Source organism: Allotamlana fucoidanivorans (assembly GCF_006265225.1).
In the GTDB taxonomy this organism is placed as follows: domain Bacteria; phylum Bacteroidota; class Bacteroidia; order Flavobacteriales; family Flavobacteriaceae; genus Allotamlana; species Allotamlana fucoidanivorans.
Genome location: NZ_VDCS01000011.1, coordinates 1 through 57,671, shown reverse-complemented (window position 1 = coordinate 57,671; position 57,671 = coordinate 1). Strand labels below are relative to the sequence as shown.

The 57,671-nt window shown below is 34.0% G+C and carries 53 protein-coding genes (1 of these 53 running past the window's edge); 32 read left to right on the top strand and 21 right to left on the bottom strand.

The annotated features are described in order from the left end of the window. The 12 genes from FGF67_RS12120 to FGF67_RS12065 form a co-directional block, all read left to right on the top strand. Positions 1-739, top strand: the 3' portion of a protein-coding gene (locus tag FGF67_RS12120; RefSeq protein WP_139698018.1) for an ion channel. The gene continues 185 nt to the left of window position 1, outside the view; only the last 739 of its 924 coding nucleotides appear in the window; the start codon falls outside the window, past its left edge; it ends in the stop codon at positions 737-739. A gap of 108 nt (positions 740-847) precedes the next feature. Beyond that, entirely contained in the window at positions 848-1,648 is an 801-nt protein-coding gene (locus tag FGF67_RS12115; RefSeq protein ID WP_139698017.1) for an outer membrane protein assembly factor BamD, read from the top strand. 13 nt (positions 1,649-1,661) lie between these two features. Next, positions 1,662-1,991 carry a DNA-directed RNA polymerase subunit omega gene (locus FGF67_RS12110; protein ID WP_139698016.1) on the top strand — a complete coding sequence of 110 codons (330 nt, stop codon included), beginning with the start codon at positions 1,662-1,664 and terminating at the stop codon, positions 1,989-1,991. A 6-nt stretch (positions 1,992-1,997) separates the two neighbouring features. Next, entirely contained in the window at positions 1,998-3,209 is a 1,212-nt protein-coding gene (gene coaBC / locus FGF67_RS12105; RefSeq protein ID WP_139698015.1) for a bifunctional phosphopantothenoylcysteine decarboxylase/phosphopantothenate--cysteine ligase CoaBC, read from the top strand. Beyond that, a complete protein-coding gene (porD, locus tag FGF67_RS12100; RefSeq protein WP_139698014.1) occupies positions 3,202-4,089 on the top strand; it encodes a type IX secretion system protein PorD in 888 nt (295 codons plus the stop codon). The genes coaBC and porD overlap by 8 nt, the downstream gene beginning before the upstream one ends. A gap of 66 nt (positions 4,090-4,155) precedes the next feature. Next, positions 4,156-5,808, top strand: coding sequence for a DNA repair protein RecN (gene recN / locus FGF67_RS12095; protein WP_139698013.1), 1,653 nt, complete (start codon positions 4,156-4,158; stop codon positions 5,806-5,808). A gap of 50 nt (positions 5,809-5,858) precedes the next feature. Continuing rightward, positions 5,859-6,677 carry an enoyl-ACP reductase FabI gene (locus FGF67_RS12090; RefSeq protein WP_139698012.1) on the top strand — a complete coding sequence of 273 codons (819 nt, stop codon included), beginning with the start codon at positions 5,859-5,861 and terminating at the stop codon, positions 6,675-6,677. Positions 6,678-6,740: 63 nt separating this feature from the next. Then, on the top strand, positions 6,741-7,748 hold the full coding sequence (locus tag FGF67_RS12085) for a glycosyltransferase (RefSeq protein ID WP_139698011.1): 1,008 nt from the start codon (positions 6,741-6,743) through the stop codon (positions 7,746-7,748). After that, entirely contained in the window at positions 7,745-8,704 is a 960-nt protein-coding gene (locus FGF67_RS12080) for a CdaR family protein (protein WP_233244070.1), read from the top strand. The genes FGF67_RS12085 and FGF67_RS12080 overlap by 4 nt, the downstream gene beginning before the upstream one ends. Further along, entirely contained in the window at positions 8,701-9,291 is a 591-nt protein-coding gene (gene coaE, locus FGF67_RS12075) for a dephospho-CoA kinase (RefSeq protein WP_139698010.1), read from the top strand. The genes FGF67_RS12080 and coaE overlap by 4 nt, the downstream gene beginning before the upstream one ends. A 63-nt stretch (positions 9,292-9,354) precedes the next feature. Further along, positions 9,355-10,920, top strand: coding sequence for a sensor histidine kinase (locus FGF67_RS12070; protein WP_199240681.1), 1,566 nt, complete (start codon positions 9,355-9,357; stop codon positions 10,918-10,920). Positions 10,921-10,922: 2 nt separating this feature from the next. Continuing rightward, the gene (locus FGF67_RS12065) at positions 10,923-11,627 is read left to right on the top strand and encodes a response regulator transcription factor (RefSeq protein ID WP_139698009.1); all 705 of its coding nucleotides are present in this window, start codon (positions 10,923-10,925) and stop codon (positions 11,625-11,627) included. Between the two features lie 67 nt (positions 11,628-11,694). Here the strand turns inward: FGF67_RS12065 and FGF67_RS12060 are convergent, their stop codons facing one another. Genes FGF67_RS12060 through FGF67_RS12040 form a run of 5 tightly spaced genes read right to left on the bottom strand, consistent with a single transcriptional unit; the run spans position 11,695 to position 16,923 of the window. Beyond that, on the bottom strand, positions 11,695-12,354 hold the full coding sequence (locus tag FGF67_RS12060; RefSeq protein WP_139698008.1) for an alpha/beta hydrolase: 660 nt from the start codon (positions 12,352-12,354) through the stop codon (positions 11,695-11,697). Positions 12,355-12,357: 3 nt separating this feature from the next. Then, the gene (locus FGF67_RS12055) at positions 12,358-12,690 is read right to left on the bottom strand and encodes a hypothetical protein (RefSeq protein WP_139698007.1); all 333 of its coding nucleotides are present in this window, start codon (positions 12,688-12,690) and stop codon (positions 12,358-12,360) included. 5 nt (positions 12,691-12,695) lie between these two features. After that, positions 12,696-13,952 carry a dihydroorotase gene (locus FGF67_RS12050; RefSeq protein ID WP_139698006.1) on the bottom strand — a complete coding sequence of 419 codons (1,257 nt, stop codon included), beginning with the start codon at positions 13,950-13,952 and terminating at the stop codon, positions 12,696-12,698. Next, on the bottom strand, positions 13,949-15,874 hold the full coding sequence (locus FGF67_RS12045) for a BatA domain-containing protein (protein WP_139698005.1): 1,926 nt from the start codon (positions 15,872-15,874) through the stop codon (positions 13,949-13,951). Before FGF67_RS12045 ends, FGF67_RS12050 begins: the two co-directional genes overlap by 4 nt. 41 nt (positions 15,875-15,915) lie before the next feature. Then, on the bottom strand, positions 15,916-16,923 hold the full coding sequence (locus FGF67_RS12040) for a glycosyltransferase family 2 protein (RefSeq protein WP_139698004.1): 1,008 nt from the start codon (positions 16,921-16,923) through the stop codon (positions 15,916-15,918). Between the two features lie 88 nt (positions 16,924-17,011). Here FGF67_RS12040 and FGF67_RS12035 point away from each other — a divergent pair, with 88 nt between their 5' ends. Then, positions 17,012-18,904, top strand: coding sequence for a M61 family metallopeptidase (locus tag FGF67_RS12035; protein ID WP_139698003.1), 1,893 nt, complete (start codon positions 17,012-17,014; stop codon positions 18,902-18,904). Between the two features lie 82 nt (positions 18,905-18,986). Here FGF67_RS12035 and FGF67_RS12030 read toward each other — a convergent pair whose 3' ends face one another. Together FGF67_RS12030 and FGF67_RS12025 are read right to left on the bottom strand one after the other, a co-directional pair. Further along, complete coding sequence (locus tag FGF67_RS12030) at positions 18,987-20,483, bottom strand: S10 family peptidase (protein WP_139698002.1); 1,497 nt, start codon at positions 20,481-20,483, stop codon at positions 18,987-18,989. Between the two features lie 42 nt (positions 20,484-20,525). Then, positions 20,526-21,290: a TIGR02757 family protein gene (locus FGF67_RS12025; RefSeq protein ID WP_139698001.1), complete on the bottom strand. Its 765-nt coding sequence runs from the start codon at positions 21,288-21,290 to the stop codon at positions 20,526-20,528. 201 nt (positions 21,291-21,491) lie between these two features. Between FGF67_RS12025 and FGF67_RS12020 the strand changes: the two genes are divergently transcribed. Then, positions 21,492-22,298, top strand: a complete 807-nt coding sequence (locus FGF67_RS12020) for a hypothetical protein (protein ID WP_139698000.1) — start codon at positions 21,492-21,494, stop codon at positions 22,296-22,298. A gap of 54 nt (positions 22,299-22,352) precedes the next feature. Here FGF67_RS12020 and FGF67_RS12015 read toward each other — a convergent pair whose 3' ends face one another. Continuing rightward, positions 22,353-23,522, bottom strand: coding sequence for a helix-turn-helix domain-containing protein (locus FGF67_RS12015; protein WP_139697999.1), 1,170 nt, complete (start codon positions 23,520-23,522; stop codon positions 22,353-22,355). 211 nt (positions 23,523-23,733) lie between these two features. Here FGF67_RS12015 and FGF67_RS12010 point away from each other — a divergent pair, with 211 nt between their 5' ends. Next, entirely contained in the window at positions 23,734-25,110 is a 1,377-nt protein-coding gene (locus FGF67_RS12010; protein ID WP_139697998.1) for a 3-keto-disaccharide hydrolase, read from the top strand. Between the two features lie 22 nt (positions 25,111-25,132). Beyond that, a complete protein-coding gene (locus FGF67_RS12005) occupies positions 25,133-26,464 on the top strand; it encodes a Gfo/Idh/MocA family protein (protein WP_139697997.1) in 1,332 nt (443 codons plus the stop codon). 70 nt (positions 26,465-26,534) lie between these two features. On the opposite strand, the gene FGF67_RS12000 is transcribed toward FGF67_RS12005, so the two are convergent. Then, complete coding sequence (locus tag FGF67_RS12000) at positions 26,535-27,200, bottom strand: ABC transporter ATP-binding protein (RefSeq protein WP_139697996.1); 666 nt, start codon at positions 27,198-27,200, stop codon at positions 26,535-26,537. Between the two features lie 118 nt (positions 27,201-27,318). On the opposite strand from FGF67_RS12000, the gene folE reads away from it, so the two are divergent. The 5 genes from folE (at position 27,319) to FGF67_RS11975 (ending at position 32,778) form a co-directional block, all read left to right on the top strand. Further along, the gene (gene folE, locus FGF67_RS11995; RefSeq protein WP_139697995.1) at positions 27,319-27,906 is read left to right on the top strand and encodes a GTP cyclohydrolase I FolE; all 588 of its coding nucleotides are present in this window, start codon (positions 27,319-27,321) and stop codon (positions 27,904-27,906) included. 40 nt (positions 27,907-27,946) lie between these two features. After that, positions 27,947-28,210, top strand: coding sequence for a hypothetical protein (locus FGF67_RS11990; protein ID WP_139697994.1), 264 nt, complete (start codon positions 27,947-27,949; stop codon positions 28,208-28,210). A 142-nt stretch (positions 28,211-28,352) separates the two neighbouring features. Next, positions 28,353-29,987, top strand: a complete 1,635-nt coding sequence (locus FGF67_RS11985; RefSeq protein ID WP_139697993.1) for a CTP synthase — start codon at positions 28,353-28,355, stop codon at positions 29,985-29,987. Positions 29,988-30,062: 75 nt separating this feature from the next. After that, positions 30,063-31,955 (top strand): membrane protein insertase YidC, encoded by a 1,893-nt coding sequence (gene yidC / locus FGF67_RS11980; protein WP_139697992.1) that lies wholly within the window; start codon positions 30,063-30,065, stop codon positions 31,953-31,955. 121 nt (positions 31,956-32,076) lie between these two features. Next, positions 32,077-32,778: a toxin-antitoxin system YwqK family antitoxin gene (locus FGF67_RS11975; protein WP_139697991.1), complete on the top strand. Its 702-nt coding sequence runs from the start codon at positions 32,077-32,079 to the stop codon at positions 32,776-32,778. 82 nt (positions 32,779-32,860) lie between these two features. Here the strand turns inward: FGF67_RS11975 and FGF67_RS11970 are convergent, their stop codons facing one another. After that, on the bottom strand, positions 32,861-35,125 hold the full coding sequence (locus FGF67_RS11970) for a fasciclin domain-containing protein (RefSeq protein ID WP_233244069.1): 2,265 nt from the start codon (positions 35,123-35,125) through the stop codon (positions 32,861-32,863). Between the two features lie 187 nt (positions 35,126-35,312). On the opposite strand from FGF67_RS11970, the gene mnmA reads away from it, so the two are divergent. The 6 genes from mnmA to FGF67_RS11940 all read left to right on the top strand — a co-directional run bounded on the left by mnmA (position 35,313) and on the right by FGF67_RS11940 (position 41,546). Beyond that, complete coding sequence (gene mnmA / locus FGF67_RS11965; protein ID WP_139697989.1) at positions 35,313-36,500, top strand: tRNA 2-thiouridine(34) synthase MnmA; 1,188 nt, start codon at positions 35,313-35,315, stop codon at positions 36,498-36,500. A 21-nt stretch (positions 36,501-36,521) separates the two neighbouring features. Beyond that, positions 36,522-38,141, top strand: coding sequence for a S8 family serine peptidase (locus tag FGF67_RS11960; protein WP_139697988.1), 1,620 nt, complete (start codon positions 36,522-36,524; stop codon positions 38,139-38,141). Continuing rightward, complete coding sequence (locus FGF67_RS11955; protein WP_139697987.1) at positions 38,141-39,094, top strand: NAD(P)H-dependent flavin oxidoreductase; 954 nt, start codon at positions 38,141-38,143, stop codon at positions 39,092-39,094. The genes FGF67_RS11960 and FGF67_RS11955 overlap by 1 nt, the downstream gene beginning before the upstream one ends. A 261-nt stretch (positions 39,095-39,355) precedes the next feature. Next, positions 39,356-40,735 (top strand): MATE family efflux transporter, encoded by a 1,380-nt coding sequence (locus tag FGF67_RS11950; RefSeq protein WP_139697986.1) that lies wholly within the window; start codon positions 39,356-39,358, stop codon positions 40,733-40,735. A 6-nt stretch (positions 40,736-40,741) separates the two neighbouring features. Then, on the top strand, positions 40,742-40,969 hold the full coding sequence (locus FGF67_RS11945; protein WP_139697985.1) for a hypothetical protein: 228 nt from the start codon (positions 40,742-40,744) through the stop codon (positions 40,967-40,969). A gap of 7 nt (positions 40,970-40,976) precedes the next feature. Next, a complete protein-coding gene (locus tag FGF67_RS11940; protein WP_139697984.1) occupies positions 40,977-41,546 on the top strand; it encodes a phosphatase PAP2 family protein in 570 nt (189 codons plus the stop codon). Here FGF67_RS11940 and meaB read toward each other — a convergent pair. Further along, positions 41,543-42,619 carry a methylmalonyl Co-A mutase-associated GTPase MeaB gene (gene meaB, locus FGF67_RS11935; protein WP_139697983.1) on the bottom strand — a complete coding sequence of 359 codons (1,077 nt, stop codon included), beginning with the start codon at positions 42,617-42,619 and terminating at the stop codon, positions 41,543-41,545. The two genes, FGF67_RS11940 and meaB, sit on opposite strands and share 4 nt — an antisense overlap. 69 nt (positions 42,620-42,688) lie before the next feature. Further along, positions 42,689-43,243 carry a DUF2911 domain-containing protein gene (locus FGF67_RS11930; RefSeq protein ID WP_139697982.1) on the bottom strand — a complete coding sequence of 185 codons (555 nt, stop codon included), beginning with the start codon at positions 43,241-43,243 and terminating at the stop codon, positions 42,689-42,691. A gap of 173 nt (positions 43,244-43,416) precedes the next feature. Here FGF67_RS11930 and FGF67_RS11925 point away from each other — a divergent pair, with 173 nt between their 5' ends. Genes FGF67_RS11925 through FGF67_RS11915 form a run of 3 tightly spaced genes read left to right on the top strand, consistent with a single transcriptional unit; the run spans position 43,417 to position 46,014 of the window. Beyond that, entirely contained in the window at positions 43,417-43,968 is a 552-nt protein-coding gene (locus tag FGF67_RS11925; RefSeq protein ID WP_139697981.1) for an RNA polymerase sigma factor, read from the top strand. Then, positions 43,952-44,527 (top strand): hypothetical protein, encoded by a 576-nt coding sequence (locus FGF67_RS11920; RefSeq protein ID WP_139697980.1) that lies wholly within the window; start codon positions 43,952-43,954, stop codon positions 44,525-44,527. Before FGF67_RS11925 ends, FGF67_RS11920 begins: the two co-directional genes overlap by 17 nt. A gap of 11 nt (positions 44,528-44,538) precedes the next feature. Beyond that, on the top strand, positions 44,539-46,014 hold the full coding sequence (locus FGF67_RS11915) for a hypothetical protein (RefSeq protein ID WP_139697979.1): 1,476 nt from the start codon (positions 44,539-44,541) through the stop codon (positions 46,012-46,014). Between the two features lies 1 nt (position 46,015). On the opposite strand, the gene miaA is transcribed toward FGF67_RS11915, so the two are convergent. The 7 genes from miaA to FGF67_RS11880 form a co-directional block, all read right to left on the bottom strand. Then, positions 46,016-46,909: a tRNA (adenosine(37)-N6)-dimethylallyltransferase MiaA gene (gene miaA / locus FGF67_RS11910; RefSeq protein WP_139697978.1), complete on the bottom strand. Its 894-nt coding sequence runs from the start codon at positions 46,907-46,909 to the stop codon at positions 46,016-46,018. 203 nt (positions 46,910-47,112) lie between these two features. Then, positions 47,113-47,964, bottom strand: a complete 852-nt coding sequence (locus FGF67_RS11905; protein ID WP_139697977.1) for an ion transporter — start codon at positions 47,962-47,964, stop codon at positions 47,113-47,115. 21 nt (positions 47,965-47,985) lie between these two features. Then, positions 47,986-49,947, bottom strand: a complete 1,962-nt coding sequence (locus tag FGF67_RS11900; protein WP_139697976.1) for a DUF3857 domain-containing protein — start codon at positions 49,945-49,947, stop codon at positions 47,986-47,988. A 3-nt stretch (positions 49,948-49,950) separates the two neighbouring features. After that, positions 49,951-51,315 (bottom strand): exonuclease domain-containing protein, encoded by a 1,365-nt coding sequence (locus tag FGF67_RS11895; protein WP_139698122.1) that lies wholly within the window; start codon positions 51,313-51,315, stop codon positions 49,951-49,953. Between the two features lie 10 nt (positions 51,316-51,325). Next, positions 51,326-52,000 (bottom strand): YggS family pyridoxal phosphate-dependent enzyme, encoded by a 675-nt coding sequence (locus tag FGF67_RS11890; RefSeq protein ID WP_139697975.1) that lies wholly within the window; start codon positions 51,998-52,000, stop codon positions 51,326-51,328. Between the two features lie 38 nt (positions 52,001-52,038). Next, a complete protein-coding gene (locus tag FGF67_RS11885) occupies positions 52,039-52,929 on the bottom strand; it encodes a 3-hydroxyacyl-CoA dehydrogenase family protein (RefSeq protein WP_139697974.1) in 891 nt (296 codons plus the stop codon). Between the two features lies 1 nt (position 52,930). Next, on the bottom strand, positions 52,931-53,890 hold the full coding sequence (locus FGF67_RS11880; RefSeq protein WP_139697973.1) for a Gfo/Idh/MocA family protein: 960 nt from the start codon (positions 53,888-53,890) through the stop codon (positions 52,931-52,933). 156 nt (positions 53,891-54,046) lie between these two features. Between FGF67_RS11880 and FGF67_RS11875 the strand changes: the two genes are divergently transcribed. Continuing rightward, a complete protein-coding gene (locus FGF67_RS11875; RefSeq protein ID WP_139697972.1) occupies positions 54,047-54,688 on the top strand; it encodes a protein-L-isoaspartate(D-aspartate) O-methyltransferase in 642 nt (213 codons plus the stop codon). Positions 54,689-54,690: 2 nt separating this feature from the next. On the opposite strand, the gene FGF67_RS11870 is transcribed toward FGF67_RS11875, so the two are convergent. Together FGF67_RS11870 and smpB are read right to left on the bottom strand one after the other, a co-directional pair. Continuing rightward, the gene (locus FGF67_RS11870) at positions 54,691-55,239 is read right to left on the bottom strand and encodes a hypothetical protein (protein ID WP_139697971.1); all 549 of its coding nucleotides are present in this window, start codon (positions 55,237-55,239) and stop codon (positions 54,691-54,693) included. Between the two features lie 2 nt (positions 55,240-55,241). Further along, positions 55,242-55,703, bottom strand: coding sequence for an SsrA-binding protein SmpB (gene smpB, locus FGF67_RS11865; RefSeq protein ID WP_139697970.1), 462 nt, complete (start codon positions 55,701-55,703; stop codon positions 55,242-55,244). A 229-nt stretch (positions 55,704-55,932) separates the two neighbouring features. Here smpB and lpdA point away from each other — a divergent pair, with 229 nt between their 5' ends. Beyond that, on the top strand, positions 55,933-57,333 hold the full coding sequence (gene lpdA / locus FGF67_RS11860; protein WP_139697969.1) for a dihydrolipoyl dehydrogenase: 1,401 nt from the start codon (positions 55,933-55,935) through the stop codon (positions 57,331-57,333). Positions 57,334-57,671: the final 338 nt, after the last annotated feature.

Sequence of the window (57,671 nt, the reverse complement as noted above, 5' to 3'; positions counted from 1 at the left end):
CATGTTGGCCAATGTTTTGTTTGCATTGATTTACTTGTTGTTGGGTATTGAAGATATTACACAACCTAGTGGTGATGTGTTTAAAGATTTTTTAAAAGCCTTTTTTTTCTCATCCCAAACATTTACAACAGTTGGTTATGGTGTCTTGGCCCCCAAAGGTATTTTTAGTGGTATTGTGTCTTCAATAGAAGCTTTTGTAGGACTCATGTTTTTTGCTTTTACCACAGGTTTATTGTATGGCCGCTTTTCAAAACCAAGAGCCGCTATTCGTTTTAGTGAATATATGGTTTTAAGAGATTTTGAAGACGGTAAGGCGCTTATGTTTAGAATTGAAAATGACCGAAAAAGCACCATGATAAACCCTAAAGTTTCGGTGACTTTTGTGCATACCAAAGAAAATGAGAAAGGTGAGTATGTTAATGACTTTTACGCTTTAAAGTTAGAGCGAGATACCATTAAGTACTTGCCTACTACCTGGACTTTGGTTCATGAAATTGACCAAGATAGCCCGCTTTTTGGGTACTCAGATGAAGCACTTATCAAGCAACATGGGGAGTTGCTCATTATGGTGAGTTATTATGATGAGTCGTTTAATCAGGAAGTTCACCAGTTATATTCTTATTTACTAAAGGATACAAAGCTTAATTGTAAATTTATAAAGGCCTATTATTACAATGATGCCGGTGACATGATTCTTGATCATGAATTGTTTGATGCTATTGAACCCTTAAAAAGTTAAATATAACTTAAACCTTGTGAATGCTTATATTTAGCCATTACTTTAGCTTGAAATATTATTTTTAAAATCCATATTATTAACTTAATTTTGCATTCTGTTTAAAAATCTATGAATAAATTTTTATACATATTAATAACTTTCTTTGTTTTAAGTAGTTGTAGCGAATATCAAAAGGTATTAAAGTCAACCGATATTGGTGCAAAGTTTAAAGCAGGCGAAGCGCTTTATAATGATGGCAAGTATGCTAAAGCGAATAAGTTATTTGCTCAAATTGTACCAAATTACAGAGGGAAGCCACAAGCAGAAAAACTGATGTATCTGTACTCAAGTTCTTTCTATAAAATGAAAGATTACTACGTTGCAGGTTATCAATTTGAGCGTTTTGCTTCAAGTTACCCTAAAAGTGAAAAACTAGAGGAGGCGTCTTTTTATGCGGTGAAAAGTTATTTTATGCTTTCGCCAAGGTATAGTAAAGATCAAAAAGAGACTAAAGAAGCGGTTGAAAAGTTACAAGAGTTTATAAACCTGTTTCCAGACTCAGAGTATGTGCCTGAAGCAAATCAAATGGTAAAAGAATTGGTTTTTAAATTAGAAAAGAAGGCTTTTGAAATAGCTAAACAATATAATACCATATCAGATTATCAAGCTTCAATCAGGTCTTTTGACAACTTTATATTTGAATTTCCAGGATCAAAACTAAAAGAAGAAGCCTTGTTTTATAGGTTAGATTCAGCTTATAAATTAGCAGTTAATAGTGTAGAAAGAAAACGACAAGATAGACTTGAAACAGCTAAAGATTATTCTAAAGCATTCAAGAAATTATTTGCTAGTTCAAAGTATATTGAAGACGTTGATGATATGGCAAATATTATAGAAAAGGAATTAAAAAATTACAGCTCAAAAAGTTAAACAAATAGTAACAATGGATTTAAAAAAAATCAATGCTCCTGTAAATACAGTAACGTATGACAGAAATCAAATAGATGAACCAACTGGAAACATCTATGAATCAATTTCTATCATTGCTAGACGTGCAGATCAAATTAACACAGAGATTAAAAAAGAACTTATTGATAAGTTAGAAGAGTTTGCTACTTACAATGATAGTCTTGAAGAAATCTTTGAAAATAAAGAGCAAATTGAGGTCTCAAAATTTTATGAAAAATTACCAAAACCTCATGCATTAGCCGTTCAAGAATGGTTAACAGATAAAGTTTATTTTAGAAATACTGAGGACGATTCTCAGGAATAATTTCTTATGAGTATATTAAGCGGTAAGAACATCCTGTTAGGTATTACTGGTGGTATTGCCGCTTATAAAACTGCTTCATTAGTAAGGCTGTTTGTAAAATCTGGTGCACATGTAAAAGTAGTCATGACGCCATCTTCAAAAGATTTTATAACACCCTTAACGTTATCAACGCTTTCAAAAAATCCAGTATATTCTTCTTTTACAGATGAATCAGATGATAATGCTGTTTGGAATAGTCATGTAGATTTAGGGTTGTGGGCCGATTTGTTTGTAGTAGCACCAGCAACAGCAAATACCATGAGTAAAATGGCTAATGGGGTTTGTGATAATCTGTTATTAGCTACATATTTATCGGCTAAATGTCCAATTTATTACGCACCAGCTATGGATTTGGATATGTACAAGCATCCTTCAACCATCAAATCGTTTGAAAAACTCAACGCTTTTGGGCATGTTATGATTCCTGCTACCAGTGGAGAATTAGCCAGTGGGTTAGTTGGTGAAGGCCGAATGGCTGAACCAGAGGATATTGTGTGTTTTCTGGAGCAGGATATTTTAAATAAACTGCCACTAAAAGATAAAACAGTTTTAATTACAGCAGGACCAACTTATGAAGCGATAGATCCGGTGCGTTTTATTGGGAATCATTCCAGTGGGAAAATGGGGTTTGAGATTGCCAAAGTTGCTGCAAATTTAGGAGCACAGGTTGTTTTGGTAAGTGGGCCTACACATGAAAGTTTAAATCATGCTCTAGTTACTGTTGTTCCAGTGGTAAGTGCTCAAAACATGTATGATGAGGTTCATAAGTACTTTGAAGCATGTGATATTGCTATATTATCGGCTGCCGTAGCAGATTTTACACCAAAAGAAGTAGCTGTGCAAAAAATAAAAAAGGCTTCAGATACGTTAATAATAGAATTAAGTAAAACTAAAGATATATTGGCGTCATTGGGAGCTATTAAAACAAAGCAGTATCTGGTAGGTTTTGCTTTAGAAACCAACAACGAATTAAAACATGCTAAAGAAAAACTTAAAAAGAAGAATTTAAATTTAATTGTTTTAAATTCGTTGAATGATAAAGGGGCTGGATTTAAAACCGATACCAATAAAGTTACTTTTATTGATGATCAAGAGGTGGTGACCGCACATCAATTGAAGTCTAAAACGGAGGTAGCTTCAGATTTGCTTAACAAAATTATGTTAGAAATTAATGCGTAACATTTTAGTTTTAATAGTATGCTGCTTAACCATTAAAGGTTTTTCACAAGAGTTGAATTGCAATGTGGTTGTTAATGCTCAGCAAACTGGGAATGAAAATTTTCCTATTTTCAAAACACTTGAAAAGCAAATTACGGAGTTTGTTAACAATACAAAATGGACAGATAAAACATTCAAAACTCAGGAGCGTATTAATTGCACTATGGTTATTAATGTAAATAACTATAGTGGAGAATCGTTTCAGGCCGCTTTGCAAGTTCAATCGTCAAGACCTGTTTTCGAATCATCATTTAGTACACCTATTTATAATTTTAATGATAAAGATTTTAATTTTAGGTATTTAGAGTTTCAAAACCTTATATACAATCCTACCCAATTTGAATCTAATTTAATATCCGTGTTAGCGTTTCATGTGTATATGATATTAGCCTTAGATGCCGATACATTTTCAGAAAAAGGAGGTGATGAATATTATAAACAAGCGCAAATAATTACTAATTTTTCCCAGCAAGGGAATTATAAAGGCTGGAAAGTAGAAGATGGTTTACAAAGTAGGTTTGCACTGATAGATAATGTGCTTTCTCCAACCTTTAAAGAATATAGGGCGGTGCTTTACAATTATCACAGAAAAGGTTTAGATGTGATGAGTAGTGATGTAAAAACAGGTAAAACAGAAATAGCAGAAGCTATAAAAATGTTTTTACCTATGAATAGCAGAAGACCAAACTCCTTTTTGTTACGTACTTTTTTTGATGCTAAGTCTGATGAAATTGAACAAATTTTCTCTGGAGGCCCTCAGGTAAATATAGCTAGCGTAAAAGACGCTCTTCAAAAAGTGGCGCCCATGTATAGTACAAAGTGGCAAAGTATAAGGTTTTAAATCAGCCTTGTTTTAAAACGGTTTTACACCTATATTTAAGTTTTAAATTTAACCCAATAAATCACTGTGTTAGCATCACTATCAATAAAAAATTATGCATTAATTGATCAACTTCAAGTAGATTTTAATAATGGATTTTCAATTATAACAGGTGAAACTGGAGCAGGGAAATCTATTCTATTAGGGGGCTTGTCATTAATTTTAGGAAAACGGGCAGATTTAAGTAGCTTGAAAGATGCTACCCAAAAATGTATCATTGAGGCCGTTTTTAATGTTTCTGGTTACAAATTGCAGTCCCTTTTTAAAGATATGGGTTTTGATTATGATGACTTTACTATTATAAGAAGAGAAATTTTACCTTCGGGGAAATCAAGGGCATTTGTTAATGATTCGCCAGTAAATTTATCAGGTTTACAGGTTTTGGGAGAACGTTTAATAGATATTCATTCGCAACATCAAACATTACAATTAACCAATCAAGACTCTCAGTTTCAAATCATTGATGCTTTAGCAGATAATGGTCTGGATTTAGAAATATATCAAGCTGAACTTAAACGTTTTAAAAGGTTACAAACGGCCTTGAAAGAATTGGAATTGTTTAAGGCTGAAGCACTTAAAGAATACGATTATAATTCGTTTCTATTAAATGAATTAGTTGAAGCTCAATTGGTGGAAGGAGAAGAAGAAGCACTCGAAGAAGAATTTGAAACCTTAAATAATGTTGAGCAAATCAAAGAGCTTTTGGCGGGAGCTCATCATTTACTAGAAGATGAACAAATTGGAATAATCACTTCGTTAAATCATTTAAAACAGGTTTTTCAAAAGCTTTCTGGGGTATCATCAAAGTATCAGGAGCTTTATGAAAGAGTTAATAGTAGTTTTATCGAGTTAGATGATTTGTTTAGTGAAGTACATGATTTACAAGAGGGCTTAGATGCCGATCCGATACGTTTAGAGCAAGTTGATACTAAGCTTAAAATATTGCATAATTTAATGCAAAAACATGTAGCGTCGAATGTTTCAGAGTTGATTGAAGTTAAATTAAAACTAGAAGAAAAGGTTTTTGAAACGCAACATTTAGATGAAAATATTGAAAAGAAAACCCTAGAAATTTGTTTAAAAGAAACAGAACTAAATGAATTATCGGATAATATTCATAAGAAGCGCTTAGAGGTGGTACCTAATTTAAAACAACAATTGGAGTCTGTTTTAAGTAATTTAGGGATGCCAAATGCCCAATTTCATATAGATATTACTAAGAGTGACACCTTCTATGCTAACGGGAAAGATAATTTAACGTTTTTGTTTTCAGCCAATAAAGGGGGGCATTTTAACGAATTGAAAAAAGCGGCTTCAGGTGGTGAATTATCTAGAATCATGCTGGCTATTAAGTCGGTGTTAGCTCAGTATATTCAGCTTCCTACCATTATGTTTGATGAGATTGATACAGGGGTTTCGGGTGAAATATCAAATAAAATGGGTGATATTATGTTGCAAATGAGTAAAACCATGCAGGTGTTTTCTATTACGCATTTACCGCAAATTGCAGCCAAAGGACACTCGCATTTCAAGGTTTATAAAAAAGATGTTGATGATATAACGCAAACCAATTTGCGTAAATTGAACCATGATGAACGTATCGTTGAAATCGCTCAAATGCTTGGAGGAAAAGAGGTGTCAACTTCAGCTATAGCACATGCAAAAGAATTACTCAATTAATTAGTATCTTTGTGCGCTGAATAACCAATTAAAATACAAATTCAATATACATGTATAACTTATTAAAAGGAAAAAGAGGAATCATTTTTGGAGCATTAGATTCAAATTCAATTGCTTGGAAAACTGCCGAACGTGTTCATGAAGAAGGTGGACAGTTTGTGTTAACTAACGCACCTGTTGCCATGCGTATGGGGCAAATTAATGAACTTGCCGAAAAAACAGGTTCTCAAATTATTCCAGCTGATGCCACATCATTGGAAGATTTACAAAATCTAGTTGAAAAGTCCGTGGAAATATTGGGAGGTAAAATTGATTTTGTATTACATTCTATAGGTATGTCTATTAATGTTAGAAAAGGAAGACATTATACAGATCAAAATTATGATTGGACTCAGAAAGGAACAGATGTTTCTGCCATGTCTTTTCATAAAGTTATGCAAGTGCTTTACAAGCAAGATGCCATGAATGAATGGGGAAGTATTGTTGCGTTGAGTTATATGGCTGCGCAACGTGTGTTCCCTGACTATAATGATATGGCTGATAATAAGGCATATTTAGAAAGCATTGCGCGTAGTTTTGGATATTTCTTTGGAAGAGATAAAAAAGTAAGAGTAAATACTATTTCACAATCTCCTACACCAACAACGGCAGGAAGTGGTGTAAAAGGATTTGATGGTTTTATATCTTATGCAGAAAAAATGTCTCCACTAGGAAATGCAACGGCTTTAGATTGTGCTAATTATACTGTGACATTATTCAGTGATTTAACAAAACGCGTAACACTTCAAAACCTTTATAATGATGGAGGTTTTAGTAATATGGGTGTGAGTGATGCTGTGATGTCTGCTTTTGTTGGAGACGAAGAATAATTAAGATAAAATATACAGATTGAGCCACCGTAAAAACGGTGGCTTTTTCATTACATTTGTGTTATGGCATTGCAGTTTTCATTTATCATTCCCGTGTACAACCGGCCAGACGAAGTTCAAGAACTTTTAGAGAGTTTTATGGAGCTTGAAGGTAAAAAGGAGTTTGAAATTGTAATTGTTGAAGATGGCTCTACATTGCCTTCAAAATCAATCGTTGAGGCTTTTAATGACACATTACATGTGTCATACTACTTTAAAGAAAATTCAGGTCCTGGAGATTCTAGAAACTATGGTATGAGAAAAGCAAAAGGCAATTATTTTATCATTTTAGATTCTGATTGTATTTTGCCACCACAGTATTTAACTGAAGTAAAAAGGAGTTTAAACGAGGATTATGTAGATTGTTTTGGTGGACCAGATGCGGCACATCATTCATTTACCAATTTGCAAAAGGCTGTAAATTTTTCAATGACCTCTTTTCTAACAACGGGCGGAATAAGAGGGGGTAAAAAGCATTTAGATACGTTTCAGCCAAGGAGTTTTAATATGGGCTTATCAAAAAAAGCCTTTGAAGCCTCAGGAGGTTTTGGACGAATACACCCTGGTGAAGACCCCGATTTATCAATTAGACTATGGGATTTGGGTTATAGAACCAAGTTAATCTCAAAAGTTTTTGTGTATCACAAACGTAGAATTTCATGGCAAACATTTTACAAGCAAGTGAACAAGTTTGGTTTGGTACGCCCTATTTTAAATAAATGGCATCCGTCAACAAAAAAAATAACCTATTGGTTTCCTACATGTTTTAGTTTGGGGCTCATAGCTTCTATAGTGTTATTGGGGTTAGATATAAAATGGCCTATTTTTTTATATGTACTATATTTTTTAATGGCTTTTGTTTTAGGGTTTATTAGTGAGAAAAACGTTAAGGTAGCCTTGTTAGTTATTCCTGCTATTATTATTCAATTTTTTGGCTATGGTATAGGGTTTTTGAAGTCTACCATAGTGGTTTTTATATGTAAAAGAGCGCCTGAAGTATACTTTCCTAAGTTATTTTTTGAAGCCCCATGATAAAACAATTAAGATCATTATTAATCGCTTCTATTAAAAACAGAAAAATAAATGTTTTTCTTTTGTTTTTTGTATTGGCATTTGTCATTTTAATTTTCACCAAGCTTTCAAAGGAATATACAAATACCATTCCTTTTGCCATTCAGAAAATGCATGTCCCGCAGGAGTATGTCATTTTAAACGATACAGCAAAAGTGAATATTACCCTTAAAACACATGGGTTTAAATGGCTTAGTTATTATTTTTCTAAACCTAAAATAAAAGTAGATTTTAAAAAAGATGTGTATAAAGAAGGTAGCTTTTTTGTTTATAGTAAATCGAAGGCATATCTAAATAATACGCAGTTTGATAAGGCTGTGGAGTTGCTTAATATAAATCCAGAAAAATTGACCTTCAAATTTGATGTGAATCAGGTTAAAAAATTACCAGTAAAGATAAACACACAAATTGCTTTTAGTCCAGGTTATGATAAGGCTTCAAATATGGTTTCAGAACCAGACTCTATTGTGATTATTGGGCCTAAAGCTCTGGTGTCTTCGTTTAGTTTTTTAGAAACAGAACCATTGGTGTTGAAGGATGTTAGAAGCCATATCTCACAACCTGTGGCTATTAATTTACCACAAAATCAACCTGATTTAAAATTCTCTCACAAAAAGGTGGTTATAAAAGCTGGAGTAGAAAAGTTTACCGAAGGTGCTGTAAAAGTTCCTGTAACTTTAATAAATGTACCCAATGGTGTGAAGGTTAAATATTTTCCAAAGGATATTTCAGTATCTTACTATGTAAGTTTGTCAAACTTCAAGAGTGTCACAAATAAAAGTTTTAAGGTGGTCGGTGACTTTAATAATGCAAAAGGAGATCAAGCGTTTTTAAAATTAGAGGTGGTTGAAATACCTAAAACGGTAAGAAATGTAAAACTGAGTCAGAAACAAATAGAATTTATAATTGTAAAATGATAGTTGTTGGACTTACTGGAGGTATTGGTAGTGGTAAAACCACAGTAGCAAAACTTTTTGAAGATTTTGGTGTTCCCGTATACATTGCAGATATAGAAGCTAAAAAGCTTATGAATCAATCAAAGGTTATCAAGCGAAAATTGATTCAGTTGTTTGGTGAAGAAGCCTATAAAGGAGGGGTGTTAAACAGACCTTTTCTTGCAGATGCTATTTTTAATAATGAGGTTTTTCTGGAAAAAATGAATTCAATTATTCACCCCAGAGTGGCGCGGCATTTTGAGAAATGGATAGCAAAACAAAATGTGCCATATGTGATAAAAGAAGTTGCTATACTATTTGAAAATGGTGGGTACAAGGTATGTGATTATGTGATAACAGTGACGGCGCCTAAAGAAACCAGAATAAAGCGTTTATTGAAACGCGATCATACTTCGGTAGCTAGAATAGAAGCTATAATGCGAAATCAATGGACAGATGAAGCCCGTATAGAGCGATCTGATTTTGTTATTGAAAATATAAATCTTGAAAAGACTAAAGAGAAAGTTGCTCAAATTCATAAGGAAATCATTACAAATATTAAATTTTAACATTTTTGTTAACATTAGGTTAAAAGGACAGGAGGCTAAATGTTAAAATGTTAATTTTGATTGATGAGCAAAAGAAAATTCATCCTGTTAATAATACTCATGAGCTTGTCGCTTATCGGTATTATTTCCATACAGGCTTACTATATAAATGATGCTGTAAACAACGAAAAAGACCGTTTTAAATTTAACGTTCTTACGGTATTGAATTATGTGGCAAATACTATTGAAGACAATGAGTCTGAGAAGTATTTTGCTGAATATATGAGTCTTGATAAAGAAAAGAAAACAGATGAAGATGCCGTTTCTCAACTACTAATTTATCAAAAGAATAACAGTACCAAAGAAACGCTTATTTATAAAAGTAATGTGCTTGAAGAAGATTATAAATTGTCTTCGTCGCTCTTTGACATTGGTTTAGATAGTTTAGATATAAACAATATTATTGGAAATTCAACAACCGAAATTTTTACTGATGTAGGTTCTGAAAAGGATTTAAAAAGTCCAATTTCTAAAATAGTAAGAAGCGGTGCTATTGATGAAGCCCAACGTCTTAGTTTTGATAAAAGTTTTAAGGAAGTTTCTAAAAGGAAGCCCGTGCATAAACGCGTTTCAGAAAACGAAATAAGAAACTTATTGTCTGAACGCCTAAACAAATACGGTATTAATATTGATTTTGAGTTTGCGGTGTATGATGGTGATTTGTTAACCAAAGTACACAGTGATAATTTTGAGAATGAAGCAAAGTCAACGTTTGATGTGTCGTTGTTTAGAGATGAAAACAATAGAGGGCTTTATCGCTTATTAGTAAATTTTCCAGGAGATAAAAAGTTTATTCTCTCAGGAGTGATAGGGATGATTATGCTTTCGGTAATTTTTACTTCCATTATTATCATTGCCTATTCAAGTGCTCTTTATCAATTAATCAAACAACGTAAAATCGCTCAAATTAAAACAGATTTTATCAATAATATGACCCACGAATTTAAGACACCAATAGCAACCATTAATCTTGCTCTTGATGCTATAAAAAATCCTAAGGTTATTGATGATAAAGAGAAGGTAATTCGTTATCTTTCAATGATAAAGGAAGAGAATAAACGAATGCATGCTCAAGTTGAAAATGTGTTGCGTATATCTAAGTTAGAAAAGAATGAGCTTAATATTAGTAAAGATAGAGTAAAACTGCATGATTTAATAAGTGATGCTATTACGCATGTAGAACTTATTGTAGAAGACAGAAAAGGATATATTAAAACCTATTTAAATGCAGATAAATCGTCTGTTTTAGCGAATGAAACTCATTTTACCAACGTTATTGTAAATATATTGGACAATGCTATTAAGTATTCGCCAGAAGCGCCAAAGATTGAAGTTTATACAGAGAATGTAGGCACAAACATTATATTGAAAGTTAAAGATCATGGCAGCGGAATGAGTAAAGCTGCTGCCAAAAGAGTTTTTGAGAAATTTTATAGAGAACATACAGGAAACATTCATAATGTGAAGGGTCATGGTTTAGGATTGGCCTACGTTAAACGTATTGTTGAAGACCATCAAGGTCATGTATCAGTAGAATCAGAAAAAGACAAAGGAAGTACATTTATTATAAAACTTCCGCTAATATCATAGTTATGGAAGAATTCAAAAAAAGAATATTATTAGTAGAAGACGATCCTAATTTTGGAACCGTACTAAAAGATTACTTAATGATGAATGATTATGAGGTAACTCATGCCAAAAATGGTATGGAGGGCTTTGAAAAATTCAGAAAGGATGATTTTGATTTATGTATTCTTGATGTCATGATGCCTTATAAGGATGGCTTTACTTTAGCTAAAGAGATAAGGGAAAAAAATTCAGATGTGCCTATTATCTTTTTAACTGCTAAAACCATGAAAGAAGATGTTTTGAAAGGGTATAAGGTTGGGGCTGATGACTATTTGAATAAACCTTTTGATAGTGAAGTGCTGTTAATGAAAATTAAAGCCATCATTCAGCGTAAGGCTACTGAAACTATTTCAGATAGTAAACAGTTTGAATTTAAGATAGGTCGTTTTGATCTTAATTCAAAACTCCGATTTTTACGATTTGATGGTGGGGATCCAGTAAAGCTATCTCCAAAGGAAAATGAACTACTACGTTTATTAGCGCTTCATGAAAATGATTTAATGCCAAGAGAATTAGCTTTAACAAAGATATGGCGAGATGACAATTACTTCACGTCAAGAAGTATGGATGTATATATTGCTAAGCTGCGTAAATATTTAAAATTAGACGAGAAAGTAGAAATACTTAACATTCATGGTGAAGGCTTTAGGTTGGTAGTGAATGATTAAGTAATAATTGCTTTAAATGATATCAAAAAATCCAGCGAAGGCTGGATTTTTTGATTATATAAAATTATTATACAAGTTGTTCACTTATCCAGTTTTTAAATTCATAAAAATTTTGTGGGGCTACACCATGGCCAACCGGAAATTCTGAATATTTATTTTTTATGCCTAAACTATTTAAAAAGTTAGGTGTTTGTCTGGCCCAGTCTACAGGAATTACCTGATCTACGCTACCATGTGAGCAATAAAAATCTAAATGTGAATAGTTGTGTGCGCTTAGGTTCTCAGGAAAAATATCTTGAACAATATAACCACTCAAGGCCACAATATTTGTTACTTTTTCAGGGTAGGTTAAAGCAACACCATAGCTTAAAATAGCCCCTTGGCTAAACCCTAAAAGTGTTACATCTGTATTTTTAACTGGGTAAGTTTCTGTTGCTTCATCAATAAATGTCGCAATTAAATCTCTAGATGATTTTGCTTGTTCAATATCGTTCCATTTTCCTCTGTCAGCGTCAAAATTTATAGCGTACCAGGCATTACCGTAGGGTTGCATAGCGTATGGAGCCTTTACAGAGATAATAAAAAGTTCTTCGGGTAATTCAGAAGCAAAAGAAAATAAATCATTTTCATCACTACCATAACCATGCATCATGATAAGCAGTGGGGCGTTTTCTGAAAGACTGGAAGGGCGAATAATATGTTCTAAAGACAATGTTGTGTTTTCCATGAATTAGCTTCCTAAGTTTGAAAAAAGTTTTTGATATAAATGTCCCACTAAAGGTACGGGTTGTGCTTTTTTGTTTATGGCTGTTGACAATCCATAAATAAAAAGTACTGCAAAAAATAAATAAAAGCCAGAAGTTAAAGGCCAGCTATCAAAGTTGCTTACCATGTAACCAAGCGCATAAAAGGTAAGCCAAAGCCCAAGAGATTGCCTGATATGAAAACTAGCAAAGGCGCTTTTGTTTTCGTTGTTTAGGTAATATGCTATAATAACCCCAAATATGGTAATATAGCTAATTATGGCATTTTTACGCCCTTTTTCAATATCCTGTTCAGTCATTGGTTTTAGGAATTTAAAACTACTTTATTGTTTGAAATAATACCGTAAACTTTTCCTTTTAAAGTTTCATTTTCAAAAATGGCGTTCTTTGATCTAGAAAAGATGTTTGTTTTGTTAAAACGGTATTTTTCATTAGGGTTAAATAAGCTAAGATTGGCTTTTTGGCCTATTTGTATTGGTGAGGCCTCTAGTCCAAATCTTGCTTTTCCTTTAGTAAGGAGCTCTATAGTTTTTTTAGTAGTAAAAATAGTTTGTAAGGCTCCAAAGGCACTTTCTAAACCAATGCTGCCGTATTGGGCATGATCAAACTCTACTTTTTTCTGTTCAATATCAATAGGGGTATGGTCAGATGTAACCATATCAATGGTACCATCTTTTACGCCTTTAATCAAAGCTTCAACGTCTGCTTGAGTTCTTAAAGGAGGTAAAACCTTGAAATTTGTATTAAACTCTGTTAATGTGCTGTCGGTAAAATATAAGTTGTGGATGGCTACACTACAGGTTACATTGAGCCCCTTCTTTTTAGCAGATCTAATAAGTTCAACTGATTTGGCGGTTGAAATAGTAGGAATGTGTAATTTTCCATCAGTATATTCCAATAAAAATAAATCTCTTGCCACTTGTAATGCTTCAGCAAGAGCCGGGATTCCCTTTAAGCCAAGTTTAGTGCTGGTAATATGTTCATTAACAACACCATGTCCTGAAATTCTGTTTTCCTGAGGAAAAGAACATACTAAGCCATCAAAACTACCTGTGTATTGCAGGGCAATTTTCATTAGGTTAGGATTGCTAATGGCGCTTTTATAATCGTAAAAGGCTACGGCACCAGCTGTACTCATATCATAGAGTTCAGCTAAATCTTCACCTTTACTACCAGCGGATAGGGCACCAATTGGAAGTAAGGTTACGGGATGGTTGTTTGATTTTGCTTTTATGAAGGTAATATCAGCATTGGAATCAATAACAGGATGGGTGTTTGGATTCACGGCTATACTTGTAAATCCTGATTTTGCCGCTGTTGCTAATCCGTTTTCTATGGTTTCACGTTCTTCAAAACCGGGTTCCCCAAAACTTACACTACTATCAAACCAACCTTGGGATACATGTAAATCATCAAGGGTTATTACCTGATATCCTTTTGGGATGTCAAGCTGGTTTGCAATCTTAGAAATCGTACCGTTTTCAATTAATATGTCTTGGGTAGAATTGTGAAATTCGCTTTTTGGATCAATAATCGTGGCCGATTTTATAAGTATGTTCATTTAAAGAATTTTAAGATGAGCATTTCAATAATCAATAACGCTAATGCAAAAATAACAAACCATTTCCATAGGTAGTTAACTTTTGTCTCACTTTTTAAGGTGTTTGCTACTTGGCTTATGGAATTATTCACCTCACTGTTTTTTGAGGGGGCAAGCCTCCTATATTTTAGTTCACTTTCTTCTCTTGAATAGTTGAAACTTATGTTTTGTAAGGTGTCGTTATGTTTTTTAATGGCGTAAATTCCAGCTTCGGAAGGTTCGTTGTCTGTATTAATAATAACTTTATTGTTTAAATACTGCTGTTTAGGAATAAGGTTAGTGTTGTCTTTTGAGAGTGTTAACACAGCATCAGATGGTATAGTGGTTTCAATCTCAATATGGTTGTTGTTGCCTATAGTGTAAAACGGTTGAGGACTTTTAAGGCTTTGTTTTCCAATATTGAAAAACGTAGGCACAATTAAAGGAGAATTTTTAAAGTTAGAATTAAGGGTGTTAAGTGGAGCTGAGAATATGTATGTGTTTTGGTTGTTAATTAAAAAAGGTTGCTGGTCTTCAAAAGATAAGGCTGATGTTATGTTGTTTGAATAAAGAGCATAAAAACCATTTACTTTAGGATATTGAAAGTTCCTGACTTCTTTTTCAAAAACACCGTTATTGTATAATGCATGCGAAAAATTAATGGTTGTTATAAGCTTTTCATACGTATTAAAACTGCCAAAATGTAACCCGTTTGCAGTCAATAGAGCATTGTAGCTTGTGTTATCTGCGTTTTCTGAAGGAATAATAATTAGGGATCCGCCTGCTTTGGTGAATTGAATTAAGGCAGAAACTAGAGCATTTGGGATGGTTTTTAGTTCGTTTAGAATGATAAGATTTTGCTGGTCTATAACATTATAGTCAAATTGAGTTTCAGGCACGCCTTGGTATGAAAATATGCTCTCCTTATAAAGGCGTTTTAAAAAAGAGTCTTCAATACCGTTAATAGCTAAAATGTTTATTTTGGAATTTGAATTAATGTTAAAATAAAAGGTGTTATCAAACTGTAAATTGCCGTCATCAATAACTATTTTTCCGTTAATGGTTTTGTTGCTTGGTAATGAGAATTCAGATGCTTCAGAATCACTATTTTTTATAGATGTTTTGGCAATTAATTTGTTATTATTGTATAATGATATGGGGACGTCTCTAGAATCTGATATATTGTTTTTATATTCAACTTTTAGTTTCAATGAGTTATTTGAAGTTTCTGATAATGAGATGTTTTTTATATAACTATTGTTTTTGTCTATAGGAAGAGTTTGTATAAAATAGGTGTGGATAAGCGTGTCTAACTCCAGATTAAAATGGCTTTTGTCTTCTTGAAAATCTGAGATAAAGATCAAGCGTTTTAACGTACTATTCTTATTAGAAAAATAGCGTTTAGATTTTAAAAAAGCGGCCTTGGTAGAAACTTTTTCTGAAGTATAATCAATAGCTAATAAATCATTTTTTATGCTGTTTATAGTTATGTTTTTAAACGCACTATTATTGGTTACAATTGATATTGTTTCATTGTTTGGTAGGAACTCAATAACATCTTGAATGGCTCTTTTTAAAAGTTCACCTTGACTGCCTTTAGCTTGCATGCTAAACGAATTATCTATGTAAATAACAGTTTCTTTTTCTGTATTTAAAACATTTCTTTTAGAGGTAAAAGGTTGGGAAAATCCAAAAATTAAGGCTGCTAAAAGTAAAAGTCTGGTAAAGAGTATTAGCCATTTTTTTATTTGAGAACTTTTTCTTGTTTGAATAACCGCCTCTTTTAAAAAAGTGACGTTGGTAAATGCAATTTTTTTGAATTTTCGTAATTGAAATAAATGAACAATAATAGGTATGAGCAGTAAAAATAAAGCGTAAAGAAATTCTGGGTGTTTAAACTGCATAGGTCATTTAGATTAATCCAAACCTACATAAAATTTTGTCACTAGCAAAAGAAAAAATAGTCTGTCATTGCATGCATATCTTGCTTTTCAAAATAACTTTTTATGTCGTTTTGAGCTTTAGGGTTGGCTACAGTTACAATACTTTGCGCTTGGTTTATGTGTTCAAGGTGCGTAAAAGGTTTAAGTTCCTGATCATAAATCTCTTTACCAATTTTCTTTGGGTTATCGCAAATCCATGTAAATGCTATTTGTTTTTCTACCAGTTTTTTGGCAATAGTTTTTCCTTTAAAACCAGCACCCCAAATGACTAAAGGTCTTGAGTTATCAAAATCTAACTCTAAAAAATAATGTAATTTGATATCTAAAAATGTGTTTTCAGCATAATTACTGTGCGTTCTTGAGGTACGAGTTTGATAGTCGCGCCAATAATGAAGCATATCACTACTTGGAATAATTTTGTATTGGGCTTTATAGAATCTAAAGGTTAAATCATAATCTTCAGGATATCTGTCGTGGTTAAAACCGCCACAAGCTACAAAGTCTTCTCGGTATATCATCCAACAAGGAGAGGCTATGACACACTCCTTGTAAATTTCAGAATAATTCTGACCTTGTTCAGTTAAACGGTTTAGCCAATCTTCATATTTTTTGTAGCCATCACTTATACCGCGATCGGAAAAATAAGCCACACGCCCCGTAGCTACATGATTTTTTCCTGATTTTATCAAACTTTTTACCATGGTGTCAATTTTGTGTTCTGGCATCACATCGTCGCTATCCATGCGGGTTATTAACACACCTTTACTGTATTTAAAGGCTAGTCTTAAGGCATCAATAATACCTGTTCCAATATTGTTGAAAAGATGTATTCGTTCATCCTTTTCCGAAAATGATTTTACAATATGGCGGCTGTTATCAGTAGAGTGGTCGTCAATAATAATAACTTCCCAGTGACTATAAGTTTGATTTATTATTGAGATTAGGCAATCAGATAGAAATGATTCTGTATTTTTAAACGGAATTAAAATGCTTACTAGTGGGGTTTTCATTTGGCGAATTTAACAAAACCTTAAGAAGTCTGCACGTAACATAGTAGTATTTTGCACGTCATTTACAAAACTCAAAAAACTTTAATTCATGAACAATAGAATTTTAGCTGTATTTTTTACTGGTTTAATATTAGTAGGTTGTAGTTCAACCAAAAACACAAAAAATGATTTAGCGGTAAATTTACCTATTCAAGCTGAAATAAATTTAGTTGATATAGATAGTGATAGAGCACCGGTAACTATTAATCCAGGTAGATTTACTACTCCAAAGGTAACTTACAGGCTACCAAAAGTAGTTCAAGGCACCTATTCGGTTAGTGATTTTGGAAAGTACGTTGATGATTTTAAGGCTATTGATTATAATGGAAATGAAATGCCAGTAGAAAAGATTGATACAAACTCTTGGACTATTTCTAATGCCAAAGAGTTAGATAAAATCACCTATTTGGTTAATGATACTTATGATGTTGAGATTACGGGAGGTATTGGTAAAGAGGTGCCTTTTTCGCCTTCTGGAACAAATATAGAACCTAAAAATTATGTTTTGAATTTACATGGTTTTATAGGTTATTTTGATTCGTTAAAAAACAACCAATACAAATTGGATGTATCGGCATCGGCGGATTTTGTAAGAACCTCTGCACTTCAAGTGGTAAGCTCTAAAACCAGTGATGATGGTAAAGTAGTAACAACCAGTTATTACGCGCCAAGATATTTTGATATTACCGATAACCCAATGATGTATGGTGATTTAGATGTTGAAGAGTTTCAAGTGGGTGATATTAAAATTGTTTTGAGTGTGTATTCTCCCAATAAAGTGCATTCTGCTGCCTCTCTAAAGGAAACTGTTTATAAAATGATGAAGGCTCAAAAAACGTATTTGGGCGATATAAACGCAACTCCGCGCTATGATATATACCTGTATCTTTCAGAAGAAAAGGAAGATTCTCCGAAGGGCTATGGTGCTTTAGAGCATCATACCTCCACAGTAGTAGTATTCCCTGAGAGTATGTCTGAAGAAGCACTTGCAGATAGTATGATTGATGTGGTGTCTCATGAGTTTTTTCATATTGTAACCCCGTTGGGAGTGCACTCAGAAGATATTCACTATTTTGATTATAACAATCCAACGTTTTCTAAGCATTTATGGATGTATGAAGGTGTGACTGAGTATTTCGCTACCTTATTTCAGGTAGATCAAGGTTTGGTTGATGACGCTGAGTTTTACAAAGAAATAATGAGCAAGATTGAAAACTCAAGGCGCTTAAACGACGCTATGAGTTTTACCATTATGAGTGAAAATGTATTAAAGGCTCCTTATAAAGATGAATATCTTAATGTGTATCAAAAAGGTGCTTTAATTGGTATGTGTATTGATATTTTGATGCGTGAAGAAAGTGGAGGTCAGCGTGGTATTTTATCATTGATGAAGGAACTTACCAATAAGTACGGAAAAAATAAACCTTTTGAAGATGATAAGCTAATTGATGAAATTGTCAGTTTAACCTATCCTTCTTTAGGAGAATTTTTTGCAGATCATGTTGTAGGTGATATTCCAATTAATTATAATGATTTTCTTGAAAAAGTAGGTCTTGAAATTGGGGAAGGAGATGTAGAAACAAATTATATATTGATGAGTGGAGTTCCAATTGTAGGTGGAGATCCTCATAAAGGCACTATTTACTTTTCTGAAATGGTAGCAAAAAATAGTTTTTGGGTTGAAAACGGAGCAATGCCGAATGATGTCATTAAAACAATTGATGGAAAAGCATTGACTATGGCAAATGCCAACACCTTGCTACAAGAAGTTTTTATGTGGAAACCAGGGAGAGCGGTGGAAGTGACATTAGACAGAGACGGTGAAGAAATAGTAATTAATACCACTACTACAAAAACTTTTACTAAGGGGCAAGGTATTCTTGAAAAGGCTGATGCTACCCAGGCGCAAAAGGAATTAAGAGAAGCTTGGCTAAGAGGTTAAGTTTTTAGTTATTTAAAGAAAACCGACCAAAAAGTGATATCCTTTTTGGTCGGTTTTCTTTTTATAGGGAGGTGTTTAGTAACTAATCTTTCTCGTATTTAGCAGGTTTACCATTGCTTAAAGAATTTTTTATAAAAGCCCTGAGATCATCATTAGCAGCAACTAAATCGTCTTGTCTTAAATACATCATATGGCCACTGCGGTATCCCTTAAAAGAAAAGCGTTCTCTCATTTTTCCGCTAGGATCAATTTGCCACATGGTGTATTTTGCGCCAAAATAGGTGGTGGCGCCATCAAAATATCCCGACTGTACTAAAACCTTTAAGTAAGGGTTTTGAGCCATGGCTTGCCTTAAGTCATCACGAGTATTGTTATTACGATTATCCCAAGGATGTACGTCACCAAACATATTGTACTTTATATCTGTTTTAAAATTTAGATGTGTTCTGATGTAGAAATTAATAGCCGGCGTAAAAGAATGCATCCATGAGGTGAGTTCGGCATTAAAATCAGGACTACTACCGGCTTCTCTTTTATCAATACCTAAATATCTAGAATCTAAACGTCCAATGGTATAACCTGATTTATCTCTTAAAAGTTCTTTCCAGAAGAAGGACGTAGGCACATCCAAATTATTCTGGAGAATTACTTTTTTACTTAAGCCAGAATAAAACGCCATTTTGTTGGCGACTGTTTCCTTTTCTTCCGCACTAATAAATCCGCCTTTAGCTAAAGCAGGCATTAAGGTGTTAATGGCGTATTGTTCAGATTCAGGAAGAATATCAAGTAAATCTTTTTCCTGAAGTACTTTAGGAAGTGCGTTTTGGTACCATGCAGCTGCCGTAAAATATGGTAGGTTTAGGGCAGAGTATACGGGCTGACTTGTGTTGTAAAGTTTATAATCGGCTGGAGATACTAAAATAACACCGTTTAAGTACATCCATTGATTGTTTTGTAATTCATTAGCTAAGCCCATTACGCGTGTGCCTCCATAACTTTCCCCAATAATGTATTTGGGCGATTCCCAACGACTTTTTCTTGTTACAAAGGTATTAATCCATGCTGCTAAGTATTTAATATCGGCATTAATACCAAAAAAGGTTTCTCGTTTGGGTAATTCGCCTTCTTTATTGGGAATCATTCTTGAATATCCAGTATTAACAGGGTTTACGTAAACAATATCAGCTATATCAAGTATTGAGTTTGGATTATTTTTTACACCGTATGGTTGCACAGGATACCCCTCTTTGTCTATATTTAGAACTTTTGGTCCCGTATAGGCTATGTGCATCCAAACCGATGCAGATCCAGGTCCACCGTTAAACGAAATAATTAAAGGACGTTCAGCTCTGTTTTTTACGTTATTCCGTTCATAATAAGTGTAGAAAAGCGAAGCAATAGGAATACCTTTTTTGTCCCAAACAGGCTGTGTGCCTGTGCTTGCTGTATAGTTAATATTTGCGCCTTTTACGGTTGTGGTGTGTGTGGTTACAACCATAGTGTCTGAAGGGATTTTAATATTTTGGCTAAAAGTTAAAATACTAGATAATGTTAAAAGGATAGTGAGATGCGTTTTCATAGTATGAAATCAAGATTAGTAGTTAAAGATAAAAAACTAATGTTAAAAATTTTCAAACGCACCAAGACCAAATAGTGCAAAATCATATTTTACTGGGTCTATAGGGTCAAGCTTTCTTAAGGAGATGTCTAACTCTGCTAATGCTTTAGCGTCATTTTGTTTTCTGGTTAAAAGCCCTAATTTTCTAGCTACATTTCCAGAATGTACATCTAGAGGGCAGGATAAAGCAGATGTTGGGATAGATTTCCAAATACCGAAATCAACACCTGTATGATTACTTCTTACAAGCCATCGTAACATCATATTTAGTCTTTTGGCGGCCGATCCTTTGTTTGGGTCTCCAACATGCTTTTCTGTGCGTTTTGGGTGTTCAAGAGAAAAAAACAGTTTTTTAAACTCATGAATGGCAAGTTGTGTGCTAGTTTCGGTTAAATACTTTTGAAAGACAGTCTCCATACCTTGATGGTTTAAATAAATATTTTTTATTGAGGTGATGAAAAACCTTAAATCATCAGCATTAAACGTTCTGTGAACAAATCCGTTAAACCTTTCTAAATCAGATTCAGCATGATTTAAAATAAAATCGTATGGCGCATCATCCATCAGCTGCATGAGTTTCCTGGCATTATTAATAATCATTTTTCTGTTTCCCCAAGCTATAGTTGCTGTTAAAAACGCACTAATTTCTATATCTTCTTTCAAAGTAAAGTAGTGTGGAATTTGAATAGGGTCTGTTAATATAAAATCAGGACGGTTATACAATACAACCTTTTCGTCTAAAAACTCTTTTAGGTCTGTTAAATTCAAATTTGAGATTATAAATTAAAGTGATTCCTGTAGCGAAAATACGATAAAAAAGAAGCTTTTCCTGGAAAATAAAATGTTTAAATGGTTATTTTTATCGATTAAGTGTTGTTTTTGCATCGGTTTTGCCATTTAAAGGACTGCAAATTAAACTAAATTTAATGCAATTTTCGTTATTTGTAATAGTCAACAAAATTTAAGTTTATGAAAAAAATTATAGTTCCCATTCTAGTTCTTCTTTTCATGAGTTGTCAAGAAGATGATTTAAAACCTACTGATGTAACAGCTTCAGTGGTAGAAACTTTAAACGAGTATGAATTGGCAAACAGAGTGTTTCAAGATGTTGGGAACAATGCTGGAGATGCTGTTTTAAAAGCAGAAAGTTCAAATACTGCTAAAATTAGCGGCTCCAAAGAAGATCCCGTTATACATGTAGAACCAGCCAATTTAACAGAGTTTCCTAAAACAATAACGGTTGATTTTGGTACAGGTATCCTTTGTAAAGATGGTGTAACTCGGAAAGGTATTGTGAAAATTGTTTCAACGGGTTGGTATGGAGCATTGGGGAGTGAACACACTACAACTTTTGATGGGTATTATCATGAAGGTTATAAAGTTGAAGGGGCACATGTGGTAAAAAATTTGGGAGAAAATGAAGATGGAGAATTAAAATATAGCGTAACCATTAACGATGGTAAAATCACTGATGGAAATGACCATAGCGTGCAGTATAAAGAAAACTCGTTTAGAACTTGGGTTGCAGGTGCCGATACCCCTTTGAACATTTGGGATGATGAATATCTTTTAGATGGAACGCAATCTGGTATGAGTTCTAGAGGCGTAGCATATACCTTAACTATTGAAGAATCACTACATTTTGTTTTACTACCAAGAAGTATAACATCTGGAATTTTAGATCTTGATATAGGACAAATAAAAAACATTAAATTGAACTTTAATAATGCAACAGTTACCATTTTGGGGAATACATATCCTTGGGGTATAAAGTAGGTATATTTTAAAAACACAATAAAAAGGCTGCTCTTAATTTAAGAGTGGCCTTTTTTAATTATTGTTGTCAAATACTATTTGTTTTACCTTTATACTTGCCCGTTCTTTACCCGTAACCTCAAATAGAGCGATAAATTCAGCACTGTTTTTTAAGTAATTATCATTAAACTTAATGATAGAGTCCTTATTAGTGAAATAATCTACAGCTGCAGTGGCTCCAAAACCGTGGTTAGAAAAGAACATAAGGTTAGAGGTGTCATTGTCACCATTTAATTTAGCTATTAAAACGTGTTCATGACTGTGCCCATTAGAATTTAGTTTTATTATTGTGTCTATGTTCTTTTTTAAATCTTTATAGGTAATATGCCCGTCGTTATACGCCTCATTATTTTTTGTAATTTGAATTCGTTTTGATTTTAGGTTGAAAAAGTCAACGAACGAATTATCATATTTTAAAGGTCCTAAATAAATAGAGTTTTGTTCTTTTAATTGTTGGGTAGTTAAATTCTTTAATTTATGAATTTTAAATTCACTATGATTTCTATAAAAATGTTTGGATAGATCTTTTACAGAATAGGCGCTTAAAAAGTTTACATAAACATTTCTTCCTGGGCTATAATCTTTCATTTGTTCAGGATGCTTTTTAATTTCCTTGTAAAACTCATCAACAGAATTGATATTGTAGTCTCTGTGGAAACCTGATGATCCAAAAATATTAGGCCCCACAAAACCAAAAATATCAAACAGGTATAGCGTATTTTCTTTTTTATTGGCAAAGAAAGGTTCCCAAATAGGATCCTTTTGATTTAGTTTTATAATTGAAAAAATAATACCAACTATTGCCGAAAGTAGAACACCAAGAATAAGCAGTTTTTGCTTGCTTGTGTATTTTGGGGTAGGCTTACTTTTTCTGTAAAAACTAACACCATATTGTCCCCGTTTTATTTCAATAAATATATCATCGTTTACACCTTCGTTATCAAAATATTTTTTAAGCTTATTTCTAAGGTGATAAATATTTACTCTAATGGTTGCTTCACTTTTCTCGGGTTCGTATTGCGATCCGAAGATTTCTAAACTAATATCTGTGGCATTAAGATTCTTGTTATTTATTGAAGATTCAATTAAGTACTTAAGAAGCACATTACTTGTGGTTGTTTTTGAAAAAGCATTGCTCGTCAATAAACGATTAAGTACTTCTATTTTGTCTTCTTTTTGAATCATTATAAAATAAATTGAGTGGTAAAGTAAAGGAAAATTTGTGCAATGAGCAACTTTGTTTTAATGGTTAAAACAACCATTAAAGCATGTTAAAACTTCAAATTGGTATGTCAATTCACTACATTTGAGATTCAAGTAAGTGTTGGTATCACCACAATTTATGTTTAGCAAGGCTACTTGAAAAAAATCTAAACAAATTTAAAGACAGAACAGTATGAACAAACGTATTTTGAGTGCAATAATCATGTTGTCATTTGTAGTAATGGCTGGTGCTCAAGGAAAATCAATTGAATTATTTAATGGTAAAAACTTAAAGGGTTGGAAAGTGTTGAATGGTACTGCTGAGTATCATGTTGAAGATGGCGCCATAGTAGGTGTTTCTAAGATGGGTACACCGAATACATTTTTAGCAACAAAGAAGGAGTATACTAACTTTATTTTGGAGTATGATATGTTTTTAGGCAGTGGCTTAAATTCTGGAGTTCAAATTAGAAGTCATAGTAATAAGGATTATAATGACGGACGAGTACATGGCTTGCAGGTAGAAGCAGATGACTCTCCAAGAAATTGGTTTGGAGGTCTTTTTGATGAAGCCAGATTAGGATGGCGATACCCTCTGGAGTATAACCCAGAAGTAAAAAAAGCTTATAAGCAAGGGCAATGGAATAAAATAAAAGTTATTGCTGCCGGGCATCATATTGCCACTTGGGTTAATGGAGTAAATTGTACAAATTTATATGAAGAAAACATTGAAACTGGTTTTATTGCATTACAAGTTCATGCTATTGGAGGAAGCAAAGAAAAAGCAGGTAAAGAAATAAAATGGCGAAATATTAAATTGACTGAAATCCCGGAAGACTTTTCGTTTGAAACAACGGCTCCAGTGATTAGTTTTTTAAAAAACGAATTAACTCTTGAAGAAAAATCAAAGGGTTGGACTTTACTCTGGGATGGAAAAACCACAAACGGTTGGAGAGGAGCAAAGCTTGATGAGTTTCCTAAAAAAGGTTGGGCTGTTAATGATGGTGTTTTATCAGTGCAAGCTTCGGGAGGTGCTGAATCTGAACATGGAGGAGATATTGTGACAACAAAACCGTATAAAAATTTTATTTTAGAGGTAGATTTTAAATTTTCCCAAGGAGCAAATAGTGGTATAAAATATTTTGTAGATACAGATTTAAATAAAGGAAAAGGGTCTGCTATTGGTTGTGAGTTTCAAATTTTAGACGATCAGCTTCATCCAGATGCCAAGAAAGGAGTGGATGGTAACCGTACCTTATCATCTCTTTATGACCTTATAAGAGGAGATGCTCAAGAGTATATTCCTTCGTTATATACCAAAAAATATGTCAATAAAAATGGATGGAACCGAGCTAGAATTGTAGTAGATGGCGCTAAGGTACAACACTATTTAAATGGTTGTAAAATGGTTGAATATATTCGAGGAACACAGCAATGGAGAGCTTTAGTAAAGTATAGTAAATATAAAGATTGGCCAAATTTTGGAGAAGCAAAAGAAGGCCTAATTCTTTTACAAGATCATGGCGACGAGGTGCATTTTAAAAATATCAAGATTAAAGAATTAAACTAAACATATTAAATAAAAACCAATTATGACTTCACGTAGAACATTTATAAAAAATACAGCTATGGGAGTTGCAGGGGCTACATTGTTAACATCTGCAAACTCTTATGGAATGATTTTAGGAGCCAATGATAAAATTAAATTCGCTATAATAGGCTGTGGTGGTAGGGCTTATGGTTTAGCAAAAGCTATAGGAGATATTGAGCAAGGTGAAATAGCTGCTATTTGTGATGTTGACGCCACTAGATTGAATGCTTTTAAAGAATTTTGTAAAAAAGATATTGGATCGAAGCCTAAAACTGAAAAGGATTTTAGGAATTTATTAGAGGATAAAAATATTGACGCCATTGTTGTAGCTACACCTGAGCATTGGCATGCTCCAATGGCTATAATGGGAATGCAAGCAGGAAAACATGTTTATGTTGAAAAACCTTGTAGTCATAATCCTCATGAAAATGAATTAATCGTTGAGGTTCAAAAAAAATACGGAATGATTTGCCAAATGGGAAATCAACAAAGATCTTCTAGAACCTCAGCATTAGCGGTACAGGATATAAGAAATGGCATAATTGGCGATGTATATGCTGCTAAGGCTGTTTATGCCAATGCAAGAAAGCCAATAGGTATAGGAAAAGAAGTGCCAGTCCCTGAAACCTTAGATTGGGATTTATGGCAAGGTCCAGCGCCAAGAGAAGTGTATCGAGATAATGTGCACCCTTATAATTGGCACTGGTTTAGAGCTTGGGGTACTGGAGAAATACATAATAACGGTACGCATGAAATAGACATTTGTCGTTGGGCATTAGGTGTAGATTACCCAAATAGAGTCGTGTCATCAGGTGGAAGGTTAAGTCATAAAGATGATTGGGAGTTTTTTGATACACAAATGGTTAACTATGAGTTTGATGGTGGTAAGTTATTAACTTGGGATGGTAGAAGTTGCAACGCTTTTAAGTCTATAGGAGGCAGAGGAGCTGTTATTTTTGGTACAGAAGGTAGTATTCATTTAGATCGTTCTAAGTATGTACACCTCGATATAAATGGAAAAAAAGTGAATGAGCAATATGAGAATCAAACAAAAGAGTCAAAAGCTAATAAAACATCAGATACAATTGGATTTGATGGCTTAACCGTTAGTCATATGCAAAATTTTATTAATGCTATTTTAAAGGGAGAAAAATTAAACTCACCCATTGCCGATGCTGCCATTTCTACGCAATTATGTCACTTGGGTAATATTGCTCAAGATTTGAAGGAAAGTTTAAATATAGATATCAAAACTGGGCGTGTTTTGAATAATAAAGGGGCTGAAATGCTATGGAAGCGTGATTATGAAAAAGGTTGGGAACCTAAATTATAAAAGAATATAGTGTAAAAAAGGTCTCTAAATGTTGTAGTAGAGACCTTTTTTTATAGTGTGATTTGTGGTATTAGTGGCTAATAATTTTACCGTCTACCATAGTAAGTTTACGGTCCGCCATATCAGCTAAATCTACATTGTGTGTTACAATAACAAAGGTTTGTCCGTATTCATCTCTAAGCTTAAAGAATAAATTGTGTAAATTTTCAGCAGATTCACTATCCAAGTTTCCCGAAGGCTCATCAGCAAAAATAAGACTAGGGTTATTGATTAAAGCTCTAGCCACTGCAACACGTTGTTGCTCACCACCAGATAATTCATTCGGTTTATGCTCATAACGTTTTTCTAGATTGAGAAAATTGAGGAGTTCTTTTGCTCTAGCTTCAGTTTCGCTCTTTTTTGTACCTTTTATAAAAGCAGGTAAACATACATTTTCTAGGGCTGTAAATTCAGGAAGTAATTGATGAAATTGAAAAATAAATCCAATATGTTCATTTCTAAATTTAGCTAGGGCTTTATCTTTTAGAGTTCTTATGTTAGTGTTATTAATAGTTAGTTCATAGTTCTCTTTTGAGGAAGCTTTGTCTAAAGTTCCTAGTATTTGTAACAAGGTTGTTTTTCCAGCACCAGAAGCACCAACAATTGATACTATTTCTCCTTTTTTAATATGTAAATCTACACCCTTTAAAACCTGTAAATCCCCGTAATATTTGTGAATATTTTTTGCCTGAATCATGCTTTTTAAATAAGAGCTGTGAAATTAATATATTAAAAGTTGATGCACAATTATGAACACTATTTATTGCTAAATTCATTTTTAACTTTATATTTAAAGAGATTCAAATTAAACGATTATGCCTTACAAGAGTTTTGAAGAATATAATATGCAAGTTACAGATGATGTTAAAGACAGATATAAAAACATTATTAAAGATTTAGGGGAAGATATTTCAAGAGATGGTCTTAAAAAAACGCCTGAGCGTGCAGCAAAAGCTATGCAGTTTTTAACGCAAGGCTATGAACAAGACCCTGTAGAAGTGTTAAAAGGGGCTATGTTTAAAGAATCTTATAATGAGATGGTTATTGTGAAAGATATAGAGCTTTACTCACTGTGCGAGCATCATATATTACCTTTTTTTGGAAAAGCACATATTGCATATATTCCCAATGGCTATATTGTAGGGTTAAGCAAATTACCGCGCATTGTAGATATTTTTGCAAGACGACTTCAAGTGCAGGAACGTTTAACAGAGCAGATTTTAGACTGTATAAATGATACCTTAAAACCTCAAGGAGTGGCCGTAGTTATTGAAGCTTCTCATATGTGTATGATGATGCGTGGTGTTCAAAAACAAAATTCAGTAACCACAACATCAGGGTTTAGAGGGCAATTTGAAAAAATTGAAACCCGAAATGAATTTTTAAAGTTGATAGGTAAGTAGGTTTGGTATATTTCTTGTTTTTCAGATTTCAAAAAATATTATGAGTAAAACAAAAAAACTATTAATAGGTATTTTATTGGATGCTATAGGATGTGTATCTTATATAATTCCTGGTATTGGTGAATTTGTAGATATTATTTGGGCACCAATAGCAGGTTGGTTGATGACCAAGTTATATGAGGGAAAATCAGGAAAAGTTGCTGGTATTGTCGCTTTTGTTGAAGAAGCTGTACCTGGTTTAGATATTATTCCCACATTTACCTTAATGTGGATTTATACTTATTTGCTAAAAAAAGAAAACTAGGTTTGCTATCATTTTCTTTTAAGTTAGATACTCCATTAATAATTAGCATTTCATTGTTAACAAGTCAAGTTTAAATAACTAAAAAACAATTCCGAATTAACTATTTTAATTTTGTAAATTTGCCTGCGTTTAAAAGCGCAACATGAGTAGTACAACAAAATACATATTTGTAACCGGCGGCGTTACATCATCCCTAGGAAAGGGTATTATTGCAGCATCACTTGCAAAACTATTACAAGCACAAGGTTACAGAGTTACCATTCAAAAGTTAGATCCGTATATAAATGTAGACCCAGGCACCTTAAATCCATATGAGCATGGTGAGTGCTACGTAACCGAGGACGGAGCAGAAACCGATTTAGATTTAGGACATTATGAGCGTTTTTTAAATACTCCTACAAGTCAAGCTAACAATGTGACCACAGGAAGAATTTATCAAAGTGTTATTGAAAAAGAGCGCCGTGGTGAATTTTTAGGAAAAACAGTTCAGGTTGTTCCGCATATTACTGATGAAATTAAAGAACGTGTTCAGATTTTAGGGAAGTCTGGTGATTATGATATTGTGATTACCGAAATAGGCGGTACAGTTGGTGATATTGAATCGTTACCATATGTAGAAGCCGTTCGTCAATTGCGTTGGGATTTAGGGGATAATAATGGTATTGTTATTCATTTAACTTTGGTGCCATATTTATCGGCAGCAGGTGAGTTAAAAACAAAACCAACGCAGCATAGTGTAAAAACACTTATGGAAAGCGGGGTACAGGCCGATATTTTAGTCTGTAGAACAGAACATAATTTACCTAAAGATTTAAGAAGAAAGTTAGCCTTATTCTGTAATGTTAAGGAAGATGCCGTAATTCAATCAATTGATGCGTCAACCATATATGATGTGCCAAACTTAATGTTGGAAGAAGGCTTAGATAAAGTTGTTCTGAAGAAATTAAATCTTAGCAGTTCTACACCAGATATTGATAGATGGAATCAATTTGTACATCGTCATAAAAACCCAAAAACAGAGATTACAATTGGATTAATAGGAAAGTATGTAGAGTTACAAGATTCCTATAAGTCTATTTTAGAAGCTTTTATTCATGCTGGAGCAGAGAATGAGGTGAGGGTAAAAGTAGAGTCAATACATTCAGAGTACATAAATAGTGATAATGTAGATCTAAAACTAGGGCATTTAGATGGCGTTTTAGTGGCACCTGGTTTTGGAGAACGTGGTATTGATGGAAAGATTGATGCTGTTAAGTTTGTAAGAGAAAACAATATTCCGTTTTTAGGTATTTGTTTAGGAATGCAGATGGCTGTTATTGAATTTGCCAGAAACGTGTTAGGCATAAAAGATGCCGCTTCTACCGAAATGAATGCAGATACACCTAATCCTGTTATAGGTCTTATGGAAGATCAAAAAACAATTACAGATAAAGGAGGTACTATGCGTTTAGGGGCTTGGGCTTGTGATTTAAAGATAGGTAGTTTGGTTCGTGATATTTACAAAGCAGAAAGTATTGCAGAGCGTCACAGGCATCGCTATGAATTTAATGGTGAATTTAAAGCTCAAATGGAAGATGCGGGAATGATTGCTACCGGGCTAAATCCGGATACAGGTTTAGTTGAAATTGTTGAGATTCCATCACATCCTTGGTTTGTAGGCGTACAATATCACCCAGAATATAAGAGTACAGTTGCTAATCCGCATCCTTTGTTTGTGGCTTTTGTTAAGGCAGCTTTAAAGTATAATAAAAACAAGAAAAGTGCCAGTAAGGCATAATTTGAATTTTGGATAGCTTCTTGCTAAGTTATTCTCATTCTTAATGCAAGATTATTTCTTAATCGATTCAAAATAATGGAAGAAAAAAAATTAGATATCAATTCAATTATTGGCTTCGTGCTCATTTTTGGAATATTGGCTTATATGCTTTGGCAAAACCAACCAACGCCTGAAGAGTTAGAAGCCCAAGAAAAAGCGAAACAAGAACAAATTCAAGCTGAAGAAAAAGCCAAAGCACAGCAACAATCTATGGATACTGCAGTAGCTGATTATGCAGTTGGTTCTGGTGTTGATTCTTTGCAACAAATACAATTACAGAATAAATTAGGGGCGTTTGCTTATTCTGCTATTAATGCAACAAACAAAGAAACTACAGTTGAAACAGACCTGTTAGCTTTAACATTTAGTAATAAAGGCGGGTATTTATCAGAAGTTAGGCTAAAAAAGTTTGTTGATTATGATTCAGTACCTATTTATTTGATAAAAAATAATAATGCCTCATTCAATATTAATTTTGGTACAACAGACAGTAGAATATTAAATACTAAAGATTTACCATTTATACCTTCAGTTACCAAGAGCGGTGAGAATACTATCGTTTCCATGAAGCTAAAAGTATCTGAAAGCAAATTTTTAGAATACAGATATGAGTTAAAACCAAACGATTATATGATTGGTTTTTCTGTGCGTTCACAAGGCTTAAATGATGTTATAAATGGTTCACAAGATATTCATTTAGATTGGAGTTTAAAAGGATACCGTCATGCTAAAAGTATTTCTTATGAAAACAGGTATACCGATATTCATTATGAATATGAAGATGGAAAAGATAGTTATACCGGGCCTAGAGATGCTGATGAAGAAGTATTGGATGTAACTTGGATTGGGTATAAACAACACTTTTTTTCGTCGGTGTTATTAACAGATAAGGCGTTTAAAAAAGCGCATATAATAGCTGAAAATTTAGTTAAGAAAGAAGAGATAGATACGGTTTACACTAAGGCTTTTGAAGTAAAAATGCCGTTAGAATTGCAAGGCGGTGAATTAAATGAATCTATGGATTGGTATTATGGTCCTAGTGATTTTAAAGTGCTTAATGCTTACGGACGGAATTTAGATGAATTGGTGCCATTTGGTTGGGGTATTTTTGGCTGGATAAACCGTTATGTGTTTATGCCATTGTTTAGTTTTCTTGGTGGTTTTATGCCTTATGGTATCGCTATTGTGGTGATGACTATTTTGGTGAAAATTTTATTGTCGTTTGTGCAGTATAAGCAGTTTTTGTCTCAGGCTAAGATGAAAATTTTAAAACCCGAATTAGATGCTATAAGAGAAAAGTATAAAAACAATAAAATGAAAGCGCAGCAAGAAACTATGGCGCTTCAAACCAAGGCAGGTGCCAGCCCAATGGCTGGATGTTTACCAGCATTAATACAGTTGCCTGTGTTTTATGCTTTGTTTCAATTTTTCCCTTCGGCATTTGATTTAAGACAAAAATCCTTCCTATGGGCTGAAGATTTATCATCATATGATACGGTAGCCAACTTACCTTTTAATATTCCTTTTTATGGTAATCATGTAAGTTTGTTTCCAATTTTGGCTTCTATTGCTATTTTCTTCTATATGCGTTTAACCACAGGGCAAAATGTGCAGGCGCAACCACAACAAGAAGGTATGCCCGACATGGGGAAAATGATGAAATACATGATGTATTTTTCTCCAATTATGATGCTATTCTTCTTTAATAACTATGCCTCTGGTTTGAGTTTATACTACTTTATTTCAAACTTAATTAGTATTGGAATCATTTTAGTGATTAAGCATTATATTTTAGATGAAGATAAAATTCATGCCGAGATGCAAGAGAAGAAGAAGCAACCCAAAAAGCAAAATCGTTTTCAGAAAAAAATGGCCGAAATGATGGAACAAGCGGAGCAACAAAGACAGGCACAACAAAAACGTAAATAATAATATTGGTTTTATGAATACAAGCTGTCAGAATTATATTTTGGCAGCTTTTTTGTTATAAGATAAAAGCAAATAAAACGTTACTATATTTATAATTTCCTCGAAAGCAATAATTTTTTTTATGATGAAGCATTTAGTGATTTTGGTGTTACTCTTTACAAGCACCCTTTTTAGTCAAAATATTAATCAGTTTGATGCGCAAGGCAAGCGACATGGTATCTGGAAAAAATATTTTGATGATACCAATATTTTAAGATATGAAGGGCAATTTCATCATGGTAAAGAAATTGGCGTGTTTAAATTTTATAAACTGTATAAAGGAAAAGGTATTCTGTCTGCAACAAAGACTTTTAATGCAAATGATAATATAGTTGAGGTAAAATTTATGGCTTCAAATGGTAAAGTGATTAGTGAAGGATTGATGAACGGTAAAATGTATATTGGAGAATGGAAGTATTATCAAAAAACGTCTGATAAATTACTTACTCTTGAAGCGTATAATGATGAAGGTAAACTCATAGGAGAACGTTTGGTGTATTATCCAAATGGTAACATAGCAGAAAAACAAAACTATGCTAACGGACAATTACAAGGGGAATCTATAATTTACTCTGAAAAAGAAGTGGTTTTAAAAAAACTACAGTATGATGGTGGTGAATTACATGGACCAGCGGCATTTTATAACCCTAAGGGTGAATTAATCACGGAGGGCGCCTATAAAAGAGATAAAAAGAATGGCATTTGGAAGTATTATGAAAATGGAAAGTTAGTAGACGAAAAGGATTTTACCTATCATCCCAAATACATAAAAAAAACTCCTTAATTACTTAAGGAGTCTCTTTTTTCATAGATAATCATTCAGATGGAAGTAAGAATGTGATTGTCTACAAAACCAACAAACCAAACTAATTTGTAAGATTTGGTATAGCCACTTTATTAATAACATGGATTACACCATTTCCAGCTTGTACATCAACGGCAATAATTCCAATGTCAGAATTACCAGAGCCGTCGGTTAAATTTGCTATATTAGGACTAGTGCCTGGAAGCGTGATAGTAAGGTCATCACCTTCTAAACTAGGCGCAGTAGTTGTTCCTGGATTATTTAAATCAGCCGATGTTACATTGGCACCAGCTATGACGTGGTGTTGTAAAATGTTTGTTAATACACCCTCATCTGATGGTACTGTAATTGCAGCAAACGCATCGTTTGTAGGAGCAAATACAGTGAATGGAGCAGGGGCTGTTCCATTAGCTGTTGATAATATTCCTGCAAAATCTGTACTCGGTGTTAATGTTGTTAATGCAGTTACTAAGGTTGAAAATGTTGGATCAGCCACCGCAAATGTAGTCACTGTTGGAATATCAATTACGGCATCAACGGTATGAATGACTCCGTTACTAGCAATGATGTCAGCCTTAGAAACATCAGCTATTCCATTTAATGTTACCCCGCTATCTGTATTTATGTATAAACTTAAGTTATTATCTGTGTTTCCATAGGTTGCAGCTGTCTTCACATAGGTGTTTGTTAAACCGGATGACACAGCGGTAGCACCAACCACCACATGATTTAATAATATAGCATCTAAAGCGTTGCTATTAGGATTTGAAAATGCAGTGAAAGCATCATTTGTTGGAGCAAAAACCGTAAAGTCACCCGGAGTAGATAACAAATCTGTGAATGTTGTATTACCTCCCATTGTTAAATTACTTACTAAACTGCTTAATCCAGGATTAGCAACGGCGTGATCAACAATTGTTGGCAAACCTATTACGGCATCAACAATATGTATTACACCGTTAGTTCCTTCCTTATCGGCCATTTTTACTGTTGAGACACCATTAAATTTCACACCGTTAGATGCATCAAAAAAGATGCTCATTTTATTACCGCCAGCACCAGTTGCCTCTGTTGAAGCATATCCAGACCCTAATCCCACTAAATCAGTTGACATAAGTTTACCAGGTAATACGTGATTTAAAAGAACTTGTGATAATACAGCAGTATCTATATCTGCTAACGAATTCCATGCTGGGTTGCTGTCAAGCAAGGCTTGAAAAGCTGCATTGTCAGGAGCAAGAATTGTATATGGACCTTCTCCGCCTAATACGCTTACTAAGTCGCCATCAGCAGCTTGTAAGGCTTGAACAAGTATGCTTAATTCAGGTGTATCTAATGCAATACCAACTACTGTTGATGGTAATTTAGGTAAAACCACCTTGTCAATGACATGTATTACACCATTTGCAGCTTGAACATCAGTAACAATGATATTACTCACGCGTCCGTTTGAATCTGTAAGCGTTGCACCTCCAGTTACGTTGGCCGTAATGTCGCCACCTAATGTTGTCACCGTTAAATTGTCTGATAAACCGCTAGCTAAAACATTAGCGCCAGAAACGGCATGTAAGTCTAAAGTAGCCTTTAAGGTAGGCTCATCAATATCAGATAAAGCGCTTGCTCCCAATTCAGTTAATAACATGGCAAAAGCGTCATTTGTGGGCGCAAATACTGTGAATGGAGCAGGTGCTGTTCCACTCATAGTTGAAAGCGCTGCAACATAATCAAACGTTAAATCGTCTCTAGTTAAAGCTTGCACTAAGATAGAGAATGTTGGATCTGCTACAGCAAAATCTACAACTGTTGGCAAATCAATTACCGCATTTACAATGTGTACAACACCATTTGTTGCTACTAGATTTGGAGTAATAACATCTGAAACACCATTTAGCTTAACACCTCCACTGGTGTTAACAAACATATTAATAGTGTTCTTTGTTGTGGCTTCTTCAGCTAAGGTTTCAATGTATCCAGTAGTTAATTGGTTGGCTCTAGCGCCACCTACAACCACATGGTTTAAAAGGATGGTTCTTAACACATCGTTGGGCACAGCTTCAAGAGAAGCAAATCCCTTTGCATTTAAAAACGCCGCAAAGGCTTCGTTTGTAGGTGCAAAAACTGTGTAGTCTCCTGATTGAAGGGTAGCTACTAAATCTGCTTTTTCTAAGGCAGCAACTAAACTGGTTAAGTCTGGTGAAGTTAATGCCAATTCAACAATGTTAAATTCTCTAATTACTGGGGTATCGTCATCATCGTTACAAGACCACAACAAAAAAAGACTCAGAACAAGTAGTCCTGTTTTTTTAATAAAATTTGATGCTTTCATTTTCATAATTTTTTAGTTCACATTAATTGTTTAACAAATATATAAAAAAATTAAACAAAAAAACAAATATTGTTTAATAAAAATATTAAAATAATAAACAAAACAGTATTGCATCTATAAATAGGACTAAGTTCACGTATATAAAATTTCGCTAATATTCAGTATCTTTGTGCCCTAATTTTTTAAAATGAAAAGAGTAATTGTTGGGTTATCAGGTGGCGTAGATTCTAGTGTGGCTGCTTATTTGTTGAAAGAACAAGGGTATGAGGTTATAGGGCTATTTATGAAAAATTGGCATGATGACTCGGTTACCATATCCAATGAATGCCCCTGGTTAGATGATAGTAATGATGCTATGCTTGTTGCTGAGAAATTGGGTATACCTTTTCAAACGGTTGATTTGAGTGAACAGTATAAAGAACGTATTGTTGATTACATGTTTAAGGAATATGAACAAGGAAGAACACCAAATCCTGATGTTTTGTGTAATAGAGAGATAAAGTTTGATGTTTTTATGGACATTGCTTTAAATTTGGGAGCCGATTATGTGGCCACTGGGCACTATTGTAGAAAAGGCACTATTACTAAAGATAATAAAACCATATATCAATTATTGGCGGGTGTTGATGGCAATAAAGATCAGTCTTATTTTTTATGTCAACTATCACAAGATCAATTGGCCAAGTCTTTATTTCCTATAGGTGAGTTGACTAAACCAGAGGTAAGAGCGATTGCTACAAAATTAGATTTGGTAACGGCAGAAAAGAAGGATTCACAAGGTTTATGTTTTATTGGCAAAGTAAAATTACCTGATTTTCTTCAACAGCAACTTAAACCAAAAGCAGGTGATATTATAGAGATTTCAAAAGATGCAGATTTATATCAAGAAGTTCCACCAGTTTTTGATTCAAAAGAAAAAGAATTAAGTTATTTGTCAAGGAAATTTGACTATACACCAAATCATGGTAAAATAGTAGGTAACCACCAAGGTGCGCATTATTTTACTAAAGGGCAAAGAAAAGGTTTAGCCGTTGGAGGTACAGTTGAGCCCTTATTCGTCATTGATACCAATGTTGAAGATAATGTGATTTATACAGGACAGGGAAAATCACATCCAGGTCTTCTAAAAAAAGCCCTTTTTGTGTCAAACGAAGAGTTACATTGGATACGAGAAGATTTAGAATTAAAAACAGGAAATTCTATGAAGGTTAAGGCTAGAATTAGATACAGACAACCTTTAGAATTGGCAACATTATATAAAGTACCACATGGGTTGTATGTTGAATTTGAAAATTTACAATCGGCCATAACCGAAGGGCAGTTTGTGGCATGGTATATTCAAGATGAGTTAATAGGTTCGGGCGTGATTTCGTAAATTAGCAGAAAACCTGCTGTTATGAAAATAGGAATCTTAAAGTGCTTATTTTTTTTTCTTAGCATTAATGTATTGGCGCAACAAGATGCATGGATTTATTTTGTAGATAAAGAGGATGTTCAGGCGTCTATAGAACATCCAATTACCATACTTTCACAAAAGGCAATCGATAGGAAAATAGCTCATGGTGTTGCTATTGATGAACGAGATGTTCCTGTTAACGAAGCCTATATTGAAATGCTTAAAAATAGTACAGGCATTCAAGTCAAGGCTAAATCAAAGTGGTTTAATGCCATTCATGTTCAAGGAAGTTTTTCTGATATTGAGTCTTTAAAAAGTTTGAACTTTGTGAGTCATGTGATTTATGCCGATGCCCAGTTAGGGACAGGTAAAACATTAAAAAGTAAGTCAAAATTTATGACTGGGCAAGTAGTGGTAGATTTTAACTACGGAAATTCATGGAATCAAATAGCTATGTTTCGTGGTGATAAACTGCATCAAAGAAGATATACAGGTAGCGGCATAACCATTGCTGTTTTAGATGCTGGATTTCCAAATGTAAACCAAATGTCTGCTTTTAAGCATTTAAGAGATGCAGGCAAACTTTTAGGAAGTTATCATTTTGTAAATCGAGAGGTTGATGTTTTTAATAATGCAACAAGTAACCACGGTACTTTGGTGTTAAGTACTATGGCTGGGCTTAAAGAAAATCAATTTGTAGGAACAGCACCTGACGCGTCTTACTATCTGTTTGTTACAGAAGATGCCACAAGCGAAACACCAATTGAAGAAAGTTATTGGGTAGAGGCTGCCGAACGTGCCGATAGTTTAGGGGTTGATATCATTAATACTTCGTTAGGATATACTACATATGATAATTCAAGTTATGGTTATACGCCTGCTGATATGAATGGCAATACAACTTTCATAACACGTGGCGCAAATATTGCATTTGAAAAAGGGATGCTTTTAGTTACTTCAGCAGGAAATTCGGGTAGCCCAAATGATGCCTGGCAAATAGTAGGAGCTCCTGCTGATGCCTCTGGTGTGCTAAGTGTAGGAGCTGTTGATGCAAATGGAAACTACGCATCATTTAGTTCAAAAGGGAATGAGGAGCAACCAACACAAAAGCCAGATGTGGTTGCTCAAGGTCAGCGAAGTTATGTAATCACTGAAAATGATGTTATAGCACAGGCTAATGGTACCTCTTTCAGCTCTCCCATTTTAGCAGGAGGCGTGGCCTGTTTATGGCAAGCTTTACCTGAAAAATCAAATGCAGAAATTATGCAAGCCGTTAGAATGTCGGCATCTCAATATGAGACTCCAGATTTTTTTCTGGGTTATGGTATTCCAAACTTGGAACAGGTACTGAATACTGAAAAGTTGGAAGAGTGGGACGATCAAACATTTGTGCTGTATCCAAATCCTATAGAGGATAAATTGTATGTAAGTGGAATTACAGATGACGATATAGAATCTTTTAAAATGTCCATTTTCAACATTCAGGGAAAGTTCATTTTAGAAACTCCTTTAGAGATCACACAAGAATATTTTGATTTGTCATTCTTAGCAGAGGGACTTTATATAATTAGTGTAGAAACCAAGTCATTTTCAAAGACCTATAAAATGATCAAACAATAATGGAAAATAAAATAACAGCGCTTTTTAAAATAAAATATCCCATTATACAGGCAGGTATGGTGTGGAATAGCGGATGGAAACTTGCAGCGGCTTCAAGTAATTCGGGTATTTTAGGGCTTATAGGAGCAGGATCTATGTATCCCGAAGTATTACGAGATCACATTAAAAAATGCAAAAAAGCAACGAACAAACCATTTGGGGTGAATGTGCCCATGTTATATCCAGATATTGAAAATATCATGAATATCATTGTAGACGAAGGCGTTAAAATAGTCTTCACTTCTGCTGGAAACCCTAAAATCTGGACTTCTTGGTTACAAGAAAAGGGAATTACTGTAGTACATGTTGTAAGCAGTTTAAAGTTTGCACTTAAAGCGCAAGAAGCTGGAGTAGATGCTATTGTGGCTGAAGGTTTTGAAGCTGGTGGACATAATGGAAGGGATGAAATGACTACCTTAACCCTCGTTCCTATAGTTAAAGAACATATACAGATTCCACTGATAGCAGCTGGCGGTATTGCAACAGGTAAAAGTATGTTAGCCACAATGATTCTGGGAGCAGATGGTGTGCAAATAGGCTCTCGGTTTGTTGCAAGTTTAGAAAGTTCTGCCCATCAAAATTTTAAACAAGCTGTGGTTGATGCTAAAGAAGGCGATACACAGCTAACGTTAAAAGAATTAGCTCCTGTAAGACTGATTAAAAATTCATTTTATAATCAAATTCAGGATTTATATAAAACCTGTCCTACAAAGGAACAATTAAAAGAATTGTTAGGGAGAGCTCGTGCAAAAAAAGGCATGTTTGAGGGCGATTTAGAAGAAGGTGAGCTAGAAATTGGTCAGATTTCAGGACTTATTCATGATATAAAACCTGTTTCAAAAATAGTAAGTGATGTAGTTAAAGAATTTGAAGCTGCTAAACTAGAAGTTTGCAAAACCACTTATTTCAAGTAACTTGTTTAAAAAAAGGAGAAATTAAATTCTCCTTTTTTATGCTTTGAAACTTAGCAATTATTTTCCTAACCCTTAAAAAATGAGAGCACGAAGTTTCTTATGTGCTATATAGTCTTAATGAGATATTATTATTGAAAGGCAAATGTAAATATTTTGTAATGATATTTTTACTTTAAAATCAAGGTATTTATTAACAAATGTTAACACCTGTCAACAGTATAAATATTCTAATTCACGGCAAATAAAGAGTATTTTTGCAAAATGCATTTAGAAAAATACACGAAGGAATTTAAGTATAATTGGCAGTTAGCGGCACCAGTAATGTTAGGTATGTTAGGGCATACCTTTGTGAGTTTTGTTGATAATATTATGGTGGGGCAACTAGGAACGGCAGAATTAGCAGCTGTTTCTTTAGGGAATAGTTTTCTCTTTATAGCCATGTCTTTAGGTATTGGGTTTTCTACAGCGATAACTCCCTTGGTGGCAGAGGCTGATGCCGCAAATAATTTTAAGGAAGGAAAATCAGCCTTTAAGCATGGGCTATTTTTATGTACCGTTATTGGCATATTACTTTTTTTACTGGTTTATTTTTCAAAGTCTTTAATGTATTTGATGAAACAACCCGAAGAGGTAGTACATTTAGCAATTCCTTACCTGAATTTAGTAGCCTTTTCACTAATTCCTTTAGTTATTTTTCAGGCATTCAAACAGTTTAGTGATGGCATGTCTATGACTAAATATCCTATGTATGCTACATTGTTTGGAAACATAGTAAACGTTTTTTTAAATTACTTACTTATTTTTGGAAAATTTGGTTTTCCTGAATTGGGTATTGTAGGAGCCGCTTACGGCACTTTAGTAGCAAGGTTACTTATGATTTGGTATTTATGGTTTTTGTTAAAATCAAAAGAAAAATCGAAGGCTTTTGTGACTAAGATTAAATTCTTTCAATTAAAACAATCAATGCTGAAAAAATTGCTTGATCTTGGGTCACCTAGTGCTATGCAGATGTTTTTTGAAGTGGCTATTTTTACAGCAGCTATTTGGCTCAGCGGGCTATTGGGTAAAAATCCGCAAGCAGCTAATCAAATTGCCTTAAACTTAAGTTCAATGACCTTTATGGTGGCTACAGGTTTAAGTGTTGCCGCTATGATTCGGGTTGGAAACCAAAAAGGGTTGAAAGCTTTCTATGAACTGAGGCGTATTGCATTTTCTTTATTTTTAATGGGGACTTTATTTGCCACGTGCTTTGCATTATTTTTCTTAGTATTTCATAATCAACTCCCCAAAGTTTACGTTGATTATGATGATGTGGTTAACTTATTAGATAATAAAGAAGTGGTTGGTATTGCTTCAAATTTATTAATTGTTGCCGCCATTTTTCAGATTAGCGATAGCATTCAGGTACTCGTTTTAGGAGCTTTAAGAGGGTTGCAAGATGTTAAAATACCCACGCTTATTACGTTTGTTTCTTACTGGTTAGTGGGATTTCCAATGAGCTGGTTTTTAGGAAAGGAAGAAGCCTACGGAAGTTTTGGTATTTGGTTAGGGCTGTTAGCAGGATTAACTACCGCAGCTATTTTGTTATATATTAGGTTTAATTATTTAACCAAAAGATTAATTTTGTCTAACGAAAAATAAAAACCAATGAGTCTTCCAAAGTTTATATTAGGGGATAATACTGAATTTCCCAACGCTATTTATGTTATTCACACTGAGTTTCCACGATTTATAATTAATTTGGAAAATGATGATCTGGAGTGGTTTGAAGATTTTGATGCTGAAGATCAGAAGGAATTAGAAACAGAAACTGAACATGCCATAAAATTAGCAACTGAATTTTATGACAGTGAAATAGCTAAGTACGAAGAATAGAAGTGTTATGGTAGATGAACTGATTAGATTAGATACAGAACTATTCATTTTTTTGAATAATTTAGGGTCAATTACCTGGGACAGCTTATGGCTGGTCATTACTAACAAACTTACCTTTATTCCTCTTTATTTAGTTTTGTTATTCATGTTGTATAAGAAATATGGGTTAAAATCACTGTTAATTTTTGTGGTGGCTATAGCTCTAATGATCACGTTTACCGATCAAATAACAAATGTGTTTAAACGAACATTTCAGCGACCAAGACCATGTGGAGTGGCCGATTTGGCAGATCAGATACGTTTTATTGCAGTGCGATGTGGGAAATATGGGTTTTTCTCAGGGCACTCATCAAACTCTATGGCGGTTGCTGTTTTTGCAGGATTACTTTTAAAGCCATATTTTAAAAATTTGATTCTGCTTCTTGTTTTTTGGAGTTTTATTGTGGCTTATAGCAGAATTTATGTTGGAGTGCATTATCCGCTTGATATTTTTTGTGGAATGACATTTGGAGCGCTTTCAGGTTTTTTATTTTACAAATTAAGCCAATATGTTTTGGCAAAATATGTTAAGAATTAAGCTTTTAATTTTAGTAAAAACTCAGCAGCCGCAAAGGGGGTGGTATGGTTGTTTTCTATTAAAATAAGCTGAGATTCTAGTGCTTTTTTAATTTTTGGTTGATTAAAAAAATCTGATTTAAGTTGGGATTCTATAGTTTGAATCAGCCAGAATTTATTTTGCTTTTGTCGTTTTATATCAAAGTGACCGTTTTTTGTGGTTACACATATATAATCTGTTATCATGCTCCAGATAAGGGTTATGCCAACATGGTTTAATGCACTGCAAACCGATACTTTAGGAGACCATTTAGACTCTTTTTCAGGATAAAGTTTCAAAGCTCTAGAGAATTCATTTGCGGCAAACTTTGCCTTTTTTTCATTATCGCCATCAGCTTTATTAATCACTATAGCATCGGCCATTTCAATTATACCCCGTTTAATACCCTGTAGTTCATCACCAGCCCCAGATAATTTTAAAAGTAGAAAGAAATCAACCATGCTATGTACGGTAGTTTCGCTTTGCCCCACACCAACCGTTTCTATGATAATGATATCAAAACCAGCGGCTTCACATAGCACAATAGATTCTCTGGTTTTTCTGGCAACACCGCCAAGCGAATGCCCCGAGGGAGAAGGTCTGATAAAAGCATTTTCATCTTTAACAAGTGCTTCCATTCGGGTTTTATCCCCCAGAATACTACCTTTTGTAATGGAACTTGTTGGGTCAATAGCCAAAACTGCCACACGTTTTCCTTGTGACGTTAAATGCTTTCCAAAAGCCTCAATGAATGTACTTTTACCTACACCGGGAACACCCGTAATACCAATGCGTATAGATTTGTTAGCATATGGAAGGCAGGTTTTTAGAAGCTTGTTTCCAATTGCTATATGTTTACTGTTTACGCTCTCAACTAAGGTAATCCCTCTGCTAAGCGCTGCAACATCTCCTTGAAGAATATCGGTTAAAAGGGTTTTAGCGTCAAGTTTTACTTTACGTTTTTGTTTAAGGTTTTCAATAGACTTTCTGTTGGTGATTTCTGAAATTGAAACACCTCCTTTTTCTTGTAATGCCGATTTCTTTTCTTTCGTCAATTCTCAGATAATTAGTTGCTTAAATTTACAATATTCTTGCAAGGGATTACCAGAGGATGCTAAAAATAGTTATTGAAGCGGAACGGCTATTTTAACATCATCCCAAGCCATGGTTAAAAATAAATTATCGGTTGAATTATCAAAACTAATGGTGAACTGCTCTACGGGATTAGCAAGTTTTTCCACGGGAACATCCACATTAATAACATCGTAGTTAGGATCCCACATAGGTTGCATTTGCGCATTAACGCCCCATTTATACTGTTTCGAATTAAAAATTACGGTCCAAGCAGAATCTTTAGGAACCGTCCATAAAGTATATTTTCCAGGGGTTAACGGCATACCTTTAACATCAAGTGTTTGGTTGGTTTCAAAAGTGGTAGCCTCATTTGCTCCAGTACGCCATACCTGATTGTAAGGTACTAGCGCTCCAAAAATTTCTCTTCCTTTTTTGTAAGGCCTATTATAGAAAACTTCAAGTTTTAAATCGTTTAATTTGAATTCAACGGTGTCTTTCGGACTTAATCGCGGTGAAAAAATGTTTTCAACAAATACAGAATATAAAAATAACCCCAATGCGATGATAGACAAAAGAATTAAGGTTCGTTTTAAGAAGGCGTTCATATGAGCAATTTTTTTGAGACGTAAAGATAATTTAAAAGGCAAAACTACTAAAATGGAAACGACATTTATTTAGCTTTGTTTCAGGTAGATTAAAAAAATAGAAGGTTTTTGCAACACCCCATTTTTTTTATCGTCTTTAATATGAACTAACACAAACCAGAAGTAACATCAGTATGTTTCAAGTTGACATTATAGAACAATGTAAACAGAACAATCGGAAAGCTCAAATGCAGTTGTACAGCCAGTACTGCGATGGCATGTATATTGTAGCTAAACGGTTTTTAAAAGACGCTGCTGATGCTGAAGATGTGGTACAAGAGGCCTTCATAAAGGCCTTTACAAAATTACATCAGTATAAAGGAGACGTTACTTTTGGCGCGTGGTTAAAACGTATTGTTGTTAATAAGAGTATCGACTTTTTAAAATCTAAAAAACAGCAGCTAGTGGCTTTGGATGAGGTGCACCTTAAAGTGGTTGATACTCAAAAAGACGACAAATGGTTGGTAGATGACACTATTACCCTTACAGATGTTAAAGTGGCTATTAATAAGTTACCAAATAAATATCAATACGTGGTGATGCTCTATTTAATTGAGGGGTATGACCACCAAGAGATTTCTGAAATCCTTGATATCACTGAGGTAGCATCAAGAACACAACTATCAAGAGGTAAGGCAAAATTACAGGAACTATTAATACAAAAGCAAAATGGCACAAGATATTAGAGATTTATTCAAGGATGATAAAATGTCAAATGAAACGATGCCTAAGAATCATCAAAACCGTTTTCAAAAGAAATTAGATATAGCCTTGCCCGTAAGTTCAAGAACAGGTATAAGTTGGATGAAAGTGGCCGCTAGCGTGGTGGTGTTTTTAGGACTTTCGTTTGGAACTTATCGTTTTTTAAGTCCGTCCCAGATAGAACCTGTTAATGTAGATAACTCCAAAAAAGTGATTGCTACCAAAACTCTAGGAGACATTTCTCCTGGACTAAAAAAAGTAGAAGACTACTATTTGGCAAGTATCAACTTAGAATTATCTAAGATGAGTTACACCCCAGAAACTAAGGAGTTATTTGATGGTTATTTGGAGCAAATAGCCACGCTTGATGAAGATTACCAAAAGCTTTCATTAGAGTTAACTGAATCGGGTCTCAGTGAGTTGACTGTTAATGCCTTAATAGATAATTTAAAACTGCGTTTAAACCTGTTGTATCGGTTACGATCGCAGTTAGAACAATTTAACGTTTCCGAAAACATAAATGCAGAAAAACAATCCATTTAAAAAATCAAAAAATGAACAGAATAATTATAAAATCTTTGGTATTCACTTTGAGTTTGTTGACCGCAACTGGCGTTATGGCACAACAGAAACTCATAAAAGTGTCTCAGGCAATAAAAGTGAACAGTGATGTTAATATTAATTTAAATACCAGTCATTGTAATATTGTTTTTGATACTTGGAAGAAAGACGTTGTGGAAATTGAAGCCTATATTGAAGGTGAGCAGCTTAGTGAAGAAGAACTGGATGATGCACTAAAATCATGGAAAATAGATATAGATGCAACAACGGATAAAGTTACTATTGGAACACAAGGACGTGGTACAAATGTTTGGGTGTATAGAACAGATACGCATGGTGATGGTGAAGCGGTTGAAGCCGTAATAAAGGAATTAAAATATGAGTTGGCAGAAATTCCAGAAATAGATTTCGATGTACACGTTGAAGTCCCAGAAGTACCTGAGATTCCAGAAATTCCTGAGTTACCACCATTACCGCCTTTACCTGAGGGCGTTGGGGCAGTAACTTTTGATTATAATGCTTACAAAAAAGAAGGTGAAAAATATCTTGAAGCTTATTCAAAGAAATTTGAAGAAGCCTATGGAGAGGCATTTGCAAAAAAGATGCAAGCATGGAGTGAAACGTTTGAAGAACGCTGGAATGAGGAAGAGTTTAATAAAAAAATGGAAGAATGGGGGGAACGTTATGCCGAGAACATGGAGGCGCATCAAGAGCGAATCATTGCGCATGAAGCACGCAATCAGGTACATAAAGAGCGTGCAGAGGCAATAAAAACTCAGGTAAAAAGACGGCAGGAAGAATTAAAGCATCACCAAAAGGAACGCGTTATTCTATTAAAAGAACGTGAAAAGCGTATAGAAGAGTTGGTACATGGTAAAGCGCATGGTAAGGTTAAAAAAACAATAAAAATAAAAATGCCAAAAGGAACAAAACTCAAGGTAGATGTGAAGCATGGAGAAATAGAGTTTGCTGCTAATATTGATAATTTAAGAGCAGATTTAGCGTATACTAAGTTTAAAGCGCAAAGCATTGATGGAAGTTTAACTTCCATTAATGCTTCCTATTCTCCTGTATATGTAAGTACCTGGCATGTGGGACAATTGAACTTAAAATATGTGAAGAAAGCACAAATAGATTATGCCAATCATCTTGTGTTGAATGCTACTTCATCAAATGTAGATGTGAATCACCTTTTAAAAAGTGCTGTTATAGATGGGACTATTGGAGATTTGAAAATTCTAAATATAGATGACAAGTTTAGCAGCCTAAATATGATTCTTCAAAACAGTGATGTGGTCATTAATTTACCTGATGTAGATTGTAATGTACAATACAATGGCACAAAATCAAGGTTTTCGCATCCCAAAAAATCACCTAATGAACAGGTGTCAAATTTTTCAACAGGGAATTTAGCTAGTGGTAAAAGTATTGTTGTTAATGCCAAGTACAGTACAGTAACCATGCAATAATTTACACGTGCATCTGTTCAGAAATAGCTTCAACTATAGTTTGTACAGGTGTTTGATAATCAAACCATAGCGTTTTTGAATCTTTCTTAAACCAAGTAAGTTGGCGTTTAGCAAATCTTCGCGTATTTTTCTTAATTTCTGAAATAGCAAAATCTAAATCCCATTCGCCTTCTAGGTATTTAAAAATTTCTTTGTAGCCCACCGTATTCAAAGCGTTAAGGTGTTTATACGGTAAAAGTGATTTTACCTCGTCAATTAAGCCTTCATCAATCATACTATTTACACGTTGATTGATTCTTTCATAAATTATAGTCCTATCTGCCATGAGGCCAATACTTATCGTTTTAAAGGGACGTTGTGATTTTCCTTGATTTAAAAAACTAGAATAAGGTTTTTGGGTTCCTATACAGATTTCCAAAGCTCTAATGACCCGATGCGGATTGTCAACAGCAATGGTGTTGTAAGAAGTCAGGTCTAATGTTCTTAATTGATTTTGTAAATCGCCTAGTCCTTTAGTTTTTAAAGTATGATTTAATGATTCACGAATGCTAGGATCAACATCAGGAAAATGATCAAATCCTTTGGTAACGGCATCAACATACAAACCAGAGCCACCAACCATAATTACGGCGTCTTTCTTTTTAAAGAGGTGTTCTAAACACGTTAAAGCATCTCGTTCAAAAGCGCCAACATTATAATGCTCTGTTATTGATTTATGATGTATAAAATGGTGCTGGACAGCGGCTAATTCATCTGGACTTGGTGCTGCTGTACCAATTTGCATGTCTTTGAAAAATTGTCGGGAATCTGTCGAAATAATGTCCGTATGAAAGTGTTTTGCAAGCTCAATGCTAAGTGCTGTTTTTCCTATGGCGGTTGGGCCAATAACAGAAATGAGATATTTAGTTGGAGTACTGACTTCTCGTTGCTTTAATTAATATGGGGTAAAGTTACTTTGAAAAATGAACAGAGCAAAAGTTTGAAGTAAAAAAACAGAGGTATATAGCAGTGTTAAGGATTGGAGCATATGTTGGAGCTCCTTGAAAAACCCGACTGAAGAAAGCCCGACCACTCGATAGCGTAGGAACACCATAACTATTATTCATACAGTTTTTCGCCGCAGTTATAACAATGGCGCGCATGATCTCTATGATTTTCGGCTAGACAGTTTTCACAAGATTGCGAATTTAAAGGCAGTTCATTATTGGGTTTTGAAGGATTTTGTTTTTTGTTGGAATGACTCGTGTATTCTGCCGATACAATGCCTGTAGGAACTGCTATAATACCATAACCTAAAATCATAATAAGTGCTGCAATAAATTGACCTATTGGTGTTACTGGAGCAATATCACCGAAACCAACGGTTGTTAGGGTTACAATACACCAATAAACACTTACAGGGATACTTGTAAAACCACTAGCGGCACCTTCTATTAGATACATGAGGGTACCAAAAATGATACAAAGTATGAGAACGGCAAATAAAAACACTGAAATTTTTGCTTTACTTGCTTTAATGGCCGATGTTAATACTTGAGAAGCGCCTAGGTAGCGGGCTAATTTCAGTATTCTAAATACTCTTAATAAACGTAAGGCACGTAAAGCGGCTAATGCATGAATACCACCAAAGATTAATGAAATATATTTTGGAATGGTAGACAGTAAATCAATAATACCGTAAAAGCTTGTAATGTACTTTAAAGGCTTTTTTACCGTGACTATTCTTGCAATATATTCAATACTAAATAGAACGGTAATAATCCATTCTGAAATATTTAAAAAATCATGGAATTTCTGGTCAAAACTTTCAATGCTCTCCAACATCACTAAAACCACACTGGCAATAATTGCCATTAGTAATATAACATCAAAAAGTTTGCCTGCTCGGGTATCTGCCTCATAAATAATATCATGAAGTTTTGTTTTCCAGTTTGTGGTTGCGGTACTCATTACCTCAAATGTATGAAAAGATTAGCTTTTTCGTTTTAATAAGATGGTTGAATTGTTTTGAATATCAATAACTTTTTGCATTATCTCTTTCAAATAAGGATAAAACTCAGGCTCAAAAACAGTTTCTTTAAAAGAAAGCATAAAGGTTAAAATAATATTATTTCCAAAGTGCTTTGCTGAAAAACTTAATTGCCCCGTTTTATGAGGTAAGTGAAATACAATATCTTTAGGAAGCTCAGATACTATATAGTCATCATTCAATTCTAGTTTATAATTTAAATAATACCCATCCTTGTAACCAAAATCAATAGGGTATGAACGCTCTTGCAGTTTGAAAGGGTTTGTGTTAAATAGTTTGATAAAGAATGGACTTATAAAAATTAAATCACTGGCTTTTTCAGATGGATAAGTCAGGGTATAGTTTTCTCCAAAGTTTGGTGATGCAATACTATTCGTATTCACAGAAAAATCAGAGATTTCTATGTCGGTTATAGTGTTTTCTAATTCATTAATGTAATCTTCAGGATCAGAAAAATAACGTTTTTTATGAGAGAGTGCGTGATATCCTGTTCTTTTAGATTCTATATGCCCAATAAGTTCATCATTTTTATTAAAGCTGAACACTGCCTTGTACATGGTATTTGTTCTATCCGTAGGATTTATGTTAATCCAATCACTTCCATTCTTAAAATCAATAAGCCTACCAAATCTATTTAAACATCTAAAAGGAATTTGTCCGAAGTACAAAAATTTATCGGTAGCATCAAGGGTATAGGTTTTATTATTAATTGTGGCCTGTGTTATTAGATAATTAAAATCAGAAAGAACTGGGTAAATAACTGTTGGTAAACCATTTTTTCTTGTAGATAATAATATAGGTTTAACTTGAATGCCTGAATCTCTCAATAAGTTATGCAGTAATATGTTTATTGAAGAAATATTCCCTGACTTATTTTTTAATAATTCCTTGATTGAAACATCTTTAAAAATTTTATATTCTCTATTCCATGTAAAGTTGCTTTGCACATACTTGTAAATACCTTGTGCCTTTTTTAAAGTATCGGTTTCACTTAATAGGTCTTGAGGTAGCAGTTCTTCAACTTCTATTTTTTTTCGCAGTTGTTTACCAATATCTTTTTCACTTTTCAATTCTATATCTACATCTTTCCAAGTTTTGGTGATATGATCAACACGACCATCAGGGCTCTTAAATGTTTCTAATTCATATTCAATTCGAGCAAGGTAATTTGACTTTGCTGTCATATAATCTTCTTCTATAAAAGCTGGTATGTTTTTCATGGCATAATGACTTATAGAACAATCAGCAGAAGCACCTCGTCCAAAGTCTATACAATGTTTTTTTATAGAAATATCATTAATTGCTAATTTTTTTCCTCCAACTAATTTTATATGATATACCCAATTACCAGGAATGCTTGTACGATATTCACTATAAAGTTTGGGGATTTCATCTTGAAAATCCCAACCGTGATATTTAAACATATATGGAGACGATATGGTATAGCTGTAGGTTATCACAGAACCTGGTTTAATATTAGGTAGGGTGAATTTTACAAGGGTACGGTTTTCATTATAATTTTCTCTAAAAATATCTTTTTCAAGAAGTTTGGTTTTTATCACTTTACCATCAATCTCATTATATGTGGTGGCTAAAATGTCATCTACTTTTTCTTCATTAGTTTTAGTAATGTAAAGCGGAATAACCACGTTAGCATGTTCTGAACCTTCTTTGGTAAGAATTTTTATTTTACGTTTAATTTTTGTTCTTAAATCAAAATCGTTTGGGTCAACATAACTATTTCCTGTTTCAAAAATAACTAAAGCATGGGCTGTTGAATCAACTGTATAGGTTTTTGAAGTAATATCCCCAAGAGATACCTTATAAGATTCTGCGTTGTAATTTTCTTGAGATTGTAAAAATAGGTTAGTTAGTAAAAATAAGGTTAGAATGGTTTTGTTCATGTGTTAGGTTATTTTTATAATCTTAAGCCTTTTATTTCGCCTCAAGTAACTTTGAATGATATGTTGGGTGTCTCTATTATTTTGCATAGGGGTAATAATCGATTCTAAAACGTCAATATTATTAATTTGATAATTTAAATTAAAGAAACCTATGCCTTTAAATACACCATTTTTAATAAGAATAGCACTGCGTTCGTCAACATCTCTGCCTTTATCTATAATAACCATGTCTTTATTGGAATAGCTATTAGTTTCAATTAGAGCATTTACCCGGCTGTTATAGCTTTCAGGTGTTTCTTTTTCAATGCAAGCACCATAGCAATTTTTTATGTCATAGTTGAAGCAACTTGATTTTGTTTGATATAATCCCGTTAGTTTTTGGCATAGGTTGTAATCTTCAACAGCTTTGGTAATAAAACTTTTACCACTTTGCCTGTTACTAAACGTGGTTATGGGTTTTTTTCTGCCATCGGCAACATCAATTTTTAAGTTAAGATAATTGTTGTCATCTTTAAAACTATACAAAGCATGTGTGAAAATAGACCGACGTAAAGCACGATTATATAAAGGTTTTATACGCTTTATTTCTTCAGACTCCTTTAATAGCGCTACAAGTTCACTTCCTGTAGCTTCATAGGTGACTGCTGTTACTTTGGACTGGATTTTTTTTGATTTTGCATTGGTTCCCGTGAAATGCTGATTGATGCGTTTTTTTATATTGTTGCTTTTTCCAATGTAAATAATATCTCCATTGGCATTATGAATGTAGTACACACCAGTAATAGAGGGAAGTTCAGCAATAATATCAATATGCCTTGGTTCTAATTGATGCTTTGGGTTAAGACGTACAGAGTTTTGAATAATACGCTTATCTGTATCTTTGTCAAGTAGCATTTTAAAGAGCTTAACCGTAGCTAAAGCATCACCTGAGGCTCTATGTCTATCTGTTACAGGAATGCCAAGTGACCTTACTAATTTACCTAAACTGTATGAGGATTGTCCTGGTATTAAATCTTTAGCAAGTTCAACCGTGCAAAGTGACTTACGCTCATAGTCATAACCAAGTCTGCGAAATTCTGTACATAAAATGCGGTAATCAAAATTAGCGTTATGAGCCACAAGAATACAATCTTCAGTAATTTCAACAATGCGCTTTGCTACCTCATAAAACTTAGGCGCGTTCTTTAGCATGTTATTGTTAATTCCTGTTAAGTTAACTACAAAAGGTTGAATATCGCGTTCTGGGTTTACCAAACTAATAAATTGATCGACTACCTCATGACCATCATATTTATATATAGCAATTTCGGTAATCCCTTCTTCATTGTACTTGCCTCCCGTGGTTTCTATGTCTAGTATTGCGTAGATAGTCTGTGTATTAATTATGGTAATAATGTCTTGCACCAAATATACTGCTTCCCACTCTAACCATGGTACTACCACAAGATATGGCTAATGGATAATCTCCACTCATACCCATTGAAATTATTTTTGGAGAAAAATTAGCTGTTTGATAGCTTTTGAGGGAGTCAAAAATGTTTTTTAAGTTCTGAAACTCCATTTTTACTTGATCATTATTATTGGTAAAAGTAGCCATACCCATAACGCCAGTAACATGTATGTTGGTTAACCTAGTAAATTCTTCTGAACTTAATATCTTTTGAGCTTCGATTGCAGACATGCCAAATTTAGAGTCTTCAGCCGCAATTTTTATCTGTAGTAAACAGTTAATAACTCTGTTGTTCTTTTTGGCTTGTTTATTAATTTCTTCTAATAACTTAAAATTATCAACACCATGAATTAGGCTTACAAAAGAAGCCATATATTTCACTTTGTTGCGCTGTACATGCCCAATCATATGCCACTCAATATCTTTAGGCAGGGCTTCGTGTTTTTCAACCATTTCCTGGATTTTATTTTCACCAAAAATACGTTGTCCGGCCTGATAAGCTTCCATGACATCACTTACAGGTTTTGTTTTTGAAACTGCAACTAGCGTAACATGGTTGGGTAAACTAGCTTTTATGTGATTAAGATTTTCTGAAATAGACATGCAAATGTTAATTGATGTTTTAGAAGCAGCTGTTTGAATTATTTTAAAAATTGAGCTGCAATTTTTTCAGCTTTTTTACTTTCTGAATAATTATAAAACCCTTCTCCAGATTTCACGCCTAGTTTTCCTGCACGAACCATATTTACTAGCAGCGGGCATGGGGCATATTTAGGGTTTTTAAATCCGTCATACATCACATGTAAAATGGATAAGCAAACATCTAAACCTATGAAATCAGCTAACTGTAGCGGTCCCATGGGGTGCGCCATACCTAATTTCATCACGGTGTCTATCTCCTCAACGCCAGCAACACCATTGTAGAGTGTTTCAATAGATTCATTAATCATGGGCATTAGTATTCTATTAGCAACAAAGCCAGGGTAGTCGTTAACTTCAACAGGTACTTTTCCAAGCTGTTTTGAAAGTGTCATGATAGATTGTGTAACGGCATCACTGGTATTGTACCCTCTAATAATTTCAACCAACTTCATGATGGGCACCGGATTCATAAAATGCATACCAATTACTATTTCTGGTCTGGAAGTTGCGGCTGCAATTTGAGTTATGGAAATAGAAGATGTGTTTGTTGCTAAAATAACACCAGTTTCACAAAAGGCATCTAATTCTTTAAAAATTTTTAATTTTAAATCAAGATGTTCTGTAGCGGCTTCCACCACTAGATTAACCCCTTTTACACCTGTATCTAAATGAGTATATGTTGAAATATTCTTTAAAGTATCTTCTTTTTTTTGAGATGTTATTTTCTCTTTAGCAACCATTCTGTCTAGATTGGTTGTAATGGTTTGCAATCCTTTATTTAAAGCAGATTGGTTTATATCAATAAGGTTTACTTTAAAACCACTTTGAGCAAAGGTATGAGCAATGCCATTCCCCATAGTACCGGCTCCTATAACTGCAATATGCTCCATTTTAAAAGCTATTTATTATTTGAGTAGCAACACGTAATGCTTCGGTACCATCATGCAATGTTACTACAGGAGTAGTATTACTATTAATGGCATCAGCAAAGGTTTCTAATTCATCTAAAATGGAATTATTTTCTGGAATGACAGGGTTGTCAAAATAAATTTGTTTTTTTACGCCTTCAGCATTTTGAAGAATCATATCAAAATCACCAGGGTTTTCTGGAGCATCTTTCATTTTTACAACTTCACATGTTTTCATTAAAAAGTCTACAGAAATGTAAGCGTCTTTTTGAAAGAACCGTGCTTTTCGCATTTTTTTAAGTGAAATTCGGCTGGCTGTTAAATTGGCAACACAACCGTTTTCAAATTCTAATCGGGCATTGGCTATATCTGGTGTGTCGCTAATAACAGCGACGCCACTGGCCGAAATGTGTTTCACTTTTGATTTTACAATACTCAATATAATATCAATATCGTGAATCATTAAATCGAGTACCACAGGAACATCTGTACCTCTGGGATTAAATTCTGCTAAACGGTGGGTCTCAATAAACATGGGTGTGTTTATATGCTCTTTTACCGCAATGAAAGCTGGATTAAAACGCTCAACATGACCTACCTGACCACGTAAATTATGCTTAGCCAAAAGTTCTCTAATGTGTTCGGCTTCTTCAACCGTATTAGTAATTGGTTTTTCAATAAAAATATGTTTGCCTTTGGCAATAGCTTGTTTTGCACATTCGTAATGAGACAGGGTAGGCGTTACAATATCAACCATGTCTACAGCGTCAATAAGTGCTTCTACAGAATTGAAAAATTTGTAACCAAATTCAGCTGCTACTTTCTTGCCGTTTTTTTCATCAGCATCATAAAATCCAACCAGTTCATATTTGTTTGATTGGTTAAGTAGTCTTAAATGAATTTTACCTAAGTGACCTGCACCAAGTACTCCCGCTTTTAGCATAATTTTCTGTTTTGAACAAAAATAAGATTTTAAGATTTGAAGTTTAGTAATTGTAATTTTTTTTTTTGGTTAAATTTCTATTTTAAAAATAATTTGAATTAGGCTTTTAAGCTTAAAAATGTTTACTAATTTTAGCCTGATAAACCACCACCAACATTGAAAGATACTTTTAAACATCAAGGCTTAAGGCAGCAGCTTGTTAATATATTAAAGAACAAAGGGATAAAAGATTCAAGGGTTTTAATGGCCATTGGGAAAATTCCAAGACATTTGTTTATGGACTCTAGTTTTTTAGATCATGCTTACCAAGATAAGGCCTTTCCAATTGCGGCAGATCAAACCATTTCTCAGCCTTATACTGTGGCTTTTCAATCGGAATTACTTAATATTAATTCAGGAGATAAAATTTTAGAGATTGGCACAGGTAGTGGCTATCAAACGGCAGTATTGTGTGAGTTAGGAGCTAAAGTTTATAGTATTGAACGCCAAAATGAGCTGTTTAAGAAAACGAGTAAATTTTTGCCTAAGTTGGGGTATCGTGCTAAGAAATTAATTTTTGGAGATGGCTATGTGGGATTGAAAGAAGAAGCGCCTTTTGACGGTATTATTGTTACCGCTGGAGCTCCTTTTGTACCCAAACCATTGCTCAGTCAGTTAAAAATAGGAGGAAGGCTTGTAATACCTGTTGGTGATGCGGTACAAACCATGACCATGTTTACAAGAAAAGGCCCTAAAGAGTTTGAACAGCATGAGTTTGGAGAATTTAGATTTGTTCCTTTATTGGAAGATAAAAACTAACGTTAAAACGTTGCTCTTAAATATTTGTCTGGAATAGGAGTTTCACTCGTTTCATGTGTCCAGAAAAGGTTAATAATCCACCAACGTTGACCATCATTTAGTAACTGAATACTATTAACACCTCGCATAAAAGGACGTTCTTCTTCATTGTTATGGTAGCATTCATAAGAGCTAAAAACCTGTGCTATATTTCCAAATCGTTCTACCTTTCTTTTTATTTCTCGTTCAATAAACCCGTTGGAAACTAACCAATCTTTTGAGCTTTTTATATAGTCATCAGGAGACATATATAAGGTTTTCCATTTTCCGTTTTTATCTTTTCCCGATGGTATAAGCTTAGCATCTTTTCTAAATAGAAACTTAAATTGTTTCCAGTTTCTTGGTACATCTTTTTCTCCAGAAATAGAATTATAAAGTTCTTTTATTGTGCTGTCAATAGTAAATACAATGGTACTATCAATGGCGGGAGGAGGTGGTGTTTGGCTAACGTTTTGCCCATAAAGACTTAACAAACAGAAATAAGCCAAAAGAAAAAAGCATCCATGTTTCATGTTTAGTTATTGTATGTTTTTTTTATTCTATCTAAGTTTCGTTTATTATCTCTGTCTTTTAAAGTTTCCCGTTTATCATAAAGTTTTTTCCCTTTTGCCAGGGCAATATCCATTTTTGCTAAGCCTTTGTCATTAATAAACAAGCGTAAAGGAATAATGGTTAGTCCTGTGTTTTGTACTTCTTTATGTAACTTTTTTAGTTCCCGCTTATTAAGAAGTAATTTACGTTCTGCCTTAGGTTTATGATTATAGTATGTACCATAAATATATTCTTCAATGGTCATGTTAATCACAAATAATTCGCCTTGTTCATTAAATTCACAAAAACTTTCAGCAATGGAAGCTCTACTGTTTCGTATAGATTTTATTTCGGTACCTGTTAACACAATGCCAGCCGTATACTTCTCTAAAATCTCATATTGAAAACGCGCTTTCTTATTTTGTATGTTAATCTTTTTCTGCATTAAGCACAAAGCTACATAATTTTAATAAGTTTCAATTTAAAAAGTTATATTCATAAACCTTTAACGAAAAGACTTCTGTTTTGTTAAAATTTTATCGATATTTTTTTTGTTAATTGTGTGAATCGTAATAATGATTGATTAACTTCTTTTTTCATTGTCTTAACTATAAAACATTTGTATTTTTGAAATTCTGATTTTATAAGACAATTCAAAAAAAGAAAAAATAAATATGAATTCATATGATGTAGCCGTAATAGGCTCTGGTCCTGGGGGGTATGTAGCTGCCATTCGTTGTGCACAATTAGGCATGAAAACAGCTATCATAGAAAAGTATGCCACACTTGGTGGAACCTGTTTAAATGTAGGTTGTATACCTAGTAAAGCGCTTTTAGATTCATCACACCATTATGAAGATGCCGTAAAGCATTTTGAAGAACATGGTATTGATATTCCTGGAGATGTAAAGGTAAACTTAGAAAAAATGATTGCTAGGAAGCAAGCGGTTGTTGATCAAACTACAGGAGGAATAGATTTTTTAATGAAGAAGAATAATATTGATGTGTATCAAGGTTTAGGAAGCTTTAAAGATGCAACACATATTAGTATTTCTGGTGAGGAAACTACCGAAATTGAAGCTAAAAATACCATCATTGCTACAGGTAGCAAACCATCCAATTTGCCATTTATTACTATTGATAAAGAGCGCATCATAACCTCTACAGAGGCTTTAAAGCTTAAAGCAATTCCAAAACACTTAATTGTTATTGGAGGTGGAGTTATTGGTTTAGAACTAGGACAAGTGTACCGCCGTTTGGGAGCTGAGGTTACTGTTGTTGAGTATTTAGATAGAATTATTCCAACTATGGATGCAGGCCTTTCAAAAGAACTAAATAAGGTGTTTAAAAAGGCTAAATTTACAATGAATGTATCTCATAAGGTGAAGTCTGTTGAGCGCATTGGCGATGAAGTTATTGTTAAAGCCGATAATAAAAAAGGTGAAGAAGTTGAAATTAAGGGGGATTACTGTTTGGTATCCGTTGGGCGTCGTCCTTATACCGATGGATTGAATGCTGAAGCAGCTGGAGTTAAATTAAATGACCGTGGACAAGTAGAAGTGAATAATCATTTGCAAACCAGCGCGTCTAATATATATGCCATTGGTGATGTCGTTAAAGGTGCTATGTTGGCACACAAAGCGGAAGAAGAAGGTGTTTTTGTAGCAGAGACCATAGCCGGGCAAAAACCGCATATAGATTACAATTTAATCCCTGGTGTGGTATACACTTGGCCAGAAGTTGCCTCAGTTGGAAAAACGGAAGAACAACTTAAGGAAGCTGGTGTTGCATTTAAAGTAGGATCTTTCCCTATGCGTGCTTTAGGAAGAAGTAGAGCAAGTATGGATTTAGATGGGTTTGTGAAAATTTTAGCAGATAAATCTACTGATGAAATTTTAGGCGTGCATATGATTGGTGCAAGAGCAGCTGATATGATTGCAGAGGCCGTTGTTGCTATGGAGTATAGAGCAAGTGCCGAAGATATTTCAAGAATGTCACACGCGCATCCTACGTTTACAGAAGCCATTAAAGAAGCGGCTTTAGCAGCTACGGAAGATAGAGCGCTACATATTTAAGGCTTATAAAATATAATCCTAAGTTATTTCCTAAGGGTTAGAAATGCTAAATCTCATTACAAATTTATGTTTGTAATGAGATTTTCTTTTAAATAGATATTACTTTTTATTCACCTTAATCAAGGCGGTAGATTTACTTAACGTTTTCTAAAATCTTGTTGAAGTCTATTTTCAAATCAATAAGCTTTCCAGAATGAATATCAAATACCCAACTGGACTTGCAACAAAAAATTGGACTTTAAGTTGAATGACTAAGCTGCTAGTTTTTGGTTATACATATCTAATTCAAATTCTCTTATAGTTTTGTTTCCTAAAAAGGAATGTCTCCTTTTATTATT

Coding starts and splice junctions, on each gene's coding strand:
- FGF67_RS12115 (WP_139698017.1), top strand. CDS start 848: ATGAATAAATTTTTATACATATTAATAACTTTCTTTGTTTTAAGTAGT.
- FGF67_RS12110 (WP_139698016.1), top strand. CDS start 1,662: ATGGATTTAAAAAAAATCAATGCTCCTGTAAATACAGTAACGTATGAC.
- coaBC (WP_139698015.1), top strand. CDS start 1,998: ATGAGTATATTAAGCGGTAAGAACATCCTGTTAGGTATTACTGGTGGT.
- porD (WP_139698014.1), top strand. CDS start 3,202: ATGCGTAACATTTTAGTTTTAATAGTATGCTGCTTAACCATTAAAGGT.
- FGF67_RS12090 (WP_139698012.1), top strand. CDS start 5,859: ATGTATAACTTATTAAAAGGAAAAAGAGGAATCATTTTTGGAGCATTA.
- FGF67_RS12085 (WP_139698011.1), top strand. CDS start 6,741: ATGGCATTGCAGTTTTCATTTATCATTCCCGTGTACAACCGGCCAGAC.
- FGF67_RS12080 (WP_233244070.1), top strand. CDS start 7,745: ATGATAAAACAATTAAGATCATTATTAATCGCTTCTATTAAAAACAGA.
- coaE (WP_139698010.1), top strand. CDS start 8,701: ATGATAGTTGTTGGACTTACTGGAGGTATTGGTAGTGGTAAAACCACA.
- FGF67_RS12070 (WP_199240681.1), top strand. CDS start 9,355: ATGAGCAAAAGAAAATTCATCCTGTTAATAATACTCATGAGCTTGTCG.
- FGF67_RS12065 (WP_139698009.1), top strand. CDS start 10,923: ATGGAAGAATTCAAAAAAAGAATATTATTAGTAGAAGACGATCCTAAT.
- FGF67_RS12060 (WP_139698008.1), bottom strand. CDS start 12,354: ATGGAAAACACAACATTGTCTTTAGAACATATTATTCGCCCTTCCAGT.
- FGF67_RS12055 (WP_139698007.1), bottom strand. CDS start 12,690: ATGACTGAACAGGATATTGAAAAAGGGCGTAAAAATGCCATAATTAGC.
- FGF67_RS12050 (WP_139698006.1), bottom strand. CDS start 13,952: ATGAACATACTTATAAAATCGGCCACGATTATTGATCCAAAAAGCGAA.
- FGF67_RS12045 (WP_139698005.1), bottom strand. CDS start 15,874: ATGCAGTTTAAACACCCAGAATTTCTTTACGCTTTATTTTTACTGCTC.
- FGF67_RS12040 (WP_139698004.1), bottom strand. CDS start 16,923: ATGAAAACCCCACTAGTAAGCATTTTAATTCCGTTTAAAAATACAGAA.
- FGF67_RS12035 (WP_139698003.1), top strand. CDS start 17,012: ATGAACAATAGAATTTTAGCTGTATTTTTTACTGGTTTAATATTAGTA.
- FGF67_RS12030 (WP_139698002.1), bottom strand. CDS start 20,483: ATGAAAACGCATCTCACTATCCTTTTAACATTATCTAGTATTTTAACT.
- FGF67_RS12020 (WP_139698000.1), top strand. CDS start 21,492: ATGAAAAAAATTATAGTTCCCATTCTAGTTCTTCTTTTCATGAGTTGT.
- FGF67_RS12015 (WP_139697999.1), bottom strand. CDS start 23,522: ATGATTCAAAAAGAAGACAAAATAGAAGTACTTAATCGTTTATTGACG.
- FGF67_RS12010 (WP_139697998.1), top strand. CDS start 23,734: ATGAACAAACGTATTTTGAGTGCAATAATCATGTTGTCATTTGTAGTA.
- FGF67_RS12005 (WP_139697997.1), top strand. CDS start 25,133: ATGACTTCACGTAGAACATTTATAAAAAATACAGCTATGGGAGTTGCA.
- FGF67_RS12000 (WP_139697996.1), bottom strand. CDS start 27,200: ATGATTCAGGCAAAAAATATTCACAAATATTACGGGGATTTACAGGTT.
- folE (WP_139697995.1), top strand. CDS start 27,319: ATGCCTTACAAGAGTTTTGAAGAATATAATATGCAAGTTACAGATGAT.
- FGF67_RS11990 (WP_139697994.1), top strand. CDS start 27,947: ATGAGTAAAACAAAAAAACTATTAATAGGTATTTTATTGGATGCTATA.
- FGF67_RS11985 (WP_139697993.1), top strand. CDS start 28,353: ATGAGTAGTACAACAAAATACATATTTGTAACCGGCGGCGTTACATCA.
- yidC (WP_139697992.1), top strand. CDS start 30,063: ATGGAAGAAAAAAAATTAGATATCAATTCAATTATTGGCTTCGTGCTC.
- FGF67_RS11975 (WP_139697991.1), top strand. CDS start 32,077: ATGATGAAGCATTTAGTGATTTTGGTGTTACTCTTTACAAGCACCCTT.
- FGF67_RS11970 (WP_233244069.1), bottom strand. CDS start 35,125: ATGAAAGCATCAAATTTTATTAAAAAAACAGGACTACTTGTTCTGAGT.
- mnmA (WP_139697989.1), top strand. CDS start 35,313: ATGAAAAGAGTAATTGTTGGGTTATCAGGTGGCGTAGATTCTAGTGTG.
- FGF67_RS11960 (WP_139697988.1), top strand. CDS start 36,522: ATGAAAATAGGAATCTTAAAGTGCTTATTTTTTTTTCTTAGCATTAAT.
- FGF67_RS11955 (WP_139697987.1), top strand. CDS start 38,141: ATGGAAAATAAAATAACAGCGCTTTTTAAAATAAAATATCCCATTATA.
- FGF67_RS11950 (WP_139697986.1), top strand. CDS start 39,356: ATGCATTTAGAAAAATACACGAAGGAATTTAAGTATAATTGGCAGTTA.
- FGF67_RS11945 (WP_139697985.1), top strand. CDS start 40,742: ATGAGTCTTCCAAAGTTTATATTAGGGGATAATACTGAATTTCCCAAC.
- FGF67_RS11940 (WP_139697984.1), top strand. CDS start 40,977: ATGGTAGATGAACTGATTAGATTAGATACAGAACTATTCATTTTTTTG.
- FGF67_RS11930 (WP_139697982.1), bottom strand. CDS start 43,243: ATGAACGCCTTCTTAAAACGAACCTTAATTCTTTTGTCTATCATCGCA.
- FGF67_RS11925 (WP_139697981.1), top strand. CDS start 43,417: ATGTTTCAAGTTGACATTATAGAACAATGTAAACAGAACAATCGGAAA.
- FGF67_RS11920 (WP_139697980.1), top strand. CDS start 43,952: ATGGCACAAGATATTAGAGATTTATTCAAGGATGATAAAATGTCAAAT.
- FGF67_RS11915 (WP_139697979.1), top strand. CDS start 44,539: ATGAACAGAATAATTATAAAATCTTTGGTATTCACTTTGAGTTTGTTG.
- FGF67_RS11905 (WP_139697977.1), bottom strand. CDS start 47,964: ATGAGTACCGCAACCACAAACTGGAAAACAAAACTTCATGATATTATT.
- FGF67_RS11900 (WP_139697976.1), bottom strand. CDS start 49,947: ATGAACAAAACCATTCTAACCTTATTTTTACTAACTAACCTATTTTTA.
- FGF67_RS11890 (WP_139697975.1), bottom strand. CDS start 52,000: ATGTCTATTTCAGAAAATCTTAATCACATAAAAGCTAGTTTACCCAAC.
- FGF67_RS11885 (WP_139697974.1), bottom strand. CDS start 52,929: ATGGAGCATATTGCAGTTATAGGAGCCGGTACTATGGGGAATGGCATT.
- FGF67_RS11880 (WP_139697973.1), bottom strand. CDS start 53,890: ATGCTAAAAGCGGGAGTACTTGGTGCAGGTCACTTAGGTAAAATTCAT.
- FGF67_RS11870 (WP_139697971.1), bottom strand. CDS start 55,239: ATGAAACATGGATGCTTTTTTCTTTTGGCTTATTTCTGTTTGTTAAGT.
- smpB (WP_139697970.1), bottom strand. CDS start 55,703: ATGCAGAAAAAGATTAACATACAAAATAAGAAAGCGCGTTTTCAATAT.
- lpdA (WP_139697969.1), top strand. CDS start 55,933: ATGAATTCATATGATGTAGCCGTAATAGGCTCTGGTCCTGGGGGGTAT.